This is a genomic window from Streptomyces sp. AHA2 (assembly GCF_036857595.1).
Taxonomy (GTDB): domain Bacteria; phylum Actinomycetota; class Actinomycetes; order Streptomycetales; family Streptomycetaceae; genus Streptomyces.
On the sequence record NZ_JAUQWJ010000009.1, the window covers coordinates 283556 to 324130 of the forward strand.

Sequence of the window (40575 nt, forward strand, 5' to 3'; positions counted from 1 at the left end):
CAGTTCGGCGCCCGCGCCCAGCCGGTAGCCGCCGCCGGTGCCCGGGCTGGCGTTGACCGGGTAGCCGAGTTCGCGCAGCCGGTCCACGTCCCGGCGCAGGGTGCGGGCGCTGACGCCGAGCCGGCCGGCCAGCTCGGCTCCGGGCCACTCGCGGTGGGCCTGGAGCAGGGACAGCAGACGCAGCAGGCGGGCCGAGGTCTCCAGCATGGGGCCGAGTCTGCCAGCCCTCGCGGACAATGACTGTCCTCAAGGGGTGTAGGCCAGTTGGGGGACGTCGAAGCAGGTGCGGTCCATGTCGCCCTGGCTCACCCAGCCCCTGCCGTCCTGCCAGCGGGCCACGGACAGGCAGGTGTGCCGGGTTCGCGGCGGTTCGGCGGAGCGGGCGAACTCGACGGGCAGCAGCAGTCCGCCCGCGGTGCAGCCCCGGCTGCGGTCCATGAAACGAACTCGGACACTGACGGGTGGACGACCTCACGCCGCGATGAGCCGGTCCGGCCCGTACCTCGGGTAACGGCCAGTTCCGGCCACCCAGTTCATTCGCGGATTTCCTGATTTGTCGACCCAGGAGGTCAGGGTTCCGTCATACCCTTCCCGGCCCCAACACCGCCTGCAAGCCGCTGAATTGACGGCGGACGTGGCGCCGCGCCCCGAACGGGACCCCGTGCGCTGGTTGGTTCGATTCCGTTCGCCCCGGAGCGTTACTCCCGCCACGGATCGCCCGTTGTCTTCTGCATGAGCCGGGGCCCACCCGGACCACGGGCCGGGAGCCACCCGGCCTCGCCACGCACCGCATCCCCGAGGGAGCCACCCGTGCCGCGCATGCTCGACGTCAGCGACGAGGTACGCGCCGAGATCGGCGACGAAGAAGCCGACCGCCTGCTCGCCGGAGAGACCGCCCCGGGCAGTTACGACTGCACGTCCTGCCGGACTCCGGGCGACTCCGAGCAGGAGCGCACCAGCACCGTGCTGTTCATCGGGGACGAGACCGCCGTCCTCGCCTTCGCCCACGCCGGCTGCCTGCCCTCCCAGGTCGTCCAGGTCACCGAGGAGCAGCTCCGGGGCGCGGTGAAGTCCATCACCGGCGACACCGTCGACCTGGAGCCCGACAAGATGGTGCCCGAGCAGGCGGTGCTCGGCGTGACCAGCGGACTGGTCCTGATCGGCGGCGATCTGCACCCGGCCCTGGTGGTGGAGCCGACCGCGCCCATCGCCCGCCCCGGCACGACCGGCGGCGGGGACGACTTCCTGCCGCTGCTCATCGAGCAGGGCTTCATGCCGCTGACCGAGCTGTCGGCCGTGCCGCCGGTGCTGCACGGCTGGTCCGTGCTGCTCGCGGTGGGCCAGCTGCACGCGGTGCTCCAGCCGGGCACCGACGGCGGCCAGCCCGTGGCCTGGTGGCAGGCGCACCAGCCGCTCCAGGTCACCGACGCCTGGCGCGCGGCCGCCAACAAGCACCAGCAGGTGCTGATGTTCGCCGCGCCCGTCGGCTCGATCGGCCGCCAGCCGCGCGAGGACCTGCTGCGCGACGCGCTGGACAAGGCGGCGGCCAACGGCAAGCTGGTCGCCGCGGCCCTGCCGCTGGCCGGCACCTGAGCGCCGCGTCACCCGCGCGGACCGCACCCCCGCGAAAGCCGTAACCGCGGCCGCATCCCTTGACCCACGAGGTCGTTTGGACATACGTGCACGCATACGACGTTCCCCGCCGCCAGTCCTACTCGCCGATCCCCTCCGCGCGATCGGCGCAGGACACCCAGGGCGGCCCATCGGCCACGCCGATCTACGACGCGCTCTACGCCGAGTACGTCAAGTCCTTCCGCGCACTGCCCGGCGACCGCAGCGGCGAGGAGAGGCTGGGCTTCACGGCCTTCGGGAACATCCCGCACAGTACGACCGGCTCGTACGGCAGCGGTTACAGCAGTTCGTACAGCGCGTACAGCGCGGGTGCCCAGAGCGCCCGCCACGCGACCGGGCAGCAGCAGCCGCAGTGGCAGCGGGTCGGGGCCGTCGCCCCGCACGGCGCGCCGATGCACCATGTGCCGGCCGCGCTCCCGCCGGGCCGGCGCGGACACGGCTGAGCGGGCACGCGAAGCGTGAGGGGCGGCCCCCACCCGGGGGCCGCCCCTCACGCTTGCGCGCGTGCTACTTCTTCCGGCTGCGCTTCTCGCGCACCCGGACCGAGATGTGGATCGGCGTGCCCTCGAAGCCGAACTCCTCACGCAGCCGGCGCTCGATGAAGCGGCGGTACCCCGCCTCGATGAATCCGGAGGCGAACAGCACGAACCGCGGCGGCTTGGTGCCGGCCTGGGTGCCGAAGAGGATGCGCGGCTGCTTGCCGCCCCGCACCGGGTGCGGGTGGGCGGCGACCAGTTCGCCCAGGAAGGCGTTCAGCCGGCCCGTCGGGACCCGGGTCTCCCAGCCGGCCAGGGCCGTCTCGATCGCCGGGACCAGCTTCTCCATGTGCCGGCCGGTGCGGGCCGAGACGTTCACCCGGGGCGCCCACGCCACCTGGCCGAGCTCGGTCTCGATCTCCCGCTCCAGGTAGTAGCGGCGCTCCTCGTCGAGGGTGTCCCACTTGTTGAACGCCAGGACGACCGCGCGGCCCGCCTCGACGGCCATCGTGACGATCCGCTGGTCCTGCACCGAGATGGACTCGGAGGCGTCGATCAGGATGACCGCGACCTCCGCCTTCTCCACGGCGGCGGCGGTGCGCAGCGAGGCGTAGTAGTCGGCGCCCTGCTGGAGGTGCACCCGCTTGCGGATGCCCGCCGTGTCGACGAACTTCCAGGTCACGCCGCCCAGTTCGATCAGCTCGTCGACGGGGTCGCGGGTCGTGCCGGCCAGCTCGTTGACGACGACGCGCTCCTCGCCCGCCACCTTGTTCAGCAGGGAGGACTTGCCGACGTTGGGGCGGCCGATGAGCGCGACGCGGCGCGGGCCGCCGATGCCGCCCCCGCCGAACGACTCGCGCGGCGCCTCCGGCAGGACCTGCAGAACCTGGTCGAGCATGTCGCCGGTGCCCCGGCCGTGCAGCGCGGAGACCGGGTACGGCTCCCCCAGGCCCAGCGACCACAGGTACGCCGCGTCGGCCTCGCCGCTCGGGCCGTCGACCTTGTTGGCGCACAGCACGACCGGCTTGCCGGCCTTGCGCAGGAGCCGCACGACGGCCTCGTCGGTGTCGGTGGCGCCGACCTTGGCGTCGACGACGAACACCACCGCGTCGGCGGCCTCGATCGCGTACTCGGCCTGGGCGGCGACGGAGGCGTCGATGCCGAGGACGTCCTGCTCCCAGCCGCCGGTGTCGACGACCTTGAAGCGGCGGCCCGCCCACTCGGCCTCGTAGGTGACGCGGTCGCGGGTGACGCCCGGCTTGTCCTCGACCACGGCCTCGCGGCGGCCGATGATGCGGTTCACGAGGGTCGACTTGCCGACGTTGGGGCGGCCGACGACGGCGAGCACGGGCAGCGGGCCGTGGCCCGCCGCCTCGAGGGCGCCCTCGACGTCCTCGAGGTCGAAGCCCTCCTCCGCGGCGAGCTCCATGAACTCCGCGAACTCGGCGTCGCCGAGCGCCCCGTGCTCGTGCTCGTGCGCGCCCTCGTACGCGTCCGAGCCGTCGGGCTGGCTGTGGTCGTTCATGAAGTCCGTACCTCGTCGTTCATCGTGGTGGTCGGTGGAGCACCCGCGGTCGGTGCGGGCTGATCCACTACTCAGTGTCGCCTAGCGCCCGGTCAGGCGCCTGGCGTTTTCCAGGTGGGCGGCCAGCTGCTTCTGGATGCGCCCGGTCGCCTCGTCCAGCGCCCTGCGCGTACGGCGGCCGCTTCCGTCGCCCGCCTGGAAGGGCTCGCCGAAGACGACGTCCACGCGCGAGCGCAGCGGGGGCAGCGCCTTTATCAACCGTCCGGGACGCCCGGAACTTCCCAGCACGGCCACCGGGACGACCGGGGCCCCGCTGCGCACCGCGAAGTACGCGAGACCCGCGCGCAGCGAGGCGAAGTCGCCCTCGCCGCGGGTGCCCTCCGGGAAGATGCCGAGCACGCCACCGCCGTCGAGCACGCCGAGCGCCTGGGTGATCGCCGTGCGGTCGGGGGTGTCGCGGTCGACCTTGACCTGCCCGATGCCGAGCAGGAAGGGGTCCAGCGGGCCGACGAACGCCTCTTTCTTGATCAGGAAGTGCGTCGGCCGGGGCGCCACGCCCATGACCATCGGGCCGTCGATGTTGTGCGAGTGGTTGACGGCGAGGATCACCGGGCCCTGCGTGGGCACCCGCCAGGCGCCGAGCACGCGCGGTCGCCACAGCCCGTACATCAGGCCGACGCCGATGCGCCGCCCGACCTCCGCGCCGCGTGCCGAAGGCAGCTCGGTCACTTCCCGGCCCGCTTCTCCTCGACCAGGGTGACGACGCACTCGATGACCTGGTCGAGCGTGAGCTCGGTGGTGTCCACCTCGACGGCGTCGTCCGCCTTGGCGAGCGGCGAGGTCTTGCGGCTGGAGTCGGCGGCGTCCCGCTTGATCAGGGCCTCGCGGGTGGAGTTCACGTCGGCGCCCTTCAGCTCACCGCTGCGCCGGGCGGCGCGCGCCTCCGCGGAGGCGGTGAGGAAGATCTTCAGGTCGGCGTCCGGGAGGACGGTCGTGCCGATGTCGCGGCCCTCGACGACGATGCCGCCTTGCGCGGAGGCCGCGATCGAGCGCTGCAGCTCGGTGATCCGGGCCCGCACCTCGGGCACCGCGCTGACCGCGCTGACCTTGGAGGTGACCTCCTGGGTGCGGATCGGTCCGGCCACGTCGACGCCGTCCACCGTGATGGTCGGCCCCTCCGGGTCGGTACCGGAGACGATCTCGGGCTTGCCGGCCGCGGCCGCGATCGCGCCGGGGTCCTCGATGTCGATGCCGTTGTTCACCATCCACCAGGTGATCGCCCGGTACTGGGCGCCGGTGTCCAGGTAGCTCAGTCCGAGCTGCGCCGCCACGGCCTTGGAGGTGCTCGACTTGCCCGTGCCCGACGGGCCGTCGATGGCGACAATCACTGGCGTGGCGCTTTCCACTGTGGGGACCTTCCTGAACCGGGCCTGCGGGGTGAGGGCGCGACTGCCCCGCACAAGGTTACTGGGTACGAGTCACTCGTCCGGCCGCAGCACCTCGGCGACGGTGTCCGGCCCCGTGCGGTTCGTACGGCGGCCGGGGACGGGGCCGGGCCCGAGCGGGCGCCCGGGGTCGTCGGCCCACGCGGAGGCCCCGCCCGGCCGCACTTCACTACTGCCGCAGGGCCCAGCCCCGTTCCCGCAGCGCGGCGCTGAGCACCGGGGCCGCCTTCGGCTCCACCATCAGCTGCACCAGACCGGCCTGCTGCCCCGTCGCGTGCTCGATCCGCACGTCCTCGATGTTGACGCCGGCCTGGCCCGCGTCGGCGAAGATCCGCGCCAGCTGTCCCGGCTGGTCGTCGATCAGCACGGCCACGACCTCGTAGACCCGCGGGGCGGACCCGTGCTTGCCGGGGACGCGGACCTGCCCGGCGTTGCCCCGGCGCAGCACGGCCTCGATCCCTCCGGCGCCCGCGCGCCGCTCGCCCTCGTCGGACGACTGCAGGGCCCGCAGGGCCCGCACGGTCTCCGCCAGGTCCGCGGCGACGTCCGTGAGCAGGTCGGCGACCGGCGCGGGGTTCGCGGAGAGGATGTCGATCCACATGGCGGGGTCGGAGGCGGCGATCCGCGTCACGTCCCGGATGCCCTGCCCGCACAGCCGCACCGCGGACTCCTCGGCGTGCTCCAGGCGCGCGGCGACCAGGCTGGAGACGAGGTGCGGCATGTGGGAGACGAGGGCGACGGCACGGTCGTGGGCGTCGGCCTCCATGACGACCGGCACGGCCCGGCAGTGCGAGACCAGCTCCAGGGCGAGGTTGAGCACCTCGGTGTCGGTGTCCCGGGTCGGAGTCAGCACCCAGGGACGGCCCTCGAAGAGGTCGCCGGTCGCGGCGAGCGGGCCGGACTTCTCCCGGCCGGACATGGGGTGGGTGCCGATGTACGCCGACAGGTCCAGGCCGCGTGCCTCCAGTTCGCGGCGCGGGCCGCCCTTGACGCTGGCGACGTCGAGGTAGCCGCGTCCGGCGCCCCGGCGCATGGCGTCCGTGAGGACGTCGGCCACGTGCGCGGGGGGCGCGGCGACGATCACGAGGTCGACGGGCCCGTCCGGGGCCCGGTCCGTGCCGGCGCCGAGCGCGGCCGCCGTTCGCGCCTGCTCGGGGTCGTGGTCGGCGAGGTGCACGGCGACGCCCCGCTGGGACAGGGCGAGGGCGGCCGACGTGCCGATGAGGCCGGCTCCGATGACGAGTGCGGTCCTCACTGGGCGATGTCCTTGCGCAGGGCGGCCGCGGCGCCGAGGTAGACGTGGGCGATGGCGGAGCGGGGCCGGTCGGACTCGACGTGCGCGAGGACCCGGACGACCCGCGGCATGGCGCCCTCGATGTCCAGCTCCTGGGCGCAGATCAGCGGGACGTCGACGATGCCCAGCTTGCGGGCCGCCGCCGCGGGGAAGTCGCTGTGCAGGTCGGGCGTGGCCGTGAACCAGATGCTGATCAGGTCGTCGGCGCTGAGGTCGTTGCGCTCCAGGATGGCCGTGAGCAGGGCTCCGACCTGCTCGTCCATGTGCCCGGCCTCGTCCCGATCGAGTTGGACGGCGCCCCGGACCGCTCGTACCGCCACGGCGATGCTCCTTGCTGACGTGCGTGTCGCTCTACGTCCGGCCAGCCTAGTCAGCCCGCGCGGACCGGGTGCGCGGCGCCCGCCCGGTGAGACGCCGGGACGGGCCGCCCCTTGGGTATTTTCGAGGCGGTGGGCGGCAGTGCCCCTTTTCTCGGTTCTTCGGCATACGAGGTGACGACATGACCCACGAGAGCACGCGCCGCACGGTTCTTCTGGCGACGGGGGCGACGGGCGCGGCGGTGTTCGTCGCGGCCTGCGGTGGGGGCGGTGACGGCTCCTCGTCGGGCGAGTCCCCGGCGGGCACGAAGTCCGCCGCTCGGGGTGGCGGGCGGCTCGCCGCCACCGACGAGATCCCGGTGGGCGGCGGCAAGGTCTTCGCGGACCGCAAGGTGGTGGTGACCCAGCCCGAGGCGGGCGAGTTCAAGGCCTTCTCGGCGATCTGCACGCACCAGCGCTGTCTGGTGAGCTCCGTCTCGGACGGCATGATCGACTGCCCGTGTCACGGCAGCCGCTTCCGCGTCTCCGACGGGTCCGTGGTCAACGGCCCGGCCACCCAGCCGCTGCCGGCGGAGCGGATCACGGTGGAGGGCGATTCGATCCGCCTGGCCTGATCGTCGCGCGTCCGCTCCCCGGCACGCGGCCCGGGACCCCGGCATACGGCCCGAGCCCCAGGCCCGCCGTGCCTCAGCCCTGCAGCCGGACCCGGACGACGAGATCGTGCAGGGCGTCGTGGGCGGTGGGGGCCGGCGCGAGGGCCGAGCCCTGCTGCGCCCGGTCCAGCACCTGGTGCAGCCGCTCGACGTCCTCCCGCACGCTCGCGCGGCCGATCCCGGCCGGGCCGTGTTCGCGCTCGGCCTTCGCGGCGATGAGCTCCGGCAGGTAAGCGGGCGCGTCGACCTCCCCGAGCAGGGTCGGCAGGTGCGCCTGCAGCTCACCGCTGCGCATCAGGTGGATGCCGGTGAGCAGGACGCGGAACGTGTAGAGCAGCGGCTTGAGTTCGCCGGTCCTGTCGAACAGCCGCCACTGGGTGTTCGCGAAGCCCCGGTAGTGGTGGGCGTGGTTGCTGGTGAGGACCCCGGGGGCGAGCGCGGCCAGTTCGCGGTGGACGCCGGTGGTGTGCACGACGAGCGGGGACAGCAGCTGCTCCAGCACATAGCCGTTGCGGCGCAGCATCAGGCGGACGAACTTGCGCAGGTCGTGTGTGACGAGGTCCATCTCGACACCGTCGCGGTCCCACATCCGCGAACGCGTCTCCTCGGGCTCGCGCAGGCCGACCAGGTCGGCGGCCGGCAGCAGGTGCACGCCGCGCAGGTCCACGTCCGAGTCGCGGGACGGGAAGCCGTACAGGTGGGCCCCCGAGACGGTCGCGAACAGCACCGGGTCGGGCTGCTCGGCCACCACGGGCGCCAGGTCGAGGTGGGTGAGGCCGGTGGGATCCGGGGTGCCGTTCACGGCTCACGCGTCCCAGAGGGCGCCGAGCGCGACGAGGTCGCCGCGGTACTCGATGCGGTCGGCCCACTCGGCCGGCCAGGCCTCCGCGCCCAGGTACGCACCGGCGAAGGCGCCGGCCAGGCAGGCCAGGGAGTCCGAGTCGCCCGCGGTGCAGGCGGCGCGGCGCAGGGCCGTCACCGGCTCGTCGACGAACAGCAGGAAGGACAGCAGCCCGGTCGCCAGGGCCTCCTCCGCGATCCAGCCCTCGCCGGTGGCCAGGCACGGGTCGGTCTCCGGTGACACGGTGCGCACGGCGTGCTGGAGCCGGTCGAGGGCCGCCAGGCACTCGTCCCAGCCCCGCGCGATGTACTGCTCCGGGCCCGGGTCCCCGGCCCGCCGCCACAGGTCGCCGAGCCAGCGCTCGTGGTAGCGGCTGCGGTTGTCCAGGGCGTACGAGCGCAGCAGTCCGACCAGGCCGGTCGGTTCGGCGCCCCGGGCGAGGAGGCGGACGGCGTGCGCGGTGAGGTCGGAGGCGGCCAGGGCGGTGGGGTGCCCGTGGGTGAGGGCCGCCTGCAACTGGGCCGCTCCCGCCCGCTGTTCCTCGCTGAGACCGGCGATCAGCCCCAGGGGCGCGACGCGCATGTTGGCGCCGCAGCCCTTGGAGTGGATCTGGCTGGCGTCCTGCCAGGGGCGGTCCGTGCGTTCCAGCAGGGCGCAGGCCCGCAGGCAGGTGTTGCCGGGGGCGCGGTTGTTCTCCGGGGAGCGGTTCCAGGCGATGAACTCCCGGCGTACGGCCTCGGCCATGCCGCCGGGCTCCAGTACGCCCCGGTCCATGGCGGTCCGCAGGCCCCGCCCGAGCGCCAGAGTCATCTGCGTGTCGTCGGTGACGATCGCCGGTGTCGGCAGCTCCATCCGCCGCCAGGGCCCGTACGTGGCGAGGATCGCCGGTACGTCGTCGAACTCGGTCGGGAACCCCAGGGCGTCCCCGAGGGCGAGCCCCGTCAGCGCTCCGGTGGCGGCTTGCTTGTGGACGAGGGTGGTCATGCGGGACGTCCTTCCCGGGTCGGCCGGAGGAGTGGCGGGTGGAGTGCGGTGGCGGTGCCGGCGCGGTAGAGCGCGGCGGGCTTGCCCCGGCCGCCGGTGAGCCGGGCGGCGCCGGGCACCGGTTCGACGAAGCCGGGGGTGGCGAGCACCTTGCGCCGGAAGTTGGGCCGGTCGAGTCCGGTGTCCCAGACGGCCTCGTAGACCTGCTGGAGCTCGCCGAGGGTGAACTGCGGCGGGCAGAAGGCGGTCGCGAGGCAGGTGTACTCGAGCTTGGCGCCCACCCGGTCGTGGGCGTCGGCCAGGATGCGGTCGTGGTCGAAGGCGAGCGGCCCGGCCGCGCCGTACGGCACCCAGCGGGCCTGGGCGGCGTCGCTGCCGCCGTGCGCCTCGGGGGCGTCGGGCAGCAGCGCGGCGAACGCGACCGACACGACCCGCATCCGGGGGTCGCGGCCGGGCTCGCTGTAGGTGCGCACCTGCTCCAGGTGCAGCCCGGAGACGTCGGACAGGCCGGTCTCCTCGGCCAGTTCTCGCCGTGCGGCCGTCTCCGCCGACTCGTCCGGCTGCACGAACCCGCCGGGCAACGCCCACCGCCCCGCGTACGGCTCCCGCCCGCGCTCGACGAGGAGCACGTGGAGCGCGCCGTCGCGCAGGGTGAACACGGCGAGGTCCGCCGTGACGGCGAACGGTTCGTGGGCGTACTTGTCGTAGCCGTCCAAGACCCGCACCCCCTTTATAGTCGCTGTGACTATAAAGGGGGTGCGGGTCACTCACAAGGCCTAGAGGTCGACTTCCTGCATCAGCATGCCGACCTCGGTGTTGGACAGCCGCCGCAGCCAGCCCGACTTCTGGTCGCCCAGGGTGATCGGGCCGAAGGCGACCCGCACCAGCTTGTCGACCGGGAAGCCGGCCTCCGCCAGCATCCGGCGCACGATGTGCTTGCGGCCCTCGTGCAGCGTGACCTCGACCAGGTAGTTCTTGCCGGTCTGCTCCACCACCCGGAAGTGGTCGGCACGGGCGTAGCCGTCCTCCAGCTGAATGCCGTCCTTGAGCTTCTTGCCCAGGTCGCGCGGGATGGGGCCCACGATGTGCGCCAGGTACGTCTTCTTCACGCCGTACTTGGGGTGGGTCAGCCGGTGCGCCAGCTCACCGTGGTTGGTGAGCAGGATGACGCCCTCGGTCTCGGTGTCGAGCCGCCCCACGTGGAAGAGCCGGGTCTCGCGGTTGGTGACGTAGTCACCGAGGCACTGCCGGCCCTCCGGGTCCTCCATGGTGGACACGACCCCGGCGGGCTTGTTCAGCGAGAAGAACTGGTAACGCTGCGTGGCGACGGTCAGGCCGTCGACCTTGATCTCGTCCTTCTCCGGGTCGACCCGCTTGCCCTGCTCCAGGACGATCTCGCCGTTGACCTCGACGCGGGCCTGCTCGACCAGCTCCTCGCAGGCGCGCCGGGAGCCGAAGCCGGCCCGGGCGAGGACCTTCTGCAGCCGCTCGCCCTCCTGCTCGGCGCCCGGGAAGGTCTTGGGGAGCTTGACCTCCGGCTTGCCGGCGTAGCGGTCGCGGTTGCGCTCCTCGATCTGAGCCTCGTACTCGCGGGGGCGGGCCGGGGCCGAGCGGCCCTGCCGCTGGGGCTGCCTGGGTCCGCCCTTGGCGCCGCCGCGGGCCGCGCCGCCGCGCCCGGCCTTCGGGCCGTCCTTGGTCGCCCCGGGGCCCACGTCGTAGCGCCGCTCCTCCGGACGCGGCTTCCTGGGACGGCCGCTGCCCTGCTTGTCGTCGCGGTTGTTGCCGGCGCCGCGGAAGTTGCCGCGACCACCACCACTCCCGCCGCGGCCGCCGCTGTTGCCACCACGGCTCCCGCCGTTGTTTCCGCTGCTGTTCCTGCCGCTGCTGCTTCGCATCAAAGTTCCGTCTGGTCGTCTTCGTCGTGGGTTCCCGGGCTCGCCGGGCGGCCCGGCGCGTCGTCGTCGGGCGCGTCCGGGTCGAACGACGGTACGCCCTCCTGGGTCTCGGCCTCGATCGCCTCCGCCTCCGGGAGGAAGGGCGCGAGCTCCGGGAGCTCGTCCAGACCGCGCAGGCCCATCCGCTCCAGGAAGTAGTTCGTCGTCCTGTACAGGATCGCACCTGTTTCGGGTTCCGTGCCCGCCTCCTCCAGAAGACCGCGCTGCAGGAGGGTGCGCATGACGCCGTCGCAGTTGACCCCGCGCACGGCGGAGACCCGGCTGCGGCTGACCGGCTGGCGGTAGGCGACGACCGCCAGGGTCTCCAGGGCGGCCTGGGTGAGCCGGGCCTGCTGGCCGTCCAGCACGAACCGCTCGACGGCCGGGGCGTAGGCGGGCCGCGTGTAGAAGCGCCAGCCGCCCGCGACGTGGCGCAGCTCGAAGCCGCGCCCCTGGGCGCTGTACTCGTCGGCCAGCTCGCGCAGCGCGTCCGCGATCCGGCGCCTGGGCCGCTCCAGGATCTTCGCCAGGTGCTCCTCGGTCGCGGGCTCGTCGACGACCATGAGGACCGCCTCCAGGGCGGGCTTGAGGTCGAGGTCCGCGACGCCCCGCGCGCCGGCCGGCCGGCCGGTGGTTGGCTCGCTCACGCCTTCTTCTCCTCCTTCGGCGGCTCGGGCGGCCGGTCGAACTCGTCGGTGACGGCCGGTGCCTCGTCCCCCTCGCCGCCGGTCCACCGCACGAGCAGTTCGCCCAGGGCGGCCTCCTGTTCCAGCGCGACGGCCTTCTCGCGGTACAGCTCCAGCAGGGCCAGGAAGCGGGCGACGACCGTCAGCGTGTCCTCGGTGTCCTCGACCAGCACCCGGAAACTGGCCTCGCCGAGGTCCCGGAGCCGTGCCACGACGACCTGCGCCTGCTCCTGAACGCTGACCAGGGGGGCGTGGATGTGGTCGACGTAGACCTGCGGCCTGGGCCGCGGCTGCATCGCCTTCACGGCGAGCCTGGCGAACCCCTCCGCCCCGATGCTGATGACCACCTCGGGCAGCAGTTCGGCGTGGTGCGGCTCGAGGCCGACGGTGCGCGGGTAGCGCCGGGCCTCCTCGTCCAGCCGGCCGTTGAAGATGTCGGCGATCTGCTTGTACGCGCGGTACTGCAGCAGCCGCGCGAAGAGGAGGTCCCGGGCCTCCAGCAGGGCCAGGTCGGCCTCGTCCTCCACCTCGGCGGCGGGCAGCAGCCGGGCCGCCTTCAGATCGAGCAGTGTGGCCGCGACCACCAGGAACTCGGTGGTCTCGTCCAGGTCCCAGTCGGGCCCCATCGCCCGGATGTACGCCATGAACTCGTCGGTCACCTTCGACAGCGCGACCTCGGTGACGTCCAGCTTGTGCTTGGAGATCAGCTGGAGCAGCAGGTCGAAGGGCCCCTCGAAGTTCGCGAGCCGGACCTTGAAGACCTTGCCGTCCCCGCCGTCGACGTCCCCGGCTCCGGCTCCCTCCTCGGTCGCGGGGGCGGCACCTGCCACGGCCACGTCGGCCGCCACCGGCCTCTCGGCCGCGACGGCGGCCCGGGCCGCCCCGGCGGACGCCTCGGCGACGAAGCCCCCGGGCCCGGCCCCCGGCCGCGAGACCTCCTCCGGCCCCGGTGACACGTCCCCCCGGCCCGTCCCAGCGACGGCCGATCCGGACGCGCCGGCCCCGGAAGCGCCAGACCCAGGCACGACATCGTCGGGCACGGCAGGCCCGGAAGCGACCACCCCGGGCCCGGCCACCCCGGGCGCGGCAGGCTCGGAAGCGACAGGCTCGGAAGCGACAGGTGCAGGCGCGGCAGCCCCGGGAGCGGCTGGCCCGGAAGCGGCATGTGCAGGCGCGACAGCTCCGGGAGCGGCGGCTCCAGGCACGACATCGTCGGGCACGGCAGGCCCGGAAGCGACCACCCCCGGCCCGGCCACCCCGGGCGCGGCAGGCTCGGAAGCGACAGGTGCAGGCGCGACAACGCCAGGCGCGGCAGGCTCGGAAGCGACCACCCCCGGCGCGACAGCCCGGGGAACAGCGGCTCCAGGCGCGACAACGCCAGGCGCGGCAGGTGCCGGCGCGACGATCCCGGGCGCGGCAGGCCCGGCAGCGACAGGTGCAGGCGCGACAGACCCGGGAGCGGCCGGCCCGGAAGCGGGATGTGCAGGCGCGACAGCCCCGGCAGCGGCGGCTCCAGGCACGACATCGCCGGGCACGGCAGGCCCGGAAGCGACCACCCCCGGCCCGGCCACCCCGGGCGCGGCAGGCTCGGAAGCGACAGCGGCAGGCGCGACAGCCCCGGGCGCGGCCGGCCCGGAAGCGGCATGTGCAGGCGCGACAGCCCCGGCAGCGGCGGCTCCAGGCACGACATCGTCAGGCACGGCAGGCCCGGAAGCGGGATGTGCAGGCGCGACAGCCCCGGGAGCGGCGGCTCCAGGCACGACATCGTCAGGCACGGCAGGCTCGGAAGCGACCACCCCGGGCCCGGCCACCCCGGGCCCGGCCACTCCGGGCGCGGCAGGCCCGGAAGCGACATGCGGAGGGGCGACAGCCCCGGGAGCAGCGAATCCAGGCGCGGCAGCGCCGGGCGCGGCGCCCGGGCCGGTCGCCGTGACCGCTGCCTCGGGCCCGGCCGGGACCCGCGGTCCCGCGGCGGCGGGCAGCTCCCCGGCGACCGCCTCCCGGGCGCCCGCAGCCGCGTCGGCGGGCGGGACCCCGGCGCCGGCGGCACCGGCCCTCTCCGGGGCCGTGTGCGGCCCGGCGGGGCCCTCGTGCTCTTCCTCGGGCCGGCCCGCGTCCGGCGCCTCGGGCCGGGAGACCCCCGGGCCCCTCCCCAGCGCGCGCCGGCGGCCGGCCGGGGCGCCGGGGGGTGGTGGGGAAGCGTTCGAGGTCATGGCCCCCGCAGGCTACCGCTACCGCCCGCGCAGCCGTCGTACGAGGATGCTGGCGTCTCCCCGGGTCTCCAGGTCGGCGAGGACCACCGCGACCGCCTCGCGGACGATGCGTCCGCGGTCGACGGCCAGGCCGTGCTCGCCGCGCAGTACGAGCCGGGCGTGCTCCAGGTCCATGAGCTCCTCGGCCGACACGTACACGGTGATCTTCTCGTCGTGCCGCTCGCGGCCGCTGGGACGGCGTGCGGCGGCCCGCCCGCGCTTGCGCGGGGCCGCGGCGTCGGCGGCAGAACCTTCCTGCGCCGCCTGCCGGCGCCCGGAACCGGAACGGCTGCGGGACTCCGCGGCCTCGGACCGGTCCGCGTCCGCGGCGACGTGCTCCGCGCCCTCGCCGTCGCCGCCCTGCGCGGGCACCGACTGCGGGACGTCCTCCGCCGCCGCGCCGCCCTCCCCCGCCGGAGCGGGCACCCGGGCGTCGCCGTTGGCCGGACGCCTGGGCGAGGACGGCTGCAGCCCCATCCCCCCTGTCGTACGGAAGAGTTCGTCGGCCCCCGGCAGACTCACTCGGCGTGACACCGGGCGAGCACCTCCCTGGCGAGCTGGCGGTAGGCGGCGGCACCGACGGAGTTGGAGGCGTACGTGGTGATCGGCTCGCCGGCGACCGTGGTCTCCGGGAACCGGACCGTGCGCCCGATGACCGTGTGGTAGACGTGGTCGTCGAACGCCTCGACGACACGCGCGAGCACCTCACGGCTGTGCACCGTGCGCGAGTCGTACATCGTGGCGAGGATCCCGTCGAGCTCCAGGTCGGGGTTGAGCCGCTCCTGGACCTTCTCGATGGTCTCGGTCAGCAGGGCCACACCGCGCAGCGCGAAGAACTCGCACTCCAGCGGCACGATCACCTTGTGCGCGGCCGTCAGGGCGTTGACCGTGAGCAGGCCGAGCGAGGGCTGGCAGTCGATGACGATGAAGTCGTAGTCGTCCAGCAGCGGCTTCAGGGCGCGCTGCAGCGTGGACTCGCGGGCGACCTCGGAGACGAGCTGGACCTCGGCCGCCGACAGGTCGATGTTGCTGGGCAGCAGGTCCATGTTGGGGACCGCCGTCTTCAGCAGCACCTCGTCGGCCGCCATCCCCCGCTCCATGAGCAGGTTGTAGACGGTGAGGTCCAGCTCCATCGGGTTGACGCCGAGTCCGACCGACAGCGCGCCCTGCGGGTCGAAGTCCACGAGCAGGACACGGCGTCCGTACTCCGCGAGCGCGGCACCCAGGTTGATGGTCGACGTGGTCTTGCCGACGCCGCCCTTCTGGTTGCACATCGCGATGATCTTCGCGGGTCCGTGGTCGGTCAGCGGGCCCGGGATCGGGAAGTACGGCAGCGGGCGCCCGGTCGGGCCGACGCGCTCCCGGCGCTGTCTGGCCGCGTCGGGCGCGAGAGTCGCCGCGTACTCCGGATCGGGCTCGTACTCCGCGTCGGGGTCGTAGAAGTGCCCCTCGGGCAGTTCGTCGTAGTCGGCGAAGTGGTTGTGGGGCGCGCCACTTCCGTCGCCGGCCATGGCGTTCACGTGATGGCCATCCATCTTCTGGTGTGCTGTGTGAGTCGCCTGCTGACTCTGGTGGGCTGCGAAGGTGCGCACAGCGACGGAGCCGACAGCCGCGAAGCCCGCGGGCCCCTGGTCCCGTGCAGGCATTCCTGGTTGACCACCCCCGGGAGTAAATGTCGACTCATTCACAAGTCGTCTTACCTCCTTGGGGACCAGGAAACTTCTAGACAGGTCAGCGTGGCACCATGCCGACGGTTGGCGACTCTATGGCGTGTCGGGCGTCCGCAGCAACACAATCCGCCGGACCCGGCCCGATGTGTCGGCAATGAAACATCCCGCTGTCAAGGGCGTACGGCCGTCGCACGGCAGGTTTCACCGGTGTGCGAATCGGTTGAAGGGTTACGTTCGAGGCGAGTTGCCCGAGAATCGCGAAGTGACCATACACACATCCGGCCGGACCTTGCGGGCAAGGTCCGGCCGGGTGCGCGGCGTTGACGACACGTGTTGACGTATCGCCTTTGCCGTGGGGTGACTTAGCCGACTTACCGGCTGGCGGGTGTCGGTGCGCGGCTCAGCCGAGCAGCGAGGACAGCTCGACGTGCTCCACGCCGTGCGCCTCCGCGACCTCGCGGTAAACGACCTTGCCGTCATGCGTGTTGAGGCCCTTGGCCAGCGCCGGGTCGCGGCGCAGCGCGTCCACCCAGCCGTGGTCGGCCAGTTCGACGATGTAGGGCAGCGTGGCGTTGGTCAGCGCGTAGGTGGAGGTGTTGGGCACCGCGCCGGGCATGTTGGCGACGCAGTAGAACACCGACTCGTGGACCTTGAAGGCCGGTTCGGCGTGCGTGGTCGGACGGGAGTCCTCGAAGCAGCCACCCTGGTCGATCGCGATGTCGACAAGGACACTTCCGGGCTTCATGCGCGAGACCAGCTCGTTGGTGACCAGCTTCGGGGCCTTGGCGCCGGGGATGAGCACCGCGCCGATGACGAGGTCGGCCTCCAGGCAGGCCTTCTCCAGCTCGAAGGCGTTGGAGACGACGGTCTGGATCTTCGTGCCGAAGATCTTGTCGGCCTCGCGGAGCTTGTTGATGTCCTTGTCGAGCAGGGTCACGTGGAAGCCCATGCCGATGGCGATCTGCGCGGCGTTCCAGCCGGAGACGCCGCCGCCGATGACGACGGCACGGCCGGCCAGCACGCCGGGGACGCCGCCGGGCAGCACGCCGCGGCCACCGTTGGCGCGCATCAGGTGGTAGGCGCCGACCTGCGGGGCCAGACGGCCCGCGACCTCGGACATCGGGGCGAGCAGCGGCAGCGCGCGGTTGGACAGCTCGACGGTCTCGTAGGCGATGGCCGTGGTGCCGGACTCCAGCAGGGCGTCGGTGCACTCCTTGGACGCGGCCAGGTGCAGGTAGGTGAAGAGCGTCTGGTCCTTGCGGAGGCGGTGGTACTCCTCGGCGATGGGCTCCTTGACCTTCAGCAGCAGGTCGGCGGCGGCCCACACCTCGTCGGCGGTGTCCAGGATCTGCGCGCCGGCGGCGACGTACTCCTCGTTCGTGATCGAGGAGCCGACACCGGCGTCGCGCTCGATGACGACCTGGTGGCCGTGGCGCACCAGCTCGTGCACGCCGGCGGGGGTGATGGCCACCCGGAACTCGTTGTTCTTGACCTCGCGGGGGATGCCGACCTTCACGTCGATCACGGTCCTTGGCTCAGAGGGTATGGGGGGTACTTCTTAGACATACCCGGGCACGCACGGGCACACCGGGAGAGACCGCAGAGAACGTGCGGCAGAGCCAGTCTAATGAAGGTGTTCCAGGTGTCTAGCCTTTCATTGCATCAATCTTCCGCTGATGCGGTACGGATATCGCAGGCGCCTGGGTCGTTTTGAAGGTTTGACTCATCGAGAATCCCCTCGGCGGCGTCCCGGTGCAGCCCGGCGGAGGCGGGATCGCCGAGGTCTTCCAGGGTGTCGGCGGCCCGCAGGTGCAGGGCCGCCTGCAGCCGCGGGTCCTCCGCACGCCGCGCCCACTCCACGGCCTCCCGGCAGGTGCGCAGCGCCTCCTCGGGCCGGCCGGCGTACTCCTGCACCCGCGCCAGTTCGCCCAACGCCCGCGCCTGCGCGCCCGCGTCGCCGCTCCTGCGGTACCCGGCGATCGCGGCGCGCCAGTTGCGCAGGGCCTCGCCGTAGCGGCGCGCGAGGGTATGGGCGGCGGCGATGCGCCCGTACAGCCGGGCGGCGTCGGCGCGCTCGCCCCGGGCGAGCCGCTCGACCAGGGCCCGGCCGAACCAGTCGGCGGCCCGGTCGACGTCCCCCAGCTCCAGGTGCGCCGCGCCTACGGATTCCATCGCCCGGCCGGTCGCGTACGGGTCGTTCACCTCACGTCCGGCGTCCAGGGCGTCCCGGTAGCGCGCCAGGGCGTCCTCGATGCGGCCGGCGCGGGCGTCGAGGTCGCCGAGGTTCAGCAGGGCGGCGGCGCGCTCGCGGGGCAGGCTCCGCCGCTCGGCCACGTCGAGGACGAGGCGGTGGATCTCGTAGAGGTCGGGCGCGGCGGCCCGGGTACCGACGTGGGCCGTCATGGCCCGTACCAACTGGGACATCAGCCGCCGGGCCAGGGTGTCCAGCTCCCCGTCGGCGACCGCGAGCCGGGCGGCGGCCAGCAGGGCGGGCCGGGTCAGCCGCAACCACTCCGCGGCCGCCCTGGGGGTGGGGAAACGCAGGGCGCGCGGCATCTCCAGCAGCTTCTGGCGGGCCTGGAGGCTGTCGGTCTCGGTGATCGCCCGGCATGCCTGGAGCAGCCGCACGGTCCGTTCCAGCATGCGCGCGCGGGCCAGCTGCAGCTCGGCGGGGCGTTCGTGGTGCGCGGCGAGGACCAGCAGTTCGGGATGGAGGCATGCGGGCACCTCGTACTGCGGCAGCGGGGAGTCGACGGCGTGCAGGAAGCCCAGGGCGACGAAGTCGTCGAGGGCGCTGCGGGCGCTGTCGACCGAGCATCCGGCCAGCGCGGAAGCGGTCTGCGGGTCGACCAGCCCGGCCGGGGCGAGGGCGAGCAGGCGCAGCATCCGGGCGGCGCTCGCGGGGAGCGCGGCGTGGGCGAGCCGGAACACCCGGGACAGGGCGGTGCCCTCGGCGTCCTCAGCGCGCAGCTGTTTGGCCAGGTCGGAGACGGCCGCCTTGGGCCGGGCCGCCAGCCAGCCGCCCGCCAGCGTCAGCGCGGCCGGCTGCCCCTGGCACTCCTCGGCGAGTCCTTCGGCGGCCCGGGGGTCGACGGTGATGCGGACCGAGCCGGTGTGCCGGGCCAGCAGCTCCACCCCCGACTTGGCGTCCAGGCCGCCCAGGGTGCAGGGGCGGACGTCGCGGATGCCGGTCAGCGGACCCGCGGAGACCGCGACCACCAGGCAGTCCGGGGTGTCGGGGAGCAGGGCGTCGACCTGCCCGGCGTCGGCGGCGTCGTCCAGCAGGAGCACCGCCCGGCGGTCGGCCAGGGCGGTGCGCAGGGCGTGGGTGAGGTCGTCCTCGCCGGCCCCGGCGGGGGCGGCCTCGTCCAGGGCGCCGAGCAGCTCCCGGGCGGCGCGCCCGACCGGTACGGGGGTGCCGTCGGGGTCGGTCAGGCGGGCGCGCAGCACCCCGTCGGGGTAACGGTCCGCGACCTGCCGGACGAGTTCCCCGGCCAGGGCGGTACGGCCCGATCCGGGCCGGCCGGCGATGAGCAGCACCCGCGCGCGGGGCGCCTTGCGGCCGGCCAGGGTGTCCAGTCCGGCGCGCTCGATGTCGGCGCGCAGTTCCTTCAACTCCCGTGTGCGGCCCAGGAACTCGCGCTGCCCGGCAGCGTCCCGGGCCGGACGCGCGTCGTCCGTCTTCACGACCTGATCCGTCACGGGCCACACTCCCGTCCCACCGCACACGCAAGCCCGCCGGGACTCCGGTTCGGGCGTGCCCCAGAGCCTAGTTCACGCTCTGCAACGTCCCCGGAGGAGCACGGCGGGCACGGCGGACGCGTCCCCCGATCGGATCAGCAGATCGTAGGACCACGCGCCTGGGGAGCGCCCGAGGGGCGCGGGGATCTGCGCGGCGAGCCACCACGAGGCGGCGTCGGCCGACGGCCTCCACGGCCCCGGCCCGTCACGGCGCTCCCAGCGGAGCGCTACGCCTCGAACGGGCGGGCCGGCCAGGGGGCCTGGGCCGGGCGCAGGGAGTCCAGGCCGTCGCCGGACCGCGCGGCGACCAGGGACAGCACGCCCACGACCAGGCAGTTGTTGTGCAGCTCGCCGGCGAGCACACCCCGTACGAGGTCCTCGACCGGCACCCGGTCGAGTTCCATGTCGGCCTCCTCCTCCGCGACCGCGAACCGCTCGCCCACGGCCTCGGACAGATCACGGGCGAGGAAGATCCGCACGGCCTCGTCGCACCCGCCCGGGGTGGTGTAGACGTCGGTCAGCACCCGCCAGTCCTCGGCCTTGACGTGCGCCTCCTCGTACAGCTCGCGCTGCGCCGCGTGCAGCGGGTTCTCGCCGGGGACGTCGAGCAGACCGGCCGGGATCTCCCACAGCTTGTGGCGCACGGGGTGGCGGTACTGGCGCAGGACCAGGACGCGGTCGGCCTCGTCGAGGGCGAGGACGGCCACGGAGCCGGGGTGGACCTGGTAGTCACGGCCGACCACGGTGCCGTCGGGCATGACCACGTCGTCGGTGCGCACGGAGGTCTTGTTGCCCACGAACGGGGTGTTCGTCGCCCGGACTTCCCACTCCTCGGGAGTGTCCTTGATCGTCATGCCTGTCCTTCCGCGTGCCCTGCACGACCTGCCGAAACGGAACCGGGGTGCACACCCTTTGAAGGAATGCACCCCGGCCACCGTACAACCGGTGTGTTACTCGGAAGTCTTCCGCTCGACCGCGGCCTTGACGAGCCCCGCGAACAGCGGGTGCGGACGCGTCGGGCGCGAGCGCAGCTCCGGGTGCGCCTGCGTGGCGACCAGGTAGGGGTGGACGTCGCGCGGGTACTCGACGTACTCGACGAGCTTGCCGTCCGGCGAGGTGCCGGAGAACAGGATGCCCGCCTGCTTCTCCAGCTCGGCCCGGTAGGCGTTGTTCACCTCGTAGCGGTGCCGGTGGCGCTCCTCGACGTACTCCTTGCCGTCGTACACCTCGCGCACGATCGAACCCTCGGCCAGCTTCGCCGGGTACATGCCGAGCCGCATCGTGCCGCCCATGTCGCCCTCACCGGAGACGATGTCCATCTGCTCGGCCATGGTGGAGATGACCGGGTGGCCGGTGGCGGGGTCGAACTCGGTGGAGTTGGCGTCGGCGATGTCGGCCAGGTTGCGCGCGGCCTCGATCACGATGCACTGCAGGCCCAGGCAGAGGCCGAGCAGCGGCACCTTGTTCTCGCGGGCGTAGCGGATGGCGCCGACCTTGCCGTTGACACCGCGCTCGCCGAAGCCGCCGGGGATGCAGATGCCGTCGACGTCGCCGAGCTGGGCCGCGGCACCGGCCGGGGTCTTGCAGTCGTCGGAGGTGACCCACTTGATCTTGACGCGGGCCCGGTTGGCGAAGCCGCCGGCGCGCAGGGCCTCGGTGACCGACAGGTAGGCGTCGGGCAGGTCGATGTACTTGCCGACCAGGGCGAGGGTGATCTCGTGGTCGGGGTTGTGGACGCGGTCGAGCAGGTCGTCCCAGGTCGTCCAGTCGACGTCGCGGAACGGCAGATCGAGCTTGCGCACGACGTAGGCGTCCAGCCCCTCGCCGTGCACGGTCTTGGGGATGTCGTAGATCGAGCGGGCGTCGGGGCAGGCGACGACGGCGGCCTCGTCGACGTCGCACATCAGTGAGATCTTCCGCTTGATCGCGGTGGGCACCTCGCGGTCGCAGCGCAGCACGATGGCGTCCGGCTGGATACCGATGTTGCGCAGAGCCGCGACCGAGTGCTGGGTGGGCTTCGTCTTCAGCTCACCCGAGGGGCCGATGTACGGCAGGAGCGAGATGTGGACGACGAAGACGTTGTCGCGGCCGACCTCGTGACGGACCTGGCGGACGGTCTCCAGGAACGGCAGCGACTCGATGTCGCCGACCGTGCCGCCGACCTCCGTGATCACGACGTCGACCTCGTCCGTCGCCATGCGGCGGATGCGGTGCTTGATCTCGTTGGTGATGTGCGGGATGACCTGCACGGTGTCGCCCAGGTACTCGCCGCGCCGCTCCTTGGCGATCACGGTCGAGTACACCTGGCCGGTGGTGACGTTGGCCGAGCCGTCCAGGTCGCGGTCGAGGAAGCGCTCGTAGTGGCCGATGTCCAGGTCGGTCTCGGCGCCGTCGTTGGTGACGAACACCTCACCGTGCTGGAAGGGGTTCATCGTGCCGGGGTCGACGTTCAGGTACGGGTCGAGCTTCTGCATCACGACGCGCAGGCCCCGGGCCTTGAGCAGCATGCCGAGGCTGGAGGCCGTCAGGCCCTTGCCGAGCGAGGAGGCGACACCCCCGGTGACGAAGATGTGCTTGGTCGTCGTGGAATTGGGCATGGCCAAGAGGGGGCTCCCGTGGTCGCGATCTGGAGGTGCGGTTCGGGGGTCAGACGCCCACCGGTCCACGGGCTACCAGCGTATCAGCGCTGCGGGGTGATGGCTTCCGGCCACGCTCCGCGCACATTCCGACACGGCGCGGTCATCGTCACCGCTCCCTCACCCGTTGCTCACTCGTTCGGCGTACCCGCCTTGCCGCGACCGGCACCCGGAACATCCGACCGCGTCGTATCCTGCTCGGACACTCGCTGCCGAGCCCGCCCGGCCCCACGGCACCACCCCCCGCCCGTACGTAACCGGAACAACGTGAGCTCGTCAGTTCGTTGAGCAACAATTGGCGCTTTGCATCACGGCTGAGTGACCTGTTTTGCTTCATCGCTCAACGACGGATTGCAAGACCTGCTGAAACCCCCCTTGACCGCATCAAGCGACAGCCCCCTTGCGGGGTGACGTGGCCGTTCGACTGGAGTTGCACGTGGCCGGGCGCATCGAAGACTACGCACTCATCGGAGACATGCAGACCGCTGCCCTGGTCTGCCGGGACGGGACGGTCGACTGGCTGTGCCTGCCCCGCTTCGACTCGCACGCCATCTTCGCCGGCCTGCTGGGCACCGAGGAGCACGGCTTCTGGCGGCTCGGCCCCGCGCACGCCCCCGACCAGGAGCCGCCCATCGCGGCCCGGCGCCACTACCGCGGTGACTCGCTGATCCTGGAGTCCGAGTGGGACACCCAGCGGGGCACGGTCCGGGTGACGGATTTCATGCCGCCGCGTGACGGCGCCCCGCAGGTGATCCGCATCGTGGAGGGCGTCTCGGGCCGGGTGCCGATGCGGTCGGAGCTGCGGATGCGGTTCTCCTACGGCCGGGTCGTGCCCTGGGTGCACAAGCACGAGGGCCGCACGGTCGCCGTCGCGGGCCCCGACTCCGTGTGGTTCGACACACCCGCGGAGACCTACGGTGAATCGCTGACGACCTACGCGGACTTCACGGTGGCCCCGGGCGACCGGATCGCGTTCACCATCTCCTGGCAGCCCTCGCACAAGGAGCCGCCGCCGCTGCCCGAACCGGAGCAGTCGCTGGAGGCGACGGAGGACTTCTGGCGCGAGTGGGTGGACCACTGTACGTACCACGGCCCGTACCGCGAGGCCGTGGTCCGCTCGCTGATCACGCTGAAGGCGCTGACGTACGCCCCCACCGGCGGCATCGTCGCCGCGCCCACCACCTCCCTGCCGGAGGACATCGGCGGCGTCCGCAACTGGGACTACCGCTACACCTGGCTGCGCGACGCGGCCATCACCCTGTCCTCGCTGCTGCGCACCGGCTACCGCGAGGAGGCCCGCGCCTGGCGCGAGTGGCTGCTGCGCGCGGTCGCGGGCGACCCGGAGAACCTGCAGATCATGTACGGCATCGCCGGTGAGCGCGAGCTGGGCGAGGCGGAGCTGGACTGGCTGCCGGGCTACGAGAACTCCGCCCCGGTCCGGGTCGGCAACGGCGCGGCCCACCAGCTCCAGCTGGACGTGTACGGCGAGGTCACCGAGGCGCTGCACCTGGCCCACATGACGGGCCTCGCGCGCAACGACTACGCCTCGCTGCTCCAGCTGAAGCTCATCCGCTACCTGGAGGGCCACTGGCAGGAGCCGGACGAGGGCATCTGGGAGGTGCGCGGCCCGCGCCGCCACTTCGTGCACTCCAAGGTGATGGCCTGGGTCGCCGTCGACCGCACGATCAAGCTGATCGAGTCCGGTGACGCGGACGGCCCGCTGGAACGCTGGAAGGAACTGCGCGAGGAGATCCACCGGGACGTGTGCGAGAAGGGTTACGACAAGGAGCGCAACACCTTCACGCAGTCCTACGGCTCCAAGGAGCTGGACGCCTCCCTGCTGCTGATCCCGCAGGTGGGCTTCCTGCCGCCGGACGACAAGCGGGTCATCGGCACGATCGAGGCGATCCAGCGGGAGCTGTCCACGCCGGACGGCTTCATCCTGCGCTACCCGACCGAGGGCGACGACGAGGGCGTCGACGGTCTGCCCGGCGACGAGGGCGCGTTCCTCGCCTGCTCGTTCTGGATGGCCGACGACCTGGCGATGATCGGCCGGGTGGACGAGGCCCGACGGCTCTTCGAGAAGCTGCTGTCGCTGCGCAACGACCTCGGTCTGCTCGCGGAGGAGTGGGACCCGCGCCTGCAGCGTCAGGTGGGCAACTTCCCGCAGGCCTTCAGCCACGTGCCGCTCATCGACACGGCGCTGCGTCTGACGGCCTCGGGCGCCTACGGCGGCTGACCGGCACGGCCCGTCCGGCGCTCACCCCGGGGCGAGCGCCGTGAGCGTGCGCTCCCCCGCCGGATCGCCCGCGGTGGCCGGGACCAGGGCGATCTCGTCCAGGCCCGCTTCGGCGTAGGCGTCGATCCGGGCCCGGACCGCGGCCGCGTCGCCGACGAGCGCGACCGTGGCCGCGGCCTGGGGCGGCAGGGCCTGGACGAGGGTGTCCCGGTCGGCGCCCTTGACGGCGAGTTCGACGACCTCGGCGAAGCCGGCGTCGATGAACATGTCGCTGTAGCCCGGCACGGCCAGGTAGCCGGCCACGCTGCGCAGGATCTGCGTGACCGTCTCCGGCTCGGGGTCCACGGCGGCGGGCAGCCAGGCCGCCAGCCGGGGTGGGGTGCGCCCGGCCTTCCCGGCGGCCGTGAGCATCCGGTCGCGCAGCATGCGCACCTGCCCGGGCGAGACGACGTCGAGCAGCATCCGGTCGGCGTGCGCGACGGCCGCGGTGACCGCCCGCTCCCCGAAGGCGGCGACGGTGAGGGGGCCGCCGGGCGGCGGCAGCCGGCGCGGGAAGCCGCTGCCGGGCGCCACCGGCTCGCCCGGCACGCCGTCCATCAGTTCCCGTACGGCCGCCGCGGACTGAGCGAGGGCGGCGGCGGGCCGGGTGCGCGGACGGCCGTGCACCCCCTCCACCACGCGCTTGCTGGAGGTGCCGAGGGCGACGCCGACGCTCCGGCCGGTGACGGCGGCGGCGGAGGCCGCGCCGCGCACGACCGTCAGCGGATCGCGCACGCTGACCGGCACGGGCCCGGCCGTCAGGGCCACCCGCTCGGTGGCCGCGCCGATCGCCGTCGCCAGCACGAACGAGTCCCAGGTCGGTCCCTCGCCCGCCCACACCTCCCCGTAGCCGAGCCGGTCGGCGAGCACCGCGATCCGCAACGGCTCCTCGACCGGACTGTCGTCCTCCCGCCCCACCGCCACCACGCTCATGTCCATGACAGCGCCCGTACCCGGCCGGCCACGCCGTAATCCGGCGCGGACCGGGGTGCCCGGCGGGGCGGTGATCGTCTCGGTGCCGCCCAGGAGATGTCCGCGGGGCACCGGCCCGGGTAGCGTCCGGCACATGGACAGCGGGACGGACAGCGCGTACGGCACCCACGGCGGCGGGATCACCGTGCAGCGGGCACTGGAGCTGCCCGCGTTGCGCAGCGGACTGCCCGAGGTGCTGGCGGGCGCCGAGCGGCTCGGGCGCACGGTGCGCTGGGTGCACGCCGGCGAGGTGCCGCACATCGCCTCGCTGCTCAAGGGCGGCGAACTCCTGCTGACCACCGGCTACGGCCTCGGCACGCGCCCCGCCGAACAGCGGGCGTTCGTGCGCACCCTGGCCGAGCGGGGTATCGCCGCCCTGGTGGTGGAGCTGGGGCCGCGCTTCGCCCGGCTGCCCGCGGCCCTCGTCGACACCGCCCGCGCGGCCGGGCTGCCCCTGGTGCAGCTGCACCGCGAGGTGGCGTTCGTCACGGTCACCGAGGAGGTCCACACCGAGATCGTCAACGGCCATTACGCCCTGCTCCAGCGGGCCGAGGAGGTGCACCGGCGGTGCACGCGGGCCGTGCTGGGCGGGGGCGGGGTGCCCCAGGTGCTGGGCATCCTGGCGGACTTCGCCCACAACCCGGTCTTCCTGGAGACGGCGGAAGGGCAGTTGCTCTACGCCGCCGGTGCCGGGCCCGAGGGCGCCGACCCGCTGCAGGTGTGGGAGGGGCTGCGCGGCCAGCACAAGGACGGAGCCCCGCCGGCCGGTTCGGTCCTGGTCGACGTACCGGGCGGCGGACCCGGCAGCGGTGGTGTCCGCGCGCGGCTGGTCCTGCTGCCCGTGCGCGCCGCCCTGACGCCCCTGCATCGGATGGCCGCCGAACGGGCCGCGGGGATCCTCGCGGTGGTGCTGATGCAGGCCCGGCAGGAGGAGGAACTGGCGGCGCGCGGGCGCGGCGACTTCCTCACCGACCTGGCCGAGGGCCGGGTCACGGCACAGGACGCGCCGGCGCAGGCGCGGGTGCTGGGCTTCCGGCCGGGCGAGGGGCCGCTGCTGCCGGTGGTCATGCGCCTCGGGGACGCCCTGCCGTCCGGCGGCGGCTGGGCGGTGCTGGCGAGGGCGGTGTCGGAGGAGCTCTCCGCGGTGGGCGTGCCGGTGCTGCTCGGGGTGCGGCCGGTGGAAGGGCGGCTGCTGGTACTGCTGGGGCTGCGCGCGGAGTCGGAGCGGGAGACGGTCGCGGACCGGGTCGCGGCGGCCCTGCGGGCCGGGGTGGGGCGGGCCGGGATGCTGCGGCCGGGCGCGCAGCCGCCCGTGGTGGTCGTGGGGCTGGGCGGCGGCTGGACGGCGGTGGCCTCGGGGCTGCGGCACGCGGCCGAGACGGCGACCGCGGCCCGGGGACTGCCGGACCGGCCCTGGTACGACGCCCGCCGCCTCGACATCGACCTGCTGCTGTGGCGGCTGCGCGACCAGCCGGACCTGGCCGCGTTCGTCGACCGGGCACTCGGGCCGGTCCTGGAGCACGACCGGCGCTCCAAGCCGCCGCTGCTGCCCACCCTGGCGACGTACCTCGCGCACGCCGGCCGGAAGGCGGAGACGGCCCGGGAGCTGCACCTCAACCGGCAGACCCTCTACAACCGGCTGGCACGCATCGGGGAGCTGCTGGGCACGGACCTGGACGACCCGCAGACGGTCCTCGCCCTGAGCCTGGCCCTGCGCGCCCGCCGGCACGTGCAGTAGGGCGTCTCAGGCCAGCGGCTGGGGCTGCGTCAGCTCGTCGTACACGCTGAGCACCTGGGCGACCGTCTCGTCCTCGGTCGGCCAGGTCGCCGCCTGCCGGGTCCCCCTGGCGCGCAGCAGCTCGCGGCGGGCGGGGTCGCCGAGCAGCCGTACGACGGAGTCGGCGAGGGCTCCGGCGTCGCCGCCGGGGACGAGTTCGGCCGCGTCGCCGACGAGTTCGGGGATGCCGCCCACGGCCGACGCCACGAGCGGCACGCGCGCGTGAAGGGCCTCCTGGGCGAGGACGGGGCGAGCCTCCCACCGGCTCGGCAGCACGGCGAGGTCGGCCGCGGCGAGCAGATCGGTGATGTCCGCGCGCCGCCCGAGGAGCCGGACCGGCAGGCCCTCCCGCTCGATCCTGGTCTGGAGTTCACCGCGCAGCGGCCCCTCCCCCGCGATCGCGACCAGGGGCACCGGATCCAGGCGGCGCCACGCGCGCGCGGCGTCCAGCAGCACGTCGTAGCCGCGGTGGCGTTCCAGGGAGCCGACGGCCATCAGCAACGGCCGTCCGATGGAGCCGAGTTCGGCGCGCACCTTGGGGCGCAGCCGGTCGGGGTCGTCGGGTTCGAGGGGCCTGCGCGGGCCGGGCAGCGCGACCGCCGCGAGCCGGGCGTCGCGCGCGCCGGTGCGCCGGGCCCGGTCCACGAGCGCCGAGGAGGTGCCCAGCACTACGGTGGCCGCCCTCACGACGCGCCTCTCCAGCATCCGCAGCAACTGGGCGCGCGCCCCCTCGGCGTGCGCCCGGTCGTGCCACGTCACGACCAGCGGCGTCCGCACACGCCGGCCGCTGAGGGCGAGCACGGTGCGGAAGGAGGCGTGCAGGCCGTGCGCGTGCACCAGGTCGGCATCGGCGCAGGCGGCCCGCAGGGCGGCCACCGCCACCGGGTCGCTGCTGCGCGGCACGTGGACGTGGTCGGCCCCGGCGCCGCTGAAGTCGTAGGAGCGGTCGGCCTCGTGGGGGGCGCAGACCGTGACCCGCACGCCCCGCGCGACGAGCCCCGCGGTCAGCGAGCGCACGTGCGCACTGCTCGCGGCGTTGCCCCCGCCGAGCACCTGCACGGTGCGCAGCGGCGACTGGCCGTGCGGTGAGTGGCTGCTCACGGGGGTCACGTGGCCGGGGCTCCTGGTTCGGGTCGGGCGGTCACGACGCGGTCTCGGCGCGTACTCCGCCAAGCATGCCAGGAGGCGAGGGGGTTCCGGGAACGCCGGGAGCCCCGGCGACGCGGACCCAGGGCGCCCTTACGGGGGAACCCACGGGGCCGAGGTCACCCACACGAGTGAACTTGGGTGACCGGCCCGCACCGGCCGCGCGACCACCCGACCGCGCCACCGTCCGGGCTGCCCCGACCATCGGCCCGGACGCCCCGATCATCGGCCCGGGCTGCCCCGACCATCGGCCCGGACGACCTCGACCACCGGCCCGGCTGGTCCCGGCCCTCCGTCCCGGACCGCCCGGGACTACCCGTCCGCCCTGGCCGTCGCCAGCAGTTCCTCGGCGTGCGCCCGGGCCGTCTCCGAGTCCTCCTGGCCGGCCAGCATCCGGGACAGCTCCCGGACCCGGTCCTCGCCCTCCAGGACCTTCACGCCGGAGCGGGTCACGGACCCGTCGTCGGTCTTCTCGACCAGCAACTGCCGGTCGGCGAAGGCCGCCACCTGCGGCAGGTGCGTCACGACCACGACCTGCGCGTTCTTCGCCAGCCGCGCGAGCCGCCGCCCGATCTCGACGGCCGCCTTGCCGCCGACGCCGGCGTCGACCTCGTCGAAGAGGTACGTGGGCACCGGGTCCGTCCCCGCGAAGACCACCTCCACGGCCAGCATCACGCGGGACAGCTCACCGCCGGATGCGCCCTTGGCGATGGGCCGGGGCGGTGCGCCGGGGTGCGGGGCCAGCAGCAGCTCGACCTCGTCGGCACCGGCCGGTCCGTACGCCACCGGGCGTCCGCCGACCTCGACGCCCTCGGGGTCCTCGGTCTGCCGGATCTCGAACGACACCCGCGCGTGCGGCATGGCGAGCGAGGCCAGCTCCGCGGTCACGGCGGCGGCGAACCGTTCGGCCGCCTCGGTCCGGGCGTCCGTCAGCGCCTGCGCGAGCCCGCCCAGCTCACCGCGCAGCGCGTCCCGCTCGGCGGTCAGCTCCCCGATCCGCTCGTCGTCGCCCTCGAGCTCGGTCAGCCGGGTGGCGCTGTCCTCCGCCCAGGCCAGCACGGAGGCGATGTCCTCGCCGTACTTGCGGGTCAGCCCGGTCAGGGCGGCCCGCCGCTCCTCGACGGCGGCCAGCCGCAGCGGGTCGGCGTCCAGGTCGTCGGCGTACCCGGCGAGGTCCCCGGCCGCGTCGCGCAGCAGGATCCCGATCTCGCCGATGCGGTCGGCCAGGGCGGCCAGTGCCGGATCGTGCGCCCGCACGGCGTCCAGGGCCCGCTGGGCGCCCGCGACGAGCGTCCCGGCGTCCACGCCCTCGGGATCCTCCGGATTGCCCGCGAGCGCGGCGTGCGCGGCCGCGGCGGCGGAGGCCAGCGCCTCGGCGTGCCCGAGCCGCTCGGCCTCCTCGGCCAGCTCCACGTCCTCGCCGGGCCGGGGTTCGACGGCGGCGATCTCGTCGAGGCCGAAGCGCAGCAGGTCGGCCTCCTGGGCCCGCTCCCGGGCGCGGGTGGTGATCTCCTCCAGCTCGGCCGAGACGGCCCGCAGCCGCTTGTACGCCTCGCCGTACTTGGCCAGCGGCACGGCGACCGCGTCGCCCGCGTACCGGTCGAGCGCCTGCCGCTGCCGGGACAGCTTCAGCAGCCCCTGCTGGTCGGTCTGCCCGTGCACGGCCACCAGCTCGTCGGCCAGCTCCGCCAGCACGCCCACGGGCACGCTGCGTCCGCCCAGGTGCGCCCGCGAGCGCCCCTCGGCGGAAACGGTGCGGCTGATCAGCAGCGCTCCGTCGTCGAGTTCGGCCCCGGCCTCCTCGGCGCGCACGGCGGCCGCGGCGTCCGGTGGCACGGTGATCCGTCCCTCCACGACCGCCTTGCCGGCCCCGATGCGCACGAGCGCCGGGTCGGCCCGCCCGCCCAGGAGCAGCCCCAGGCTGGTGACGACCATGGTCTTGCCCGCACCCGTCTCACCGGTGACCGCGGTGAATCCCGGCGACAGCTCGACCACGGCGTCGTCGATCACACCGAGCGACCGTATCCGCATCTCCTCCAACACGGACACGACCTTACGAGGTCCGGGCCGGGGATTGCGACCGGCCCGGTCTTGTCACCCACGCGAGTGGATCAGGCTCAGGGGCGCGGGGCGCGGTGAACCGCGGGACCGACCACGATTCACCCGCACCCTTCGACGCTCCGCGACCGCCCCCACCCGCGCGCTAGTGAGGCGCGCCCCGCCACCCGGACACCGGCAGCGCGAACTTCGCCACCAGCCGGTCCGTGAACGAGGCGTGGTGCAGCCGGGCCAGCCGCACCGGCACGGCACCCCGCCGCACCTCCACCCGCGCGCCCGCGGGCAGCTCCACGGTCCGCCGCCCGTCGCACCACAGCACACCCGGCGGAATGTGCGGCAGCACCTCCACGGCCAGCACGGAGTCCGGCGAGGTCACCAGCGGCTTGGCGAACAGCGCGTGCGCGGAGATCGGCACCATCAGCAGTGCCTCCACCTCCGGCCACACCACCGGCCCGCCCGCCGAGAACGCGTACGCCGTCGACCCCGTCGGCGTGGCGCAGACGATGCCGTCGCAGCCGAACCCCGTCACCGGCCGCCCGTCGATCTCCAGGACGACCTCCAGCATCCGCTCGGCGGACACCTTCTGCACGGCCGCCTCGTTCAGCGCCCAGTCGGTGTGCACGATGTCGCCGTTCTGGTGCACCACGACGTCGACGGTCATCCGCTCCTCGACCTCGTACGCCTTGCTCACCACCCGGTCGACGACCTTGTCGAGGTCGTCCCGCTCGGCCTCCGCGAGGAACCCGACCCGCCCGAGGTTGACGCCGAGCATCGGCACTCCGGACGCCCGGGCGAACTCGGCGCCGCGCAGCAGCGTGCCGTCGCCGCCCAGCACGATGAGCAGCTCGCACCCGTCGAGGCACTGCGGGGTCGCCTCCTTGACCAGGACCACCTCGTCCGGCAGCGGCAGGTCCCGCGCCTCGTCCTCCAGGACGCGCACACCCAGGCCGGAGCGCAGCAGCCCCTTCACGACGAGTTCGGCGCTGCGCACGGCTGCGGGCCGGCCCGTGTGGGCGAGCAGGAAAACAGTACGAGCTCGGTTCTCGGTCAACGCGGCCCCTCCGCCACTGCTCGGTCGACGTCGGCCGGGTCCAGTTCCGCTGCACCGGCCCGCAGCCACAAGAAGTATTCGACATTCCCCGACGGCCCGGGCAGCGGACTGGCCGTCACGCCCTCCACCCCGAGCCCCAGCCCCCACGCCTTCTCGGCCACCCCCCGGACCGCCTCGGCCCGCAACTGGGGGCTGCGGACGACCCCACCGCTGCCGAGCCGTTCCTTGCCCACCTCGAACTGCGGCTTGACCATCATCACCAGGTCGGCGTCCGGCTTCACGCACCGCACCAGGGCGGGCAGGACCAGCCCGAGCGGGATGAAGGACAGATCCCCCACGACAAGATCCACAGGCTCCCCATCGATCGCTTCAAGCGTCAACTCGCGTACGTTCGTACGGTCCTTGACGGTGACGCGTTCATCGTTCCGCAGGGACCACGCGAGTTGGCCGTAGCCGACGTCCACGGCGACGACGTGGGCGGCGCCCGCCCGCAGCAGGACGTCGGTGAAACCGCCGGTGGACGCGCCCGCGTCGAGCGCCCTGCGCCCCCCGACGGCCAGCCCCTTCGGCACGAAAGCCTCGAGCGCGCCGGCGAGCTTGTGGCCGCCGCGGGAGACGTAGTCGGGATCGCTGTCGTCCTGGGCCACCACGATGGCGGCCGCCGTCTCCACCTGGGTGGCGGGCTTGGTCGCGACGGTCTTGCCGACGGAGACGCGCCCGGCGGCGATCAGCTGGCCGGCGTGCTCGCGCGAGCGGGCGAGCTTCCGGCGGACCAGCTCCGCGTCGAGACGACGGCGTGCGACTCCTGCCACGTTCGGTTCAGCTCCTAGGTCCATGCGGCGAGGGGGGCGCCGGGGGTCCCGGGCGTGCGTCCAGCGCGGTGAGCGCGTCGCGCAGCCCCCGGTGTACATCCTCGTACACCTCGACGTGCCCGTCCGTGGCGAGGTGGTCGGCGTCCCCGAGCCGCTCCAGGGCCGCGTCCACGCCGGGGTCGCCCGTGGGGGTGCGGGGCACGTTCAGGGGGGCGGGGGCAGCAGGGTCGGCGGCGGGCTCTTCCTCCGCGGCCGGCGGCGTCCCGGGTACTGCGTCGTCCATGCCCCGACGCTACCGCGAACCGCTGCGGTACCGTCGATCGCGATGGCCACGATCGAGGAGTGCCGCAGCGCACTCGACAAGCTCTCGGACACCATGCAGCACGCCGAAGGGGACGTCCGCGCGGCCGCGGCCCTGGACCGCTCGGTGAGCTGCCACATCACCGACCTGGACGTAACGTTCGCGGGCCGGATGCGCGGCGGGCGCATCGAGGTGCACGACACCGTGCCCGGCCCGCCGCCCGGCAGGGCCGAGATCCGGCTCGCCATGACCGGCGACGACCTGGTGGCGCTGGTCGGCGGCGAGCTGAACTTCGCCAAGGCCTGGGGATCGGGCCGGGTGAAACTGCACGCGGGCGTGCGGGACTTGCTCCAGCTCAGGAAGCTTCTCTAGCAGCGGTCCCGCCCGCCGCCGCGCCCTCGGCCCTCCCGGCTGCCGCACCGGCGCGTGCCCGGCGCGCGGCGGGCACCACCAGCGGAGTGCCGGTCTCCGGGTCGTCGATGACCTGGCAGCGCAGCCCGAAGACCTCCTCCACCAGCCCGGCCGTCACGACGTCCTTCGGCGCCCCCTCGGCGACGACCCGGCCCCCGCGCAGCGCGATGAGGTGGGTCGCGTAGCGGGCGGCGTGGTTGAGGTCGTGCAGCACGGCGACGAGCGTGCGGCCCTGCTCCTCGTGCAGCTGAGCGCACAGGTCCAGCACGTCGATCTGGTGCTGGATGTCGAGGAACGTCGTCGGCTCGTCGAGCAGGAGCAACGGCGTCTGCTGGGCGAGCGCCATGGCGATCCACACGCGCTGGCGCTGCCCGCCCGACAGCTCGTCGACGTAGCGGTCGGCGAGCTCGGCCACGCCCGTCTGCCGCATGGACTCCTGTACGACCCGTTCGTCCTCGGCGGACCACTGGCGCAGGATGCCCTGGTGCGGGTAGCGGCCGCGCCCGACGAGGTCCGCGACGGTGATGCCGTCGGGCGCGATCGACGACTGCGGCAGCAGACCCAGGGTGCGCGCGACCTTCTTCGCCGGCATGGACTGGATGACCTGCCCGTCCAGCAGGACCCGGCCCCGGTTCGGCTTGAGCATCCGCGACAGCGCCCGCAGCAGCGTGGACTTGCCGCACGCGTTGGGCCCGACGATCACGGTGAAGGAGTGGTCGGGTATCTCCACCGACAACTGCTCGGCGATCACCCGCTGGTCGTAGGCCAGGGTGACGCTCTCGGCGGACAGGCGGTTCACGGGGCTCCTTCGGTTGTTCGGTCCGCTGCCGGCGCCACGGCCGGTGTCCGGGGCGACGCTCATATCCGGCCCGCCCTGCGCTCGCTGACCAGCAGCCACAGCAGGTAGACACCGCCGAGCACACCGGTGACCACGCCGACGGGCAGTCGCTCGGCGCCGAACGCCCGCTGCGAGACCAGGTCGGCGACGACCAGCAGGGCGGCGCCCATGCACAGGGAGGGAACCAGGTTCGGGCCCGGCGAGCGGGTCAGGCGCCGGGCCAGCTGCGGAGCGGTGAGCGCGACGAAGCCGACCGGTCCGGCCGCGGCCGTCGCGGAGGCCGTCAGCAGCACGGCGGCCACCATCAGCAGCAGCCGCACGCGCTCCACGCGCACCCCGAGGGCGTAGGAGACGTCGTCGCCCATCTCCATCATGCGCAGCCCGCGGGCGTTGGCCAGGACGAGCGGCACCAGCACGGCCGTCAGCGCCAGCAGCGGCCACACCTGGTTCCAGTCGCGGCCGTCGAGTGAGCCGGTCATCCACACCACCGCACGGGCCGCGTCGACGATGTCCGACTTGGTGAGCAGGTAGCCGTTGACCGCCGTGACGATCGCCGAGACACCGATGCCGACCAGGACCAGCCGGTAGCCGTGCACACCGCGCTTCCAGGCCAGCACGTAGATGGCCGAGCCGGTCACCAGACCGCCCACGAGCGCCCCCAGGGCGACCTGGTGGGCGCTGCCGGAGAACAGCACGATCACCGTGAGCGCCCCGGCGGTCGCCCCCTGGCCGAGGCCGAGCACGTCCGGACTGCCCAGCGGATTGCGGGAGATGGACTGGAACAGCGCGCCTCCCAGCCCCAGCGAGGCGCCGACGAGCAGCCCGACCAGGACCCGCGGCAACCGCAGTTCGTTGACGATGAACTCCTGGCCCGGGTCGCCCTCGCCGGCCAGGGTCCGCAGCACGTCGGCGGCCGGGATCGGGAAGTCGCCGGTGCCGATGAGCACGACGCTCGCCACGAGCGCCGCCACCACCAGCAGGAGCACGACGATCAGGGCCCGCACGTCCAGGCGCATCGACAACCCGCCCGGGGTCCGCACGGCACGGTTGGTGGTCTTCACAGCTGCGCCGTCCTCCGCCGTCGTACGAGAAAGATGAACACCGGCCCGCCGAGGATCGCGGTGACGATGCCCACCTGGAGCTCCGCGGGCCGGGCCACCATCCGGCCGATGACATCGGCGCCCAGCAGCAGCACGGGCGACAGGACCGCCGCGTAGGGAAGGATCCAGCGCAGGTCGGGCCCGGTGAAGGAGCGGACCACGTGCGGCACCATCAGGCCGACGAACACGATCGGCCCGCAGGCTGCGGTCGCGGCCCCGCACAGCACGGTCGCGGCGAGCATGGACAGCGCCCGCGTGCGGTTCAGGTTCGCGCCCAGGGCCCGGGCGGTGTCGTCGCCCATGGACATGGCGTTGAGCGGCCGTGCCAGGGCCAGCGCCAGGACGAAGCCGGCCAGCAGGAACGGCAGGACCTGTTCGATGGTCGCGTCGGTCGCCGAGGACAGCGAACCGACCGTCCAGAACCGCATCTTGCCGAGCGCCGCCTCGTCCATGATCATCACGGCCTGGAGGTAGCCGTAGAGCGCGGCACTGATCGCCGTACCGGCGAGGGCGAGCCGCACGGGTGTCGCGCCCCGGCTGCCGCCGAGGAACCACACCAGCGCCCCGACCGCCGCCGCCCCGAAGAAGGCGAACCAGACGTAGCCGGTGAGCGAGGTGACCCCGAAGTACGTGACGGCCGTGACGACCGCCGCGGACGCGCCCGCGTTGATGCCCAGCAGTCCCGGGTCGGCCAGCGGGTTGCGCGTGAGGGCCTGCAGGACCGCCCCGGCCAGGCCGAGCGCGGCGCCGGCGAGGAGCCCGAGGACGGTCCGCGACAGCCGCTCGGCCACGACGACGTCCCCGTAGGTTCCCGAGTCCGCGAACAGGCCGTGCCAGACCTGCGCCAGGGACAGCTCCTTCGCGCCGATCGCGATACTCGCCAGCGCGACGAGCACCAGGATGGTCACGGACAGCAGCAGCCCGAGGGCTCGCACCGCCCGTCGTCTCGGGGGCGCGGGCGCGGTCTCCGCGCGCTGTTCAGGGGGACTCTCGACCAACACGCAGTTAGGTTAGCCTACCCTCGCATGCGAACAAGATCGGGTGCCGGGCGCTCCCCCCACGTACCCGGCACGCCCCCGACAGTCGTCCGAAGAGCCACCGAAGGGATCTCCTCACAGGCCCAAGCGTGCCAGCGCCTTCTCACCGTCCAGCTCGCACGCGCCCTCTCCCGCGGTCGTCCACGCGGCGGCGCACAGGGCGCGCAGCCCGTCCAGCGCCTCACCGTCGCCCTCCAGCTCCAGCCGGCCGGACCGGGCCGCCGCCGTCCAGCCACCACACCGGAACCCGCCGTCGCCCGCCTCCGCGACCTCCGGCTGTCCGCCGAGCATCCCGCGCAGATCGGCGTCCACGTACGTCGGCCGGTGCTGCGGGGGCGCGGCCAGCAGCTGCGCCCCGTCCGTCACCCCCGTGAGGACCAGCAGCGAGTCGACCTCCCCGTTGAACGCGCCCTCGATGTCCGTGTCCAGCCGGTCCCCCACCACCAGCGGCCGCCTGGCCCCGGTGCGCAGGATCGTCTCCCGGTGCATCGGCGGCAGCGGCTTGCCCGCGACCTGCGGCTCGGCCCCCGTGGCGATCCGTACGACCTCCACGGCCGCGCCGTTGCCCGGTGCGATGCCCCGCCCGCTCGGGATCGTCAGGTCGGTGTTCGACGCGAACCACGGCACGCCCCGGGCCACCGCGTAGGACGCCTCGGCGAACCGCCCCCACGGCAGCTCCGGACCTCCGTACCCCTGCACGACCGCCACGGGCTCGTCGTCCGCCGACTCGACGGGCTCCAGCCCCCGCTCGCGCAGCGCCACCCGCAGCCCCTCACCCCCGATCACCAGCACCCGGGCCCCCTGCGGCACCTGCTCGCTGATCAGCCGCGCGACCGCCTGCGCCGAGGTGATCACGTCCTCCGCGCCCGTCGGTATCCCCAGCTCCGTCAAATGCCCGGCGACCGTGTCCGGCGTCCGCAGGGCGTTGTTGGTCACGTACGCCAGGCGCATCCCGCCCTCCCGGGCGACGGCCAGCGACTCGACGGCGTGCGCGATCGCGCTCCCGCCCGCGTACACGACACCGTCCAGGTCGAGCAACGCCGTGTCGTACGCCTCGCTCAGGGCCTGCCCACTGCCCTCGGGCCTCGTCCTGACGCTCCGGCTCATCCCGTATCGCTCCTCGTTCGGCGGCCTTTCCCCCGATCATCCCGCATGCCACCGACACCCGTACGATGCCGGGATGAAGACAGCAGGTCACTCGGAGGCAACGGCGCACCGAGGCCTGGAACTCAACCCGTTCCGAGGCCTTCGTTACGACCCCGACCGGGTCGGCAGCCTTGCCGCCGTCACATCTCCGCCGTACGACGTCGTGGTGCGCCCCGACGGCCTGCACCACCTCGAGTCCTCCGACCCGTACAACATCGTCCGCCTGATCCTCCCCCAGGCCGCTACCCCCGGCGCCCGCAACGAGCAGGCCGCCGAGACCCTGCGCCGCTGGGTGTCCGAGGGCGTCCTGGCCACCGACCCGGACCCCTGCCTGTACGTCTACGAACAGCGCGACGGCGAGGGCATGCTGCAACGCGGCCTCATCGGCGCCCTGCGCGTGTCCGACCCGGCCGAGCAGGTCGTGCTGCCGCACGAGGACGTCATGCCGCACATCGTCGCCGACCGCGCGGACCTGATGCGGGCCACCTCCGCGAACCTCGAACCGCTGCTGCTCACCTACCGCGGCAACGGCACCACGAGCGCCACCGCGGACCTGATCGAGCGCACCGCGGGCGGGCCGCCCCTGCTGGAGACCACCACCGAGGACGGCTTCCGCCACCGCCTGTGGTCACTCACCGATCCCGCCGACCTGACCGCGGTCCGGTCGGACCTGGCCCGCCAGCAGGCGCTCATCGCCGACGGCCACCATCGCTGGGCGACCTACCGCCGCCTCCGCGCGGAGCACCCCTCCCCCAGCCCGTGGGACCACGGCCTGGTCCTTCTGGTCGACACGGCCCGCTATCCCCTGCGGGTCCGCGCCATCCACCGCCTCCTGCACGGCCTCCCGGTCGGCGCCGCCGTGGCCGCCCTCCAAGGCCACTTCCGCGTACGCCGCCTCGAAGTCCCGCTGTCCGGGGCCCTGGAGGCACTGGCGGACGCAGCCTGCGCGGGCAACGCCTTCCTGCTCGCCGGCGACGGCGCCTTCCACCTGGCCGACCGTCCGGACCCGGCGCTCCTGGAGCGCACGATCCCCGCCGACCGCCCCACGGCCTGGCGCACCCTGGACGCGACGGTCCTGCACGCAACGCTCCTCAAGCACGTCTGGCACATCCCGGAGGACTCCCCGGACCGCATCGCCTACATCCACGACACGGCCGCCACGGTCGACAAGGCGGAACGCGACGGCGGTACGGCGGTTCTGATGCACCCGGTGCGCGAGGAGGTCGTCCGCGACCTGGCCCGCCAGGGCGTGACGATGCCCCGCAAGTCCACGTCGTTCGGCCCGAAACCGGCGACGGGCCTGGTTCTGCGGGCGCTGGACCTCTGACACCGGACGGACGAAGGGGGCGGGTCCCGTCCGGGACCCGCCCCCTTCGCGCGTGCTTCTCTCCGTCAGTCCTTCTTCTCGGACTCGTCCGCGGACTCCGCCCCGTCCCGGGCGTCATCGGCGCCCTCGACGACGTCCGCCCCCTCGCGCTCCTCGACGTCGACGTCGACGTCGCTCTCTTCCTCGTCCTGGTTCTCGTCCTCGACCATGACGTCGACGAACTCCACGCCGTCCAGCTCGGCGAGACGGTCGGAGGCGTCCGTGCTGCCGTCCCGGTCGGCCTCGACGGCCTTGGCGAACCAGTCCCGCGCCTCGCCCTCACGCCCGGCGGCGAGCAGCGCGTCGGCGTAGGCGTAACGCAGACGCGCGGTCCACGGCTGCACCGAGTTCGCGGCCAGCTCGGGGCTCTGCAGCGTCACGATGGCCGCGTCCAGCTGTCCCATGTCACGCCGGGCCCCGGCCGCGACGAGCCGCATCTCGACCTGCCCGGCCTTGTCGAGCTTGTGCACCTCGGGCGCACCGGCCATGTCGAGCGCCTTCTCCGGCCGCCCGAGCCCACGCTCGCAGTCGGCCATGACGGGCCACAGGTCGATGTTCCCGGTCATCCGCTTGGCGGCCCGGAACTCGGCCAGCGCCTCGCCGTACTTCTGGCTGGCGTACGCGGCGAACCCGGCGGCCTCCCGCACGGCGGCGACACGCGACGCCAGGCGCAGCGCGACCCGGGAGTACCCGTAGGCAGCCTCGGGGTCCTCGTCCAGCAGCCGCGCGACCATCACCAGGTTGCGGGCGACGTCGTCGGCGAGCGTCTTGGGCAGGCTCTGCAGCTCCTGCCGTACGTCCTTGTCGATCTCCTCGCCGGTGACGTCCTCCGGGATCGGCAGCCGCTTGATGGGCTCCCTGTCCCGCTCGCGCTCCTCACGGAAGCGTCCGCCACCGCGCCGGTCGTCACCGCGCCGGTCGTCACGACGATCGTCACGGCCCCGGAACCCTCCGGGGCGTCCGCCCCGGTCATCGCGACGGGGGCCACGACCCGCGCGGTCGTCACGGCCGCGGAAGCCTCCGCGCTCGCCGCGCTCACCGCGGTTGTCGTCACGCCGGAAGTCGCCTCCGCGGTCGGTGCGGGGACCGTCGTCGCGGCGGAACCCGGGACGCCCGCCCCGGCCGGCGTCATCACGCCGGAACCCACCACGGTCCCCACGGTCGTCCCCACGCCGCTCGTCACGGCCTCGGAACCCGCCGCGGTCGTCGCGCCGGAAGCCACGGTCCCGGTCGTCACCGCGGGGACCACGGTCGCGGTCGTCGCCACGGAAACCACGGTCCCGGTCGCCACCACGGAAACCACGGTCCCGGTTGTCACCCCGGTAGCCACGATCGTCACGACGGTCGTCGCGCCGGTCATCACGACGGTCGTCCCGGCGGGGGTATCCGCCACGGTCACCGTCGCGCCGGTCATCGCGCCTGTCGTCCCGACGGTCGTCGCGCCGGAAGCCACCGCGCGGCCCGCGGTCATCACCCCGGCGCTCATCGCCCCGGCGGTCGTCACGCCGGCCGTACCCACTGCCACGGTTGTCGTCACGGCGGCTGTCGTCCCGGCGGAAGCCGCCGCGATCACCCCGATCGTCACGACGCTCCGCACGGTCGTCGCGACGGAAGGAGGGCCGGTCACCACCCCGATCGTCCCTGCGGAAGGAAGGCCGGTCCCCACCCCGATCGTCGCGACGGAAAGAGGGGCGGTCGCCACCCCGGTCGTCCCGGCGGGGATCACGGTCGCGGTCGTCGCGTCGGCCGAAACCGCCACCACCGCGATTGTCGTCACGACGGCTGTCGTCCCGGCGGAAGCCGCCCCGGTCACCCCGATCGTCACGACGTCCGTATCCACCACGGTCGTTGTCCCGGCGGAAGCCCCCACGGTCACCGCGATCGCCGCGATCGCCGCGGTCTCCGCGCTGAGCACCGCGATAGCCGCGGTCGCCCCGGTCCCCCTCCCGTCGCCGCTGGTCGCGCTCCGGTCGGTCGTCGGGAGAGTTGGTGGACATGGTGACTCCTGTCTTCGGTACCGCAAAGTCATTCTCGCGCAGCCGGGTGCCCGGCGCGCACTGCAAAAACAAAAAGGACCCTTGGTCCCAGCTGAACGCTGGGACCAAGGGTCCTTCCAAAGATTGTTCGGCGGCGTCCTACTCTCCCACAGGGTCCCCCCTGCAGTACCATCGGCGCTGTAAGGCTTAGCTTCCGGGT

At 73.6% G+C, this 40575-nt stretch carries 36 protein-coding genes, 1 rRNA gene and 2 pseudogenes (1 of these 39 running past the window's edge); 7 read left to right on the top strand and 32 right to left on the bottom strand.

Translation table 11 applies throughout. The annotated features are described in order from the left end of the window. On the bottom strand, positions 1-207 hold the 5' portion of the coding sequence (locus tag Q5694_RS20755) for a helix-turn-helix transcriptional regulator (RefSeq protein WP_333934676.1). The gene continues 834 nt to the left of window position 1, outside the view; 207 of the gene's 1041 nt are visible here — the first part of the coding sequence; the start codon lies at positions 205-207; the stop codon falls past the left edge of the window. 39 nt (positions 208-246) lie between these two features. Further along, positions 247-441: pseudogene (locus tag Q5694_RS20760) on the bottom strand (ABC transporter substrate-binding protein); the annotation flags it as partial. 369 nt (positions 442-810) lie between these two features. Here Q5694_RS20760 and Q5694_RS20765 point away from each other — a divergent pair. After that, positions 811-1593: a hypothetical protein gene (locus Q5694_RS20765; protein ID WP_333934677.1), complete on the top strand. Its 783-nt coding sequence runs from the start codon at positions 811-813 to the stop codon at positions 1591-1593. Between the two features lie 86 nt (positions 1594-1679). Continuing rightward, a complete protein-coding gene (locus Q5694_RS20770) occupies positions 1680-2075 on the top strand; it encodes a hypothetical protein (RefSeq protein ID WP_333934678.1) in 396 nt (131 codons plus the stop codon). A gap of 64 nt (positions 2076-2139) precedes the next feature. Here the strand turns inward: Q5694_RS20770 and der are convergent, their stop codons facing one another. The 5 genes from der to aroH all read right to left on the bottom strand — a co-directional run bounded on the left by der (position 2140) and on the right by aroH (position 6692). Further along, complete coding sequence (der, locus tag Q5694_RS20775; RefSeq protein WP_333934679.1) at positions 2140-3633, bottom strand: ribosome biogenesis GTPase Der; 1494 nt, start codon at positions 3631-3633, stop codon at positions 2140-2142. Positions 3634-3714: 81 nt separating this feature from the next. Continuing rightward, positions 3715-4362: a lysophospholipid acyltransferase family protein gene (locus Q5694_RS20780; RefSeq protein WP_333934680.1), complete on the bottom strand. Its 648-nt coding sequence runs from the start codon at positions 4360-4362 to the stop codon at positions 3715-3717. Continuing rightward, positions 4359-5039 (bottom strand): (d)CMP kinase, encoded by a 681-nt coding sequence (cmk, locus tag Q5694_RS20785; protein WP_333934681.1) that lies wholly within the window; start codon positions 5037-5039, stop codon positions 4359-4361. Before cmk ends, Q5694_RS20780 begins: the two co-directional genes overlap by 4 nt. A gap of 208 nt (positions 5040-5247) precedes the next feature. After that, the gene (locus tag Q5694_RS20790; protein WP_333934682.1) at positions 5248-6333 is read right to left on the bottom strand and encodes a prephenate dehydrogenase; all 1086 of its coding nucleotides are present in this window, start codon (positions 6331-6333) and stop codon (positions 5248-5250) included. Next, a complete protein-coding gene (gene aroH, locus Q5694_RS20795) occupies positions 6330-6692 on the bottom strand; it encodes a chorismate mutase (RefSeq protein WP_333934683.1) in 363 nt (120 codons plus the stop codon). Before aroH ends, Q5694_RS20790 begins: the two co-directional genes overlap by 4 nt. A 179-nt stretch (positions 6693-6871) precedes the next feature. On the opposite strand from aroH, the gene Q5694_RS20800 reads away from it, so the two are divergent. After that, positions 6872-7303: a Rieske (2Fe-2S) protein gene (locus Q5694_RS20800; protein ID WP_333934684.1), complete on the top strand. Its 432-nt coding sequence runs from the start codon at positions 6872-6874 to the stop codon at positions 7301-7303. 73 nt (positions 7304-7376) lie between these two features. Here Q5694_RS20800 and Q5694_RS20805 read toward each other — a convergent pair whose 3' ends face one another. From Q5694_RS20805 to Q5694_RS20860, 12 genes are all read right to left on the bottom strand, one after another. Next, positions 7377-8144: a nucleotidyltransferase domain-containing protein gene (locus Q5694_RS20805; RefSeq protein ID WP_333934685.1), complete on the bottom strand. Its 768-nt coding sequence runs from the start codon at positions 8142-8144 to the stop codon at positions 7377-7379. A gap of 3 nt (positions 8145-8147) precedes the next feature. Further along, entirely contained in the window at positions 8148-9167 is a 1020-nt protein-coding gene (locus Q5694_RS20810; protein ID WP_333934686.1) for an ADP-ribosylglycohydrolase family protein, read from the bottom strand. After that, complete coding sequence (locus Q5694_RS20815) at positions 9164-9892, bottom strand: NUDIX hydrolase (protein WP_333934687.1); 729 nt, start codon at positions 9890-9892, stop codon at positions 9164-9166. Before Q5694_RS20815 ends, Q5694_RS20810 begins: the two co-directional genes overlap by 4 nt. Positions 9893-9943: 51 nt before the next feature. Further along, the gene (locus tag Q5694_RS20820; protein ID WP_333934688.1) at positions 9944-11062 is read right to left on the bottom strand and encodes a pseudouridine synthase; all 1119 of its coding nucleotides are present in this window, start codon (positions 11060-11062) and stop codon (positions 9944-9946) included. Continuing rightward, on the bottom strand, positions 11062-11748 hold the full coding sequence (gene scpB / locus Q5694_RS20825) for an SMC-Scp complex subunit ScpB (protein ID WP_333934689.1): 687 nt from the start codon (positions 11746-11748) through the stop codon (positions 11062-11064). Before scpB ends, Q5694_RS20820 begins: the two co-directional genes overlap by 1 nt. Beyond that, positions 11745-12743, bottom strand: a complete 999-nt coding sequence (locus Q5694_RS20830; protein WP_443040908.1) for a segregation and condensation protein A — start codon at positions 12741-12743, stop codon at positions 11745-11747. Before Q5694_RS20830 ends, scpB begins: the two co-directional genes overlap by 4 nt. Positions 12744-14018: 1275 nt before the next feature. Next, on the bottom strand, positions 14019-14573 hold the full coding sequence (locus Q5694_RS20835; protein ID WP_333934691.1) for a hypothetical protein: 555 nt from the start codon (positions 14571-14573) through the stop codon (positions 14019-14021). Next, positions 14558-15685 (bottom strand): ParA family protein, encoded by a 1128-nt coding sequence (locus Q5694_RS20840; protein WP_333934692.1) that lies wholly within the window; start codon positions 15683-15685, stop codon positions 14558-14560. The genes Q5694_RS20835 and Q5694_RS20840 overlap by 16 nt, the downstream gene beginning before the upstream one ends. Before the next feature lie 424 nt (positions 15686-16109). Next, positions 16110-17234, bottom strand: coding sequence for an alanine dehydrogenase (ald, locus tag Q5694_RS20845; protein WP_333934693.1), 1125 nt, complete (start codon positions 17232-17234; stop codon positions 16110-16112). 137 nt (positions 17235-17371) lie between these two features. Further along, positions 17372-19411: a tetratricopeptide repeat protein gene (locus tag Q5694_RS20850; protein ID WP_333934694.1), complete on the bottom strand. Its 2040-nt coding sequence runs from the start codon at positions 19409-19411 to the stop codon at positions 17372-17374. Between the two features lie 266 nt (positions 19412-19677). Continuing rightward, a complete protein-coding gene (locus Q5694_RS20855; RefSeq protein ID WP_333934695.1) occupies positions 19678-20304 on the bottom strand; it encodes an NUDIX hydrolase in 627 nt (208 codons plus the stop codon). Between the two features lie 96 nt (positions 20305-20400). After that, positions 20401-22047, bottom strand: coding sequence for a CTP synthase (locus Q5694_RS20860; protein ID WP_333934696.1), 1647 nt, complete (start codon positions 22045-22047; stop codon positions 20401-20403). A 475-nt stretch (positions 22048-22522) separates the two neighbouring features. Between Q5694_RS20860 and Q5694_RS20865 the strand changes: the two genes are divergently transcribed. Then, the gene (locus tag Q5694_RS20865) at positions 22523-24325 is read left to right on the top strand and encodes a glycoside hydrolase family 15 protein (RefSeq protein ID WP_333934719.1); all 1803 of its coding nucleotides are present in this window, start codon (positions 22523-22525) and stop codon (positions 24323-24325) included. A 21-nt stretch (positions 24326-24346) separates the two neighbouring features. On the opposite strand, the gene Q5694_RS20870 is transcribed toward Q5694_RS20865, so the two are convergent. Next, positions 24347-25303 (bottom strand): LLM class F420-dependent oxidoreductase, encoded by a 957-nt coding sequence (locus Q5694_RS20870; RefSeq protein ID WP_333934697.1) that lies wholly within the window; start codon positions 25301-25303, stop codon positions 24347-24349. A gap of 127 nt (positions 25304-25430) precedes the next feature. On the opposite strand from Q5694_RS20870, the gene Q5694_RS20875 reads away from it, so the two are divergent. Continuing rightward, positions 25431-27074 (top strand): PucR family transcriptional regulator, encoded by a 1644-nt coding sequence (locus Q5694_RS20875; RefSeq protein WP_333934698.1) that lies wholly within the window; start codon positions 25431-25433, stop codon positions 27072-27074. A gap of 6 nt (positions 27075-27080) precedes the next feature. Here Q5694_RS20875 and Q5694_RS20880 read toward each other — a convergent pair whose 3' ends face one another. The 5 genes from Q5694_RS20880 to Q5694_RS20900 all read right to left on the bottom strand — a co-directional run bounded on the left by Q5694_RS20880 (position 27081) and on the right by Q5694_RS20900 (position 32463). Continuing rightward, positions 27081-28223: a glycosyltransferase family 4 protein gene (locus Q5694_RS20880; protein ID WP_333934699.1), complete on the bottom strand. Its 1143-nt coding sequence runs from the start codon at positions 28221-28223 to the stop codon at positions 27081-27083. A gap of 348 nt (positions 28224-28571) precedes the next feature. Next, the gene (recN, locus tag Q5694_RS20885) at positions 28572-30290 is read right to left on the bottom strand and encodes a DNA repair protein RecN (protein WP_333934720.1); all 1719 of its coding nucleotides are present in this window, start codon (positions 30288-30290) and stop codon (positions 28572-28574) included. Between the two features lie 172 nt (positions 30291-30462). Further along, positions 30463-31368: an NAD kinase gene (locus Q5694_RS20890; RefSeq protein WP_333934700.1), complete on the bottom strand. Its 906-nt coding sequence runs from the start codon at positions 31366-31368 to the stop codon at positions 30463-30465. After that, positions 31365-32180, bottom strand: coding sequence for a TlyA family RNA methyltransferase (locus Q5694_RS20895; RefSeq protein WP_333934702.1), 816 nt, complete (start codon positions 32178-32180; stop codon positions 31365-31367). Before Q5694_RS20895 ends, Q5694_RS20890 begins: the two co-directional genes overlap by 4 nt. Positions 32181-32187: 7 nt before the next feature. Then, complete coding sequence (locus tag Q5694_RS20900; protein ID WP_333934703.1) at positions 32188-32463, bottom strand: hypothetical protein; 276 nt, start codon at positions 32461-32463, stop codon at positions 32188-32190. A 42-nt stretch (positions 32464-32505) separates the two neighbouring features. On the opposite strand from Q5694_RS20900, the gene Q5694_RS20905 reads away from it, so the two are divergent. Beyond that, complete coding sequence (locus Q5694_RS20905) at positions 32506-32853, top strand: sterol-binding protein (RefSeq protein ID WP_333934704.1); 348 nt, start codon at positions 32506-32508, stop codon at positions 32851-32853. On the opposite strand, the gene Q5694_RS20910 is transcribed toward Q5694_RS20905, so the two are convergent. The 4 genes from Q5694_RS20910 to Q5694_RS20925 all read right to left on the bottom strand — a co-directional run bounded on the left by Q5694_RS20910 (position 32837) and on the right by Q5694_RS20925 (position 36974). After that, the gene (locus tag Q5694_RS20910) at positions 32837-33754 is read right to left on the bottom strand and encodes an ABC transporter ATP-binding protein (protein ID WP_333934705.1); all 918 of its coding nucleotides are present in this window, start codon (positions 33752-33754) and stop codon (positions 32837-32839) included. The two genes, Q5694_RS20905 and Q5694_RS20910, sit on opposite strands and share 17 nt — an antisense overlap. Beyond that, the gene (locus tag Q5694_RS20915) at positions 33751-34746 is read right to left on the bottom strand and encodes a FecCD family ABC transporter permease (protein ID WP_333934721.1); all 996 of its coding nucleotides are present in this window, start codon (positions 34744-34746) and stop codon (positions 33751-33753) included. Before Q5694_RS20915 ends, Q5694_RS20910 begins: the two co-directional genes overlap by 4 nt. 41 nt (positions 34747-34787) lie before the next feature. Continuing rightward, positions 34788-35831 carry a FecCD family ABC transporter permease gene (locus tag Q5694_RS20920; RefSeq protein WP_333934706.1) on the bottom strand — a complete coding sequence of 348 codons (1044 nt, stop codon included), beginning with the start codon at positions 35829-35831 and terminating at the stop codon, positions 34788-34790. Between the two features lie 111 nt (positions 35832-35942). Further along, the gene (locus Q5694_RS20925) at positions 35943-36974 is read right to left on the bottom strand and encodes an HAD hydrolase-like protein (protein ID WP_333934707.1); all 1032 of its coding nucleotides are present in this window, start codon (positions 36972-36974) and stop codon (positions 35943-35945) included. A gap of 73 nt (positions 36975-37047) precedes the next feature. On the opposite strand from Q5694_RS20925, the gene Q5694_RS20930 reads away from it, so the two are divergent. Further along, positions 37048-38340 carry a DUF1015 domain-containing protein gene (locus tag Q5694_RS20930; RefSeq protein ID WP_333934708.1) on the top strand — a complete coding sequence of 431 codons (1293 nt, stop codon included), beginning with the start codon at positions 37048-37050 and terminating at the stop codon, positions 38338-38340. Positions 38341-38405: 65 nt separating this feature from the next. Here the strand turns inward: Q5694_RS20930 and Q5694_RS20935 are convergent, their stop codons facing one another. The 3 genes and pseudogenes from Q5694_RS20935 to rrf all read right to left on the bottom strand — a co-directional run. Further along, entirely contained in the window at positions 38406-39221 is an 816-nt protein-coding gene (locus Q5694_RS20935; protein ID WP_333934722.1) for a hypothetical protein, read from the bottom strand. A 486-nt stretch (positions 39222-39707) separates the two neighbouring features. Beyond that, positions 39708-40355, bottom strand: a pseudogene (locus tag Q5694_RS34850) (tetratricopeptide repeat protein); the annotation flags it as partial. A 146-nt stretch (positions 40356-40501) separates the two neighbouring features. Continuing rightward, positions 40502-40575: ribosomal RNA gene (gene rrf, locus Q5694_RS34855) — 5S ribosomal RNA — on the bottom strand; the annotation flags it as partial.

What these genes read in the sequence shown, in the direction of transcription:
- der (WP_333934679.1), bottom strand. Translation starts at nt 3,633, where the DNA reads ATGAACGACCACAGCCAGCCCGACGGCTCGGACGCGTACGAGGGCGCG.
- Q5694_RS20800 (WP_333934684.1), top strand. Translation starts at nt 6,872, where the DNA reads ATGACCCACGAGAGCACGCGCCGCACGGTTCTTCTGGCGACGGGGGCG.
- Q5694_RS20810 (WP_333934686.1), bottom strand. Translation starts at nt 9,167, where the DNA reads ATGACCACCCTCGTCCACAAGCAAGCCGCCACCGGAGCGCTGACGGGG.
- Q5694_RS20820 (WP_333934688.1), bottom strand. Translation starts at nt 11,062, where the DNA reads ATGCGAAGCAGCAGCGGCAGGAACAGCAGCGGAAACAACGGCGGGAGC.
- Q5694_RS20840 (WP_333934692.1), bottom strand. Translation starts at nt 15,685, where the DNA reads ATGCCTGCACGGGACCAGGGGCCCGCGGGCTTCGCGGCTGTCGGCTCC.
- Q5694_RS20855 (WP_333934695.1), bottom strand. Translation starts at nt 20,304, where the DNA reads ATGACGATCAAGGACACTCCCGAGGAGTGGGAAGTCCGGGCGACGAAC.
- Q5694_RS20860 (WP_333934696.1), bottom strand. Translation starts at nt 22,047, where the DNA reads ATGCCCAATTCCACGACGACCAAGCACATCTTCGTCACCGGGGGTGTC.
- Q5694_RS20870 (WP_333934697.1), bottom strand. Translation starts at nt 25,303, where the DNA reads ATGGACATGAGCGTGGTGGCGGTGGGGCGGGAGGACGACAGTCCGGTC.
- Q5694_RS20875 (WP_333934698.1), top strand. Translation starts at nt 25,431, where the DNA reads ATGGACAGCGGGACGGACAGCGCGTACGGCACCCACGGCGGCGGGATC.
- recN (WP_333934720.1), bottom strand. Translation starts at nt 30,290, where the DNA reads ATGCGGATACGGTCGCTCGGTGTGATCGACGACGCCGTGGTCGAGCTG.
- Q5694_RS20900 (WP_333934703.1), bottom strand. Translation starts at nt 32,463, where the DNA reads ATGGACGACGCAGTACCCGGGACGCCGCCGGCCGCGGAGGAAGAGCCC.
- Q5694_RS20905 (WP_333934704.1), top strand. Translation starts at nt 32,506, where the DNA reads ATGGCCACGATCGAGGAGTGCCGCAGCGCACTCGACAAGCTCTCGGAC.
- Q5694_RS20910 (WP_333934705.1), bottom strand. Translation starts at nt 33,754, where the DNA reads ATGAGCGTCGCCCCGGACACCGGCCGTGGCGCCGGCAGCGGACCGAAC.
- Q5694_RS20915 (WP_333934721.1), bottom strand. Translation starts at nt 34,746, where the DNA reads ATGCGCCTGGACGTGCGGGCCCTGATCGTCGTGCTCCTGCTGGTGGTG.
- Q5694_RS20925 (WP_333934707.1), bottom strand. Translation starts at nt 36,974, where the DNA reads ATGAGCCGGAGCGTCAGGACGAGGCCCGAGGGCAGTGGGCAGGCCCTG.
- Q5694_RS20930 (WP_333934708.1), top strand. Translation starts at nt 37,048, where the DNA reads ATGAAGACAGCAGGTCACTCGGAGGCAACGGCGCACCGAGGCCTGGAA.